Origin of the sequence: Pedobacter alluvionis (assembly GCF_003664035.1) — a bacterium.
Taxonomy (GTDB): domain Bacteria; phylum Bacteroidota; class Bacteroidia; order Sphingobacteriales; family Sphingobacteriaceae; genus Pedobacter; species Pedobacter alluvionis.
Map to the genome: position 1 here is coordinate 1 of NZ_RCCK01000014.1, position 57,671 is coordinate 57,671.

General features: G+C 39.7%; 37 protein-coding genes (1 of these 37 running past the window's edge). 20 read left to right on the forward strand and 17 right to left on the reverse strand.

The features are described from left to right. Positions 1 to 300: hypothetical protein (locus tag BCL90_RS19585; RefSeq protein WP_208647486.1), on the forward strand; the 300-nt coding region annotated here is incomplete at its 5' end. Between the two features lie 484 nt (positions 301 to 784). On the opposite strand, the gene BCL90_RS19590 is transcribed toward BCL90_RS19585, so the two are convergent. From BCL90_RS19590 to BCL90_RS19605, 4 genes are all read right to left on the reverse strand, one after another. Continuing rightward, the gene (locus BCL90_RS19590) at positions 785 to 2,104 is read right to left on the reverse strand and encodes a gluconate:H+ symporter (RefSeq protein WP_121286263.1); all 1,320 of its coding nucleotides are present in this window, start codon (positions 2,102 to 2,104) and stop codon (positions 785 to 787) included. 9 nt (positions 2,105 to 2,113) lie between these two features. Beyond that, complete coding sequence (locus BCL90_RS19595) at positions 2,114 to 3,829, reverse strand: IlvD/Edd family dehydratase (protein WP_121286265.1); 1,716 nt, start codon at positions 3,827 to 3,829, stop codon at positions 2,114 to 2,116. A gap of 131 nt (positions 3,830 to 3,960) precedes the next feature. Beyond that, positions 3,961 to 4,797, reverse strand: coding sequence for a fumarylacetoacetate hydrolase family protein (locus BCL90_RS19600; RefSeq protein ID WP_121286268.1), 837 nt, complete (start codon positions 4,795 to 4,797; stop codon positions 3,961 to 3,963). An 838-nt stretch (positions 4,798 to 5,635) separates the two neighbouring features. After that, positions 5,636 to 6,523 carry an AraC family transcriptional regulator gene (locus BCL90_RS19605; protein WP_121286271.1) on the reverse strand — a complete coding sequence of 296 codons (888 nt, stop codon included), beginning with the start codon at positions 6,521 to 6,523 and terminating at the stop codon, positions 5,636 to 5,638. 562 nt (positions 6,524 to 7,085) lie between these two features. Between BCL90_RS19605 and BCL90_RS19610 the strand changes: the two genes are divergently transcribed. The 4 genes from BCL90_RS19610 to BCL90_RS19625 all read left to right on the forward strand — a co-directional run bounded on the left by BCL90_RS19610 (position 7,086) and on the right by BCL90_RS19625 (position 14,205). Next, positions 7,086 to 10,259, forward strand: a complete 3,174-nt coding sequence (locus BCL90_RS19610; RefSeq protein ID WP_121286274.1) for a SusC/RagA family TonB-linked outer membrane protein — start codon at positions 7,086 to 7,088, stop codon at positions 10,257 to 10,259. A gap of 13 nt (positions 10,260 to 10,272) precedes the next feature. Next, positions 10,273 to 11,823, forward strand: a complete 1,551-nt coding sequence (locus tag BCL90_RS19615; protein WP_121286277.1) for a SusD/RagB family nutrient-binding outer membrane lipoprotein — start codon at positions 10,273 to 10,275, stop codon at positions 11,821 to 11,823. Between the two features lie 642 nt (positions 11,824 to 12,465). Continuing rightward, positions 12,466 to 13,797 carry a Gfo/Idh/MocA family protein gene (locus BCL90_RS19620; protein WP_121286280.1) on the forward strand — a complete coding sequence of 444 codons (1,332 nt, stop codon included), beginning with the start codon at positions 12,466 to 12,468 and terminating at the stop codon, positions 13,795 to 13,797. Positions 13,798 to 14,010: 213 nt separating this feature from the next. Continuing rightward, positions 14,011 to 14,205, forward strand: coding sequence for a hypothetical protein (locus tag BCL90_RS19625; RefSeq protein ID WP_134380798.1), 195 nt, complete (start codon positions 14,011 to 14,013; stop codon positions 14,203 to 14,205). A gap of 94 nt (positions 14,206 to 14,299) precedes the next feature. Here BCL90_RS19625 and BCL90_RS19630 read toward each other — a convergent pair whose 3' ends face one another. Next, complete coding sequence (locus tag BCL90_RS19630; protein ID WP_121286285.1) at positions 14,300 to 15,907, reverse strand: RagB/SusD family nutrient uptake outer membrane protein; 1,608 nt, start codon at positions 15,905 to 15,907, stop codon at positions 14,300 to 14,302. A 17-nt stretch (positions 15,908 to 15,924) separates the two neighbouring features. Beyond that, on the reverse strand, positions 15,925 to 19,152 hold the full coding sequence (locus tag BCL90_RS19635; RefSeq protein ID WP_244095157.1) for a SusC/RagA family TonB-linked outer membrane protein: 3,228 nt from the start codon (positions 19,150 to 19,152) through the stop codon (positions 15,925 to 15,927). Positions 19,153 to 20,498: 1,346 nt separating this feature from the next. On the opposite strand from BCL90_RS19635, the gene BCL90_RS19640 reads away from it, so the two are divergent. From BCL90_RS19640 to BCL90_RS19655, 4 genes are all read left to right on the forward strand, one after another. Beyond that, positions 20,499 to 22,433: a hypothetical protein gene (locus BCL90_RS19640; protein WP_121286286.1), complete on the forward strand. Its 1,935-nt coding sequence runs from the start codon at positions 20,499 to 20,501 to the stop codon at positions 22,431 to 22,433. Continuing rightward, positions 22,405 to 22,827: a hypothetical protein gene (locus tag BCL90_RS19645; RefSeq protein ID WP_121286288.1), complete on the forward strand. Its 423-nt coding sequence runs from the start codon at positions 22,405 to 22,407 to the stop codon at positions 22,825 to 22,827. Before BCL90_RS19640 ends, BCL90_RS19645 begins: the two co-directional genes overlap by 29 nt. 96 nt (positions 22,828 to 22,923) lie before the next feature. Next, a complete protein-coding gene (locus BCL90_RS19650; RefSeq protein ID WP_134380796.1) occupies positions 22,924 to 23,499 on the forward strand; it encodes a hypothetical protein in 576 nt (191 codons plus the stop codon). A 17-nt stretch (positions 23,500 to 23,516) separates the two neighbouring features. Next, positions 23,517 to 23,729 (forward strand): hypothetical protein, encoded by a 213-nt coding sequence (locus BCL90_RS19655; RefSeq protein WP_121286293.1) that lies wholly within the window; start codon positions 23,517 to 23,519, stop codon positions 23,727 to 23,729. Positions 23,730 to 24,022: 293 nt separating this feature from the next. Here the strand turns inward: BCL90_RS19655 and BCL90_RS19660 are convergent, their stop codons facing one another. Together BCL90_RS19660 and BCL90_RS19665 are read right to left on the reverse strand one after the other, a co-directional pair. Next, on the reverse strand, positions 24,023 to 24,541 hold the full coding sequence (locus BCL90_RS19660) for a DUF6705 family protein (protein ID WP_134380794.1): 519 nt from the start codon (positions 24,539 to 24,541) through the stop codon (positions 24,023 to 24,025). 21 nt (positions 24,542 to 24,562) lie between these two features. Next, positions 24,563 to 24,883, reverse strand: coding sequence for a hypothetical protein (locus BCL90_RS19665; RefSeq protein ID WP_121286298.1), 321 nt, complete (start codon positions 24,881 to 24,883; stop codon positions 24,563 to 24,565). Positions 24,884 to 25,258: 375 nt separating this feature from the next. On the opposite strand from BCL90_RS19665, the gene BCL90_RS19670 reads away from it, so the two are divergent. The 4 genes from BCL90_RS19670 (at position 25,259) to BCL90_RS19685 (ending at position 28,903) form a co-directional block, all read left to right on the forward strand. Continuing rightward, the gene (locus BCL90_RS19670; RefSeq protein ID WP_121286301.1) at positions 25,259 to 26,173 is read left to right on the forward strand and encodes a HEPN domain-containing protein; all 915 of its coding nucleotides are present in this window, start codon (positions 25,259 to 25,261) and stop codon (positions 26,171 to 26,173) included. A gap of 4 nt (positions 26,174 to 26,177) precedes the next feature. Then, a complete protein-coding gene (locus BCL90_RS19675) occupies positions 26,178 to 26,645 on the forward strand; it encodes a hypothetical protein (protein ID WP_121286304.1) in 468 nt (155 codons plus the stop codon). Positions 26,646 to 26,981: 336 nt separating this feature from the next. Then, complete coding sequence (locus BCL90_RS19680) at positions 26,982 to 28,094, forward strand: DUF262 domain-containing protein (protein ID WP_121286307.1); 1,113 nt, start codon at positions 26,982 to 26,984, stop codon at positions 28,092 to 28,094. Then, entirely contained in the window at positions 28,091 to 28,903 is an 813-nt protein-coding gene (locus BCL90_RS19685) for a HEPN domain-containing protein (protein WP_121286310.1), read from the forward strand. Before BCL90_RS19680 ends, BCL90_RS19685 begins: the two co-directional genes overlap by 4 nt. Positions 28,904 to 29,008: 105 nt before the next feature. On the opposite strand, the gene BCL90_RS19690 is transcribed toward BCL90_RS19685, so the two are convergent. Genes BCL90_RS19690 through BCL90_RS19700 form a run of 3 tightly spaced genes read right to left on the reverse strand, consistent with a single transcriptional unit; the run spans position 29,009 to position 32,916 of the window. After that, positions 29,009 to 29,677, reverse strand: a complete 669-nt coding sequence (locus BCL90_RS19690; RefSeq protein ID WP_121286313.1) for a hypothetical protein — start codon at positions 29,675 to 29,677, stop codon at positions 29,009 to 29,011. A gap of 1 nt (position 29,678) precedes the next feature. Continuing rightward, positions 29,679 to 31,313 carry an AAA family ATPase gene (locus tag BCL90_RS19695; RefSeq protein ID WP_121286316.1) on the reverse strand — a complete coding sequence of 545 codons (1,635 nt, stop codon included), beginning with the start codon at positions 31,311 to 31,313 and terminating at the stop codon, positions 29,679 to 29,681. Further along, positions 31,306 to 32,916 carry an Eco57I restriction-modification methylase domain-containing protein gene (locus BCL90_RS19700; RefSeq protein WP_121286319.1) on the reverse strand — a complete coding sequence of 537 codons (1,611 nt, stop codon included), beginning with the start codon at positions 32,914 to 32,916 and terminating at the stop codon, positions 31,306 to 31,308. Before BCL90_RS19700 ends, BCL90_RS19695 begins: the two co-directional genes overlap by 8 nt. 818 nt (positions 32,917 to 33,734) lie before the next feature. Here BCL90_RS19700 and BCL90_RS19705 point away from each other — a divergent pair. The 7 genes from BCL90_RS19705 to BCL90_RS19735 all read left to right on the forward strand — a co-directional run bounded on the left by BCL90_RS19705 (position 33,735) and on the right by BCL90_RS19735 (position 46,423). Continuing rightward, on the forward strand, positions 33,735 to 36,125 hold the full coding sequence (locus BCL90_RS19705; protein ID WP_208647487.1) for an alpha-L-rhamnosidase-related protein: 2,391 nt from the start codon (positions 33,735 to 33,737) through the stop codon (positions 36,123 to 36,125). Positions 36,126 to 36,422: 297 nt separating this feature from the next. After that, the gene (locus BCL90_RS19710) at positions 36,423 to 37,010 is read left to right on the forward strand and encodes a Pycsar system effector family protein (RefSeq protein WP_121286322.1); all 588 of its coding nucleotides are present in this window, start codon (positions 36,423 to 36,425) and stop codon (positions 37,008 to 37,010) included. A gap of 315 nt (positions 37,011 to 37,325) precedes the next feature. Further along, the gene (locus BCL90_RS19715; RefSeq protein ID WP_121286325.1) at positions 37,326 to 38,213 is read left to right on the forward strand and encodes a helix-turn-helix domain-containing protein; all 888 of its coding nucleotides are present in this window, start codon (positions 37,326 to 37,328) and stop codon (positions 38,211 to 38,213) included. A gap of 159 nt (positions 38,214 to 38,372) precedes the next feature. Continuing rightward, entirely contained in the window at positions 38,373 to 39,434 is a 1,062-nt protein-coding gene (locus BCL90_RS19720; RefSeq protein ID WP_121286328.1) for an efflux RND transporter periplasmic adaptor subunit, read from the forward strand. A 50-nt stretch (positions 39,435 to 39,484) separates the two neighbouring features. Further along, positions 39,485 to 42,613 carry an efflux RND transporter permease subunit gene (locus BCL90_RS19725; protein ID WP_208529940.1) on the forward strand — a complete coding sequence of 1,043 codons (3,129 nt, stop codon included), beginning with the start codon at positions 39,485 to 39,487 and terminating at the stop codon, positions 42,611 to 42,613. A gap of 73 nt (positions 42,614 to 42,686) precedes the next feature. Further along, positions 42,687 to 43,973, forward strand: a complete 1,287-nt coding sequence (locus BCL90_RS19730) for a TolC family protein (RefSeq protein ID WP_121286330.1) — start codon at positions 42,687 to 42,689, stop codon at positions 43,971 to 43,973. Between the two features lie 176 nt (positions 43,974 to 44,149). Next, on the forward strand, positions 44,150 to 46,423 hold the full coding sequence (locus BCL90_RS19735) for a hypothetical protein (RefSeq protein ID WP_121286332.1): 2,274 nt from the start codon (positions 44,150 to 44,152) through the stop codon (positions 46,421 to 46,423). Between the two features lie 1,488 nt (positions 46,424 to 47,911). On the opposite strand, the gene BCL90_RS19740 is transcribed toward BCL90_RS19735, so the two are convergent. The 6 genes in view from BCL90_RS19740 to BCL90_RS19765 are tightly spaced (at most 26 nt apart) and all read right to left on the reverse strand, a layout consistent with a single transcriptional unit that may run on beyond the window. Further along, positions 47,912 to 50,164: a S9 family peptidase gene (locus BCL90_RS19740; RefSeq protein WP_244095156.1), complete on the reverse strand. Its 2,253-nt coding sequence runs from the start codon at positions 50,162 to 50,164 to the stop codon at positions 47,912 to 47,914. Next, a complete protein-coding gene (locus BCL90_RS19745) occupies positions 50,151 to 51,245 on the reverse strand; it encodes a thioredoxin family protein (RefSeq protein ID WP_121286334.1) in 1,095 nt (364 codons plus the stop codon). Before BCL90_RS19745 ends, BCL90_RS19740 begins: the two co-directional genes overlap by 14 nt. Before the next feature lie 2 nt (positions 51,246 to 51,247). Then, entirely contained in the window at positions 51,248 to 53,596 is a 2,349-nt protein-coding gene (locus BCL90_RS19750) for a zinc-dependent metalloprotease (protein WP_121286336.1), read from the reverse strand. Between the two features lie 26 nt (positions 53,597 to 53,622). Next, on the reverse strand, positions 53,623 to 56,046 hold the full coding sequence (locus tag BCL90_RS19755; RefSeq protein WP_121286339.1) for a zinc-dependent metalloprotease: 2,424 nt from the start codon (positions 56,044 to 56,046) through the stop codon (positions 53,623 to 53,625). 26 nt (positions 56,047 to 56,072) lie between these two features. Then, positions 56,073 to 57,020, reverse strand: a complete 948-nt coding sequence (locus tag BCL90_RS19760) for a zinc-binding metallopeptidase (RefSeq protein WP_134380792.1) — start codon at positions 57,018 to 57,020, stop codon at positions 56,073 to 56,075. Between the two features lie 22 nt (positions 57,021 to 57,042). Then, positions 57,043 to 57,671 carry the final stretch of a RagB/SusD family nutrient uptake outer membrane protein gene (locus BCL90_RS19765; protein WP_121286345.1) on the reverse strand. It continues 892 nt past the right edge of the window, so only the last 629 of its 1,521 coding nucleotides appear in the window; its start codon lies beyond the right edge, outside the window; it ends in the stop codon at positions 57,043 to 57,045.

The window sequence follows — 57,671 nt, forward strand, 5'->3', positions numbered from 1 at the left end:
ACTGCTTCGTCTGCACAAAAACCAACTTCTATGACAGCAAGTTTCGGAATTGCTGCTGGTGCTTTGTTAAATTATATCCGTGTGCTGAACAACGACTTGTCAGCTGAAAATATTTTCGCAGGGATTGTGTCAATTGGTGGGTTGGTGTATAATACCGGCGAACCCGACCAAGAATTATTAAAACATTTCCCTCAGGGAACGCCTGCTATTTCCTCAAGAGAGGTTGCAGAGACACATTGGAAAATGCACTTTGAAAAGAAAGAAAACGAAATCATACTCGGAAAAACTTTTTCGTTTTAAGTCGAATTTTGAGTAAAAAGAAACACAACGTGACTAAATGTTAGTTGTGTTTTTTTATGGTAGTCGTAATTTATAATTGCTGCCAACGGTTTTCTAATCGCCGATGTGGCTGGTTTTTAGTACGACAGCTCAATGGAGTTGCTAATAATAATAACCTTGCACAAATAGTAAATCCCAAGCTGGTGCGAGCTTGTAGTTCGCTTCAAAATTAGATTATGAAGTTAAGGGTTGCGATTTTCTAAATTTTTGAACTATAGCTTTTATATTAGTACGAGTTAAAAACTCGCACAAACAACTTATTAATTGCAATCCGATCACTAGCATGTTTTTTACTTTTACGGATTTACCATATTCGCACGAATTCTAAAAGTTTTGATGAGTGATTCATAGAAGGCAAACAACTGACTCACCAAATAGCAGGTAATAATTAAATGGGTTGTTATAAACTGTACATCTTGTATCTATTAACGACTAAGATTATTAGCTACCTAAACATCACCTGGTTCATAATCAGTATTCCAATAAGTCCGATAACCGAAACCAGCGTTTCCATCAGCGACCAGGACAAAAATGTTTGTTTGATAGATAATCCCAAATACTCTTTGAATAACCAAAAAGAAGAGTCATTTACGTGCGAACAAAACAGGCTTCCTGATCCAACCGCGAGCACCATTAAATTTGGATCGGCACCATGAGGCCCCACAAGCGGATAAACGATACCGGCAGCGGTGAGGCCAGCTACGGTAGCCGAACCCAGGCAAAGCCTTAACACCGCCGTTATTAACCAGGCCAATAATAAAGGTGGCAGGGTTAGCCCCTGCAAAATTGCGGCAAGACTGTTGCTCACCCCTGTTTCTACAAATACTTGTTTCAAAATGCCAGCGCTTCCGATTATTAAAAGAATCATCGCTATATCTTTTGTTGCATCAACATAAATGACCATAATGTCAATCAGCTTTTTACCTGACCTGATTCCTAGTGTAAATGTTGCAATGCAAATGGTTAATATCATGGCGATAGTCGGATCACCGATAAATCCGGCAAAATTTACAACAACGATATTGCCACTACATAACCTGGTGATTAAGGTAGTACCCAAAATGATCAGTACAGGTAACAATGCAGAAACCACACTATTTGTGATCCCCGGCAATTCATGATCAGGCAGTTCATCGGCCCGCAAGGTAAATGTCGGGCTGGATTTCATATTGATTAACACTTTTGCAAAAAGAGGGCCTGCTATAATTATAGCGGGTATGGCCACAATTAAACCATAGGTAAAAGTCTTAACCAGATCGGCATTAAACTGAGTAACCAAAGCCATGGGCGATGGATGAGGAGGCAAAAAACCATGCATTACGGACAGTGATGCAAGCATAGGCAAGCCTACATATACCAGGGGTAATTTATAGTTGTACGCTACCGAAAAAATAATTGGAATAAGCAATACAAACCCAACATTATAAAATAATGGAATACCCACTATAAAACCTGTTAAAGACATGGCCCAGGCGATGTATTTAGCACCGAATGTCTTTTTTAATACCGAAGCTATTTTTTGAGCGGCACCACTGGAAGCGACGAGTTTTCCAAGCATGGCGCCCAAAACGATGATGATTGCCAGCGATCCTAAGGTATCTCCTAATCCTTTATTAACCGTTTGCGAAATACTGCCGGCAGGCATACCTAACAATAAAGCTGCCCCTACCGATACGATTAAAAACGCAAGAAAGGTATTCACCTTCGCCCAGGCAATTAATAATACAAGTGTAACTATACATCCAAAAAGAATCAGTACATCCATGTTTCTGCTTTAATGAGAGTCTCTGGTTACGGTTGAACCTGAGCCGCCTACTAAAAAGTCCAGATCAGCGCCTTTATCTGCCTGCTGAACATGGTTTACATATAAGTTTACATAACCACGTGTTGCAGCAGGAATTGACGGTACCCAATTGCTTCGCCTCAGGGCTAACTCTTCATCACTCACTTCAAGGTGGATACGTTTATTGGCTACATCCAGCTCAATCATGTCGCCGTTTTCTACCAGCGCTAAATTTCCACCAATGGCAGATTCCGGCGATACGTGCAGTATAACCGTGCCATATGCCGTACCACTCATCCTGCCATCCGATATCCTCACCATATCGGTTACGCCCTTGTCAAGCAGCTTTTTGGGTAAAGTCATATTACCTACCTCAGGCATACCCGGATAGCCGACAGGACCAACCGTTTTCAAGACCATTACACAAGTTTCATCAATATCCAGGTCAGGGTCGTCTACTCTCGCATGGTAATCCTCAATATTTTCAAACACGACTGCCCTACCCCGGTGCTGCATCAAACCAGGCGTAGCTGCGGATGGCTTTATAACCGCTCCGTTAATTGCCAGGTTACCTTTTAGTACCGTAATTCCGGCTTCCTGAATAATCGGCTGCTCAAATTCATAAATAACTTCCTTATTGTAATTTATTCCTTTATCAGCAATGTTCTCGGCATGCGTTTTCCCGCTTACCGTTAGGGTATCCATTTTTAAAACAGATTGCATTTGTTTTATAACAGCAGGTAAACCACCGGCATAGTAAAAATCCTCCATCAAAAATTTCCCTGAAGGCATAAGATTTACCAGAAGCGGCATTTTACTACCAATATCATCAAAATCGTCTAAGTTTAACGGCACACCCATTCGCCCTGCAATAGCCGTAAGGTGAATAATAAAGTTTGAGGACCCTCCTACCGCAGCATTTAACTTAATTGCATTTTCAAAAGCATCCCGCGTTAGTATTTTAGAAATTTTCAAGTCTTCTTTAACCATTTCAACTATTCTCCTTCCTGATAACTGAGCAAGCCTCTTCCGACGGGAATCAACGGCAGGTATAGCCGCCCCACCCGAAAGGCTCATGCCTAACGCTTCGACCATGCAGGCCATAGTAGAAGCCGTACCCATGGTCATACAGTGGCCCGGACTACGAGACATGCAACTTTCTACTTCTGCATATTCATCATAAGTAATTTCGCCTTTCTTTAATTCCTCTGTCAGCTTCCATACACTTGTTCCTGAGCCGATGTCTTGTCCGTGATATTTTCCGTTTAACATGGGTCCGCCAGGAACCACAATCGTTGGCAGATCTACACTTGCCGCGCCCATCAGCGTAGAAGGCGTAGTTTTATCGCAACCCGTAAGTAATACGACACCATCAATAGGATTACCTCTTATTGATTCTTCTGCATCCATACTGGCGAGATTACGGAACAACATGGCGGTGGGTTTCATGAGCGTTTCTCCCAACGACATGATGGGAAATTCGAGCGGAAAGCCGCCAGCCTCCAATACCCCGCGACGAACACTTTCGGCAATATCACGCAGGTGGGCATTGCAGGGTGTAAGTTCAGACCATGTATTACAAATCCCGATTACCGGTCTGCCGTCAAACATGTCTTCGGGCATGCCCTGGTTTTTCATCCAGCTGCGATAAATGAGGCCCATTTTATCTTTTTTCCCAAACCAGGTCGAACTTCTATATGATTTCATATCCAGATATACTATGTTGCACTATTTTTTAACTTCTTATTTTGATTTTCGCTAGTGGACGTATTTATCGAAAAATCGTTTCACTTGCTTGGTCAGCCGTTTCTAAGCCTATAATTTGTTTACCTTGTTGATCACGCTACGATATTTATAAGTGAACCAATCTCTGAAATGGTTATTTTAACTAGGTCTCCGCTTTTTAAAGTGAAATCATCGGTGGGAATTATTCCTGTACCTGTCATTAAATAGGTTCCATGAGGAAAATCTAATTCCCGAAACAAATAAGACACTAAATCCTTGTGCTTACGTTTCATTTGATTAATGGAAATTTTCTCCTTAAAAAGGACCTCTGAATCTCTGAATATTTCGATGCTGATATCGGTATCCGGATCTATAGGACCATCTGTAACTAAAAGACAGGGACCTAAAGCGGTAGCCCCATTGTATGATTTTGCCTGCGGTAAATAAAGCGGATTTTCGCCTTCAATGTCTCTCGATGATACATCATTACCGATTGTATAACCTTCTATAGTGCCTGCTGAACAAATAAATAACGTCAATTCCGGTTCAGGTACGTTCCATTTAGAATCTGCCCTGATCCGTATGTTTCCACCAGGACCCACTGTACGGTAAGGTGGTGACTTAAAAAAAAGTTCTGGCCGGTCTGCATCATATACCCTGGCATAAAAATCCCCGCCTTTTGCTTCTTTTGATTCCTCTATCCTGGCTTCCCTGCTACGAAAATAGGTTACGCCGGATGCCCATACCTCCTGGTTACCTATAGGGGTTAACACAGCTGAATTGGTGAGCGCTTGTAAATCTTCGTTAGGCTGGAGTTGTTGCAACTCACTACTTACCACTTTAAAGAGGTTGCTCCTGTTTACAAACTTATCCCAGCTTTTCTCTTCTGTTAAAAAATATTGGTTATTGTGGTTGATAATAATCCCGCTGGAGGTGTTATAAATTCTCATAATTATTTGGTTAAGTTTTTTTGGATCGAAAATTAAGTTTGAACTTTATTTAAGTATCCAGGCGGTAAAATCGAAAGGCAAATAAATCCTTTTAAAACACATTTACAGCATAATGTTAATATATTACAATAAAATGCTTCAATACTAAAATTACTGGTTTGCGTTGCTTAATTTGGTTAGGATTTGATCAGTATTAACTGATATATTTTCTGATAGCAACCCTATCTCAAGCAAACTATCCAACAAGATTTTAAAAATAAAATTGTGTTTTCAATTGTCTTGTAGCTACTACGTGGTCGCTACAGGTATCAATGAAAGCCTCCAATAGAGTGGTCGTCTTTCCGTGCAGGCCTATCGTGCTGATACATCTTTTTGCGTTTAATTTTTTAGGCGTTTTGCCAGCTTCCTCAAATAACACATTGTTTTAACCGAAGAACGCCGTCAATCCCAAGGGCCGGAGAAATCAAAAAAACAGGTGCAGAATAGAATAGATAGCATTGCCAAACCTAAAACGCAGTGGTTTTGTGTTCATAAACGCTAATTTAAAGTTTTAAAGAAGTATTGAACACAAAACGAAGTGCCGCTGTTTTTTTTATGTGTGTAGGATTGTGTAAAAGGCCCATTGCTGGATTGACAAAGCGCTTTGGGTACTTTGGCGCTCCAAAGTACCATGCCACCGCGGCATAGAGCGGAAAAAAAATCAACATTTATCTCCAAACTATAATTTTTAAGATCAAAGTTTGTTATTTGCAGGAAAGATGCTGAAATAAATTCAGCATGACGATCGCCAAGGAGTATGTGCTAAAACAAATACTAGTTTAATAACCGAATCGAGTTACTACGCAAATTTTTTCTCTTCCGTTTTAAGATAATTATATCTGTAGTCCATTGGATTTTTTTTCGTAAGCGCTTTAAACTGATGATAGAAGTGAGAAATATTATTGTAGCCACAGGCATAGCCCACCTCAGTCATGTTAAATTCCTCTTCTAATAACAATCGGCATGCATTTCCAATTCTCACTTCCATTAAAAACTGGATGTATGTTTTCTTCGTTTTGGATTTAAAGTACCTGCAAAAAGAGTGTTTTCCCATGTTAATTAATTCAGCTACATCTTCCAGCGCTACTTTTTTATGGTAATTATTAAACGTGTATTCGAATATCGTGTTAATGCGGTTTTGGTCGATGCTGTTTACTTCCGGGTTAAAGCCGTTGGATGATATAATTTCATATTCTTTCGTAGCAGCTATTATTTCTAAAGCGGACAATAAACTGATCAGTTTACGGGCAGGCGATTCGTTAAGCATTTCTTCCGCTATTTTGCCAACCTTTCGTCTGGTTGCTCCTTTTAAACGCAAACCCAGCTTACTTGTATTCAGTAGTTTAACAATCGGACTAATTTCAGGAAGATTCAAAAATGTATCGCCCCAGATGTTGTTTTCAAAAAGAATCACGATGGTTTCTCCAACTTTTTCGGTATCACTTTCCAGGTATTTTTGTTCACATCGGAAAGTATGTGGCAGGTTTGATCCAAATAAAAATACGTCGCCATTTTTAAACGGACCAACATGGTCGCCTATCAGGCAGGTGCCGTAGGTTCTTTTAACAACTAATAGTTCGCACTCGGGGTGATAATGCCAGGCGCTTAATATCGCATGTCCTATATCCTTATGGATATTAAAGGAATGCTCCGGGTTTGGAGTAGCCTTTTTTAACGTAGCCTTCATGTTTATAATTGGTTATACAAACATGAAATTAGAAATTATGTATGATATAATGCATATCTATTACCTGTTGATGGTAGTTATATTAACAACGCCAGGTTTTATTATTTGCGTATCAGATTGGTTTTATGTCGAAAAAATTCCGTAAGCAATTGATAAACAGACATATTTTATATGTTTTATCAGACAGCAAAAATACCGGAAAGAAATATCTATGTTAATATGTTACAATTTTTTGCTGTAATACTGAAATTGCTTTTCATTAAAGTTGTCTTTATTTGCTTGAGTAACATAACTGTTTCAAAACCAAATATAAAAGGAAAGTGAGGATTCTATTCTTCGCAACTATTTCTTCAAATAAACTATTTAGCCCAGGCATATTGCCTTAGCTTATTAGAACAGAAATTGATTAACTAACAAACCAATATAATCATATGAGATAGATTTACTTCACATTCAACACCATATTCAGTCGTTAAACACTGCGTATGTTCCGAACTGACAGCACCACCTCTTCTGCGGTGATTTAAGCTGTTTATTAAAAACCAATTCTAACCAAATTATAATGATGAAAAAAAAATTACTTCCACTGGTATTTACCTGTACTGTGTTAACGGTATTCATTCTTTTCGAATCGGCGAGCGCTTCAGCTGGTGAGCTAAAAACCGTAATATTTAGCAAATCTTTACCAGCAAAAAAGTTAAAATTAGCTCCGATAGGCATTACAGGTAAAGTTACCGATGAACAGGGCGTTGGTTTACCCGGCGTTAGCGTTGCTGAAAAGGGAACGCGAAATGCTACTATAACCAATTCATCCGGCAGTTATACGATAAGTGTGGCCAATACCAATGCCGTGTTGGTGTTCACATCCATTGGCTATAAACCGGTAGAAATAACAGTAAATGCAAAAACCGTTGTTAATGTTTCAATGCTGACGGTTACCAATGCTTTGAATGAGGTTATCGTAACTGCCCTCGGTATAAAGAGGGAAGCAAAAAGCTTAGGCTATTCGGCTCAAAAAGCCGACGTAGAGGCATTACAAACTAACCGCACGACTAATCTTGCCAATTCGCTTGAGGGCCAGATCGCCGGATTGGACATCTCCCCTCCCGCCGCAGGGCCAGGTGGGAGTACGAAAATTCGTTTGCGTGGACAATCTTCTTTTACTGCAGACAATTCGCCGCTAATCGTAATCAATGGCTTGCCAATGTCGCAGGGCGCAAGCAGTAGTAATGGTTACACACAAAATGTCGATCAGGGAGATAATATGCAAGGCATCAATCAGGATGATATCGAATCGATGACTGTTCTGAAAGGATCTACCGCTGCAGCCTTGTATGGTTCGCGTGCCGTTAACGGAGCAATCATTATTACCACAAAGTCGGGAGCTAAAAATAGTGGAATAGGTATTGAGTTCAATTCTAATTTTACTGTAAACCAGGCGCTGGATTATACAGATTTTCAATATGAATACGGGCAAGGTGAGAATAATATCCGTCCCTCATCAGTAGGTACTGCGCAGAGTTCCGGTGCCTGGAGTTTTGGTGTGCCATTTGACAATGTGCCAACGTATCAGTTCGACGGCGTTCAGCGTCCGTATGCGCCTGTTAAAGGCCGGATAAAGACGTTCTTCAGACTTGCACCATCCTGGAGTAATACTGTTGCACTTTCTGGCGGTAATGACAAAGGAAGTTTCCGGGTGTCCCTTTCCAATCAGGATGCTCAGGGCATAATACCAAACAACGATTATCATAAAAAGATTTTTAACGTTGGCATTAACTATAAACTTACTGAAAAATTATCTGCACAATTTTACGTTAACTACGATCACCAGTTTAATAACAATCCGCCACTTATAGGCGTACAGGGAAATGCAATTCCTACCTCAATTTACAGGTTGGCTAACTCCATTTCTTTTGATGTACTCAAGGCAGGCGCAATAGATGCCAACGGAAATGAAACACCTACTTCGAGGTTTGCTACAATTACCAACCCCTACTGGATATTAGCGAAGCAATTTCAAAGACAAACAAAAGATCATTTGTTAGGTACCGCTGTGGTACGCTACCAGTTTTTTGACTGGTTGTATTTACAGGGCAGGGCGAATATGGACCTTTTGCAAACTACCTATGAATCAAACACGCCGACGGGTACGCTGGCCGTATCTGCAGCACCAACAGGGTTATATAACGGCAGCTACGGGATAAGCACATCAAATACACGCCAGAATAATTTTGATTTCCTGCTGGGTGGCGGGCATAAGTGGAAAGATTTTTCATTTAATGCAACAGTGGGTGGTAATAACTTTCCTTTAATTACGTCTACATTTAACGAGGCAGTAACCAACTTTTACATCAGAGATTTATATACCATTGGAAACGGTGTTACGGCAAATTCGAGTTATAACCTAACTAAACAAACCGTAAATTCATTGTATGGTACTGCAGAATTTTCCTACAAAGATTTATTATACCTGAATGTTACCGGCCGTACAGACTGGTATTCGGTACTGGCCAGAGATATCGATCATTATTTCTACCCTTCCATTAGCGGAAGTTTCGTTTTTTCGGAATTACTTCCAAAAACAAAATGGTTAAATTTTGGAAAGCTTAGAGTTGCTGTTGCAGAAACAGGAAGTGCCCAGGGTGTTGGTGCCTACAATGCATTAACATTTTTGCTTGCTCAGAATTCATTCAACGGGCTTCCCCTAGGCAGTATAAACGGAACAGCTTCACCAAATACCCAGATTAAGCCTTTTGGCGTAAATGAAAAAGAAATTGGTATCGAGTTACGCATGTTCAACAACAGAGTAAATCTGGACGTGGCTGCTTACGATAAAAAAACGACTAATCAAGCCGTTCCGATAAGCCTGTCTGCAGCAACCGGATATGCCACAACGCTCGTTAACTTAGGCGGTTTAGCCAATAAAGGATTAGAATTTAACCTGGAATTAGTACCTGTCCAGAACAAAAACTTTACCTGGAAAACGGCTTTTAATTCTGCTTTCAACTCTTCAAAAGTATTATCATTAGCGAACAACCAATCGCAACTGGTAGTGGGTAGTCCTGAATTTTTTGGGTCTATTGTCCATATGGTAGGCTTACCACTTAACCAAATTGTAGGTTCCACTTACAAGCGTGATGCTTCCGGAAACATCGTATTATCGGGAGGCAAACCCGTAGCAAGTGATAAACCAGTTAGTTTTGGTAGTGGTCTTCCTACAGCAACAGGGGGATGGCTAAATACGTTGAATTACAAAGGCTTTACCTTTATCTCCCATATTGATTATAAAGCAGGTGGTAAATTGCTCTCCAGCACAAGTTTAAACCTATTAAGAGAAGGTTTATCAAAAGAATCATTACCTGGCCGTGAAGGTGGCGTAATTTTCCCTGGGGTAAATGCTACTGACGGATTACCAAATACCACCGCTGTAAATGCAGAAGATTTTTATGCAAATTATCGTTCAACGAATATCTTAGACCCATTTATTTACAGCTCAAGCTTTGTTAAATTAAGAAGCCTTTCGTTGGGATACGACTTGTCTAAATTTATCAATAAAAAATATGTGAAAAGCTTAGTGCTATCGGCCGTATGTCGTAATGTATTGATCATCAAGAAATATACGCCTAACATTGATCCCGAAGCAATAGCCTCAAGCGGAGATAACCTAACAGGTTATGAGCAGGCATCGCTGCCAACAACACGTACTTACGGATTTAACTTAAACATAAAATTCTAACGCCTTATACAATATGAAAAATTTAATCAGAATTTTAGCCATCGCAATCTGGGCTACAGTAATTTCCAGTTGCAATAAAGGGTTTGATAAATTGAATATTAATCCAAATAATCCAACAGAGCTCGATGCGGCATTCCTGTTTACGAGCGCACAATTTGGAACGCATGGAGCTACGATGGAAACTGAGCCAACCATTGTGCAGCAATTTGTTAATCCGTTTTCGGGAATCACATCGGCGTTTAATTTTAACCAGCTGAATCAAACTTATACTTCGTCAAAATGGAATGCTGAGTATACGGGAACAAATACTGGCGCAACAAGTTCTTCAGGCCCTGTTCAATTACTTGTGCAGATATTAAGCCAAATCAAAGGCAATCCGGCAAGAACTAATTTATATAACGAAGCCAGAATCTGGAAAGCTTATCAATTTATGATGCTGGTAGACACTTACGGAAACGTACCTTATAGTGAAGCCGGACAAGCCTATTTATCAAATGTGCTTACTCCTAAATACGATAATCAGGCAGCGATTTATACCGATTTGATTAAAGAAGTTACGGAAGCAACGGCAGCCCTGGATCCAACAAAGGATATCGTAAAGGCTGATGTGTTTTACGGTGGCAATATCGCCCAATGGAAAAGACTGGGGTATTCCTTATTGCTTCGATTAGGCATGAGGTATAGTAAAATAGATCCGGCAAAAGCGCAAACTATTGTGCAAGCTGCAGTAACTGGTGGTGTAATGACATCAAATGCCGACAACTGTTTCCTGAAATACAATACCACTTACGTGAATCCCGTGAGCCAGACGATTACGGCGATAGCGAATACGTATTATTTAGCGGCTCCCTTTGTAGATCAGCTAAATAATAGTGGTGATCCGCGATTAAAGTTTATATCCGGTAAATATGCAAACCCATTAGCGGCGCCTACAAGCGTACCAGATACCATATCTGCAAACCAGTTCGGTCTTCCTGTTGGCTATAGCAGTGCTACTTTACCAACTGCTCCCGGATTTAGAGGTGCTAACGGTTCGGGTTTTAATTATTCGCAGGTTAATTATAGTATTTTCGGTAGTTTAACCGCGCCGCAATTTTTTATCACTCATGCTCAAACGCAATTCCTGCTGGCAGAGGCCGCTTTCAGAGGCTGGATAACCGGTGGCAGCACAGCTGATGTTTATTATGCTAATGGCATACGTGCGGCAATGGACCAATGGACAACCTATAACCCGGCAGCCATTATTCCTTTAGCTACGCAAAATTCATTTATTAATAATCCCGTTAACGCTTATAATGCGGCAAATGCACTCAACCTGATTAATACGCAATATTGGGTGGCCTCCTGGGGCAATGGTACCGAAGCATTTGCTAACTTCAGGAGGAGCGGTTTTCCAACCTTATCGCCCAATACCATCGCAGGACAAAATATAACCGGCGGTTTTGTTCGCCGCTTTGTTTATCCAACCCTTGAGCTTTCTGCAAACGCAGCAAATTACCAGGCCGCAGTTGCAGACAATGGCGGGCCGGATAATATGGACACACGTATTTTTTGGGATAAATAGAAAAACCCTGAATAGTACTCAAAATTTGCCTTTTTGATCAGCTAAATCCGAAGAAGCTGGATGATAAATTGTAATTCAATTGATTTGTCACGTTGAGCCTGTTTAAACGTCTTTTAAAACATTTAAACAGGCCCTTCGACAGCTAGCATTGACGTTATTTACAACTAATTATTAATCAATATTTTAACTGCTTTTGCATTTCCATCTAGCTAGGCCATAGCACGGTATCCCCGTTCTACTTAAATCCGGCCTAACAAATTTTTCGGACTGCACTGTTCTGGCCGAACAACTGGCTTCAAAAGAAAAATTTTCAGCCGGTGTTTTTTGTTTCTTTTTGACACCAAAAAGAAAGAGCCCTTCGGCGGCGGCGAGCCGAGGCAAGACCGCGCCTTAGGATAAGAGAAGACAATTGTAAGTTACTTATATTGATTTTAAACAATTAATCAACCCACAGGATGACAGTTCTATATTATGAGACAGCCTCTTTTTTAGCGGGTTTTTATTGCACAGTCAAATAAACAACCCATAAACTGATGGAGTCACAAAAATATGGGTAACATTGTTATTAATTTTACCCATATCTTGGATGCTCCACTAATTATTTTGTAATTTACTTTAAGTATGAACCATAGACCAAATTAAATGTTAAACCGTAGAAATTTCCTCAGCTACGCTGGAACCGCAGTAGGAACCACTGCCCTGCTTTCTGCTTTAGATAATCCTGCCTATGCCCTTTTCAGTAAGACTATTGGCGCAAATGACCAAATCAATATTGGTGTAATCGGAATCAAAGGCATGGGATGGTCCGACCTCAAAGCGGCCCTCAAAGTACCGGGTGTAAACCTGATCGCACTGTGCGACAGTGATGCCAATGTGCTTGATGAAAGGATGGCCGAATTAAAGTCGATGAATGTTGACGCCGCAAAAGTAACAAGATATAAAGATTATCGTGCGCTGCTTGATAATAAAGATGTCGACGCCGTAATTATCGGAACACCCGATCACTGGCATGCCTTGATGATGATCCATGCAGTACAGGCAGGTAAAGATGTATATGTTGAAAAACCGGTCGGCAACTCTATTGTCGAATGCAGTACCATGGTTAAAGCGCAGGAAAAATACAATAAGGTTGTGCAGGCAGGTCAATGGCAGCGCAGTCAGCAACATTTTAAAGATGCTGTCGATTTTGTAAAGAGCGGCCAGTTAGGAAATATCAGGACGGTAAAAGTATGGTGTTACCAGGGCTGGATGAAACCTGCTCCCGTAGTGCCTGATACCTTACCCCCTGCAGGCGTTGATTATGCTATGTGGCTTGGGCCGGCGAATAAAAGAGCATTCAATGCCAGCAGATATCACTTCAATTTCCGCTGGTTCTGGGATTATGCCGGTGGCTTAATGACCGACTGGGGCGTGCATTTATTAGATTATGGCTTACTGGGCATGAATTCACCAGTTCCCAAAACCATATCTGCATTAGGTGGCCGCTTCGCCTATCCCGATCTGTATGAAGAAACACCTGATACGCTGACTACCCTTTATGAGTTTGACAAGTTTAACATGGTTTGGGATTCTGCCATGGGTATCGATAACGGCTCTTATAACCGCAACCATGGCATTGCCTATATCGGTAACAACGGCACGCTGATCCTCAACAGGCAAGGCTGGGAAGTGATTGAAGAAAAGGTAAGTGGCAATAAAGTGAGCAAGCCCTTTGTTAAATCCTCAGATAATGGCCTGGACAATCATATGGTCAATTTCTTTAGTGTGGTCAGATCCAGAAAAAAAGAAGAACTGAATTGTTCTATACAAGATGCCGCGCATGTAGCTACCGTTGCCCAAATGGGAAATCTTGCCTTCAGAAGCGGACAAAAACTATCATGGGACAATGCCAAACATCAGTTTACAGACCAGAAGATTAATGATAAATACCTGTTGGCCCCGTATCACAACGGTTACAGCTTACCCAAAGTTTAACACTACAGTTTAAACAGATCAGGAGGTATACATGATCCCTCCGGGATCACATAAGAAAGCATCAAAACTACGTAAAAGCTTGCAAATCAAATAATTGCAAGCTTTTTTTTTGTTTTACCGGAAAACCCAAAATATGCAATAAATCGCATAAAAAATTGAGTGATTCGGTGAGTAATAATTCAAACATTTCTAAGTCTAACTGATTGGATGGCCATGAGTAACGATATAGCCATGGATTTAATTATGGGAGGTATAAAAGCAGGAACCAATAGTAGGGATGCAAATATTAACGATGTTAAAGCAGGCGCTAAAAACGTATTAAATGAATGGAGTAACCCAAAACAAACAGCATTTTCTGAATTTAACAAAATAAAAGAGCAGCTTACAAAAAACAGTAGATGCTGCTAAAGAATTTAGAAATAGATTAAAAAATATACTGGGGGTATGCACACAAGCAAAAAGGGTTGTTCCCTATGACGAAAACAACCCTTTAAATTAATTTCTAATTATTCATGGCATTGCCACGCAGATTTTTGTTGTTATCCAACTCCACTTGTGGGAAAGGATAGTACATTGCACGCTGCGTCCAACCTATCGTCTTAAGCGGCTCAAGCCATTTTGCATCAGCCATACCCCAGCGTAAAAGGTCAAAGTAACGAAGATATTCACCGGCTAACTCAACAAAACGCTCGTGCGCTATTATGCTTTTGATATTGTTTAGTGGCACGCCGTTTTTAGTAATATTTTGCGCCAATAGTCCATCAACATCAGGTATAGTGCCAGGAGAATGCTGGTACCATAAGCTCGGCTGTTCTGATGGCACCACGTTGTTGGCACGTGATCTAACCATGTTTATATACTGTTTTGCGCCGGCTATATCGCTCTTTTCATTCAAACATTCAGCATACATCAACAATACATCAGCATATCTGATTAACCTGTCGTTTATGCCATTATCAAAATCAGAAACCTGCACATCAGGGCAGTATTTACGTGTTCCGTACAGATCTTTGTTGGTGGCCAGTTTGCTCATCCAGTAAGCGTAATCTGTAACTGTACCATCAATTTGCGTAAACTTAGCACCGTTATCGCACCAAAGGGTCATAAACTTGCGCGGGTCACCTGTCTCAAACTCATCATAAGTTTTTTTGTTCGGCGCAAGGTTCCACCATGCTCCACCAGTACCGTCAAACATGCCTATTTCTTGCCAGCGCCATGAGCATGACAAATCGTCGCCCAACCACCCGGGGCCGTTAAACATCTGTACCTCGAAAACAGATTCAGCATTGTTTTCTGTCGCTTCAGAAAAATTGTCTTTATAAGCACTTACCAATTGATATTCTTTGCTATCAATTACTTTTTTCAATTCAGCTTCAGCACCGGCAAAATTAGCAGGCTGGCCTAATTCAAGTATTGGCCTGTATAGGTATGCCTTGGCCAAATAAGCCTGAGCAGAGCCCTTTGTAGCGCGTCCTTTAAAAGCAGCGTTAGCATACAATGCACTTCTAAGGGGCAGCAAATCTGCTGCTTTAGCTAAATCTCTTGTTATCAAAGCATATATCTGGCCTTTTTGTGAATTGCTGGAATAGTAATCAGCATCAGAAGTAACCGGTTTATCAATAAGCGGGATGGTTTCGCCAAACATCATGCCCAGGTGCAGATAAAAAACACCACGTAAAAAATAAGCTTCGCCTAGCATCCTGCTTTTCCGGGCAGGGTCTATTGGTCCGGTAAACTCGCTTATTTTAGAAATAGCCAGGTTTGATGCAAATACACCGTTCCACATGTCTTTCCATGTTCCTGATAGCAATCCATCGCTGGAAGGCGTGTTATAAGTATCATAGTACATCGGTTCCCACTTAAATGTATGATTAAAGTCATCGCCCGGCGCAAGTAATTCATAGTAGAATGATCGTGCATATCCGCCTTGTACTCTTCCTATTAATGCTTCATAGGCGGGTATTATTGCACCCTCTAACTGGTCTGCTGTTTTGTAATATGTATCGGTTGATAATTCTTGCGGATTTACCAGATTTAAATCAGGCTTGCAAGAGTGCACCGCTATCAAAGTAGCAATGAATAGTGTCCCTATTTTAAATATATTTTTCATAATTATTTCAGTTGCTATTAAAATGTGATCTGTGTTCCTATAAATATTTCTCTGGTGTTAGAGAATGTTAGGCCCCATGGTGTAATTGCGTCAATACCGCGGCTAAGGTTATATCTGTTATCGCCTGATCCAACTTCGGGATCAAAACCTTTGTATTTAGTAAATGTCAGCAGGTTTTTGCCACCAATAAATACCCGCAAGCGATCTATTTTTAATCTTTGCAGCGTATTTGCAGGCAAGGTATAACCTATATTTAAGGTTTTTAAACGCAGGTAAGATCCATTTTCTATAAAACGGTCAGAAGCTCTTAAATTTTGGTTAGGATCACCCAACACAGCTCTTGGAATATTGGTTTCGGTGTTTTTAGGATAAAAGGTTGTTACTCCTGATGCAGGGTTTACGAAAGTTAAATCCGCTTCGCGGAACCTGTTAAGGGTTGAAGCAAAGTTATTATAGTAGTGATACATACCCTCACCCCAATATTTACTATTGTTATAGATCTCGTTGCCCTGAACCCCTTGCCACATCATAGACATATCAAGCGTACCGAATGAAGCAGCATAGCTAACATCAAAATTGAAACCATAGCTAAAAGATGGTATAGGGCTACCAATAAATGCCTTATCCTGATCATTCAAGGCTTTATCTCCATTAATATCCCTAAAGCGTATGTCTCCTAAACGTGCATTTGGAGCAAATGATTTATCGGCGTCTAATTGCTGGCTTGTTTTATAAAGTCCATCGGTTGTATAACCCCAAAATTCACCAATAGAATGCCCAACTGCTGTTCTTGAAACGTTTGAACCACTAGGGTTTACATTGCCCCACAAAATTTCGTTATTGTTACCAAGGCTTAATACTTTGTTTTTTACCACCGAGAAGTTAGCCGATGCTCCGTAGGTAAATTTGCCTGAGCTGTTTTTGTAACCTAATAATACATCTACACCCCGGTTTTGTATGCTGCCCGAATTTAAAACCGGAAAGTTATCTATATAACCTGTTGTATAGGAGATAGGTACATTTACCAGCATATCTTCGGTTTTCTTGTTATAATAATCAACAGTCAATGAGAGTTTATTATCAAACATAGCAAGGTCAAAACCAAAATCCGTTGAGTATTGGCTCTCCCATTTAACACTCGGGTTTGATGGGGTAAGCGGTAATGCCCCCGTTACTTTTACGCCATTTAAATAATACCATACGTGATCAAAACTTACTGTTCTCTGGTACTGGTATTGCGCAATATCAGAATTACCTAATGCACCATAACTGGCCCTTAGCTTTAAATCGCTTATAAAAGATACATCTTTCATAAAGTCTTCCTGGCTTAGTCTCCATCCGGCTGATACAGATGGGAAATTGCCATACCTGTACTTTTCGCTAAAGTTGGCTGAACCATCGCGGCGGAAGTTGAACGTCAAAAGGTACTTGCTGTCGTAACTGTAATTGATACGGCCCAATATAGAGTACATTGCCGATTGACCTATTCCCGAGCCTATTACTTTAGAATTTGGAGATGTAGTTAAGCCAAGGATCAAAACGTCTGGGCTTGGCAAAGCCCTGGCGCCTGCATTCAGTGCTTTATATTTTGATTCTTCTGAGGTTACACCAGCTACAGCGCTGAAATTATGCTTACCAAATGATTTGTCGTAATTTACCGTGTGCTCAATTAACCAGCGGTTATTTTGGGTAGATGATATGTTTAACTCATCAGGATCATGATTTTGATACTGACCAACAGAATAGGCAGAGTTATAGTTTTGAGTGCGAGTTCTGTTCAAATCAATACCGACATTGATTTTATACCTTAATCCAGGTATAAATTCGTATGATGCCCATACGTTGCCGTTAAGGGATAGCGACTCGTTATTATTCTCGTTAAGATAAGCGTTGGCCAATGGGCTTGCACCGTCTGTGCCGTTACCTGCGCCAGCAAAACCTGTAGCGCTGTTAGGATCGTATAAGGGCAAAGTTGATGACCAGCGCTGCGCATCTATTACATTCTTGTCACTCCAGTTGCGTGTAGAAAGGTTAAGACTCATGCTTTCGCCAACCTTTAACTTGCCTTTTGTAAAATCAGATAAAAATTGTAAGCCGTAGTTTTTTGAACCGTCTCTAATAATAACCGGTCTGTCTGTGCCATAAATGCCGTTTAAACGGAAATTGGCATTTTGCGACCCACCGCTAACAGAAAGGTTATGCCTTTGATAGCCACCTCTACGCATAACAGCATCCATCATATTATACCCCTCGCCTATTGCTGCCGGGTTTGATAAAGCCGGAAGATAATCGGTACGGGCAGGGTTCTGATTATACATTTCCTCGTTAATTAGTTCTGCCAACTGCTGCCCGTTAAGCACATCAATTTTATGGGTGAGATCCTTTAACCCTGCAAAGCCGTAATAGTCTATTTTAACCGGACCATCTTGCCCGCGTTTAGTGGTAATTAAAATTACACCGTTAGCACCCCTTGAACCGTAAATGGCAGCTGATGCAGCGTCTTTAAGTATTTGTATGCTGGCGATGTTATTATCATCAGGAACTGCCCCGCCGATCATACCATCAACAACGTATAGCGGATCGGTACTGTTGATAGAACCCACGCCTCTTATACGAATGGTACCATTTGTAACCTGCACACCGGGTACAGTGCCTTGCAACGCAGCCTGAAAACCACCCGGAACTTTAACAAGGTCCTTGGTATTCACAGTTGATATTGCTGAAGTCAGGTCAACTTTCTTTTGCGTTCCGTAACCCACTACAACAATGTCGCCCAAATCAGTTCCTGCAGCTTTCAATTGTATTGTCATGGGCTGGGCCGTAACAGCAACCTCTTGAGCTACATATCCTAAAAATTTTACAATCAATATTGCATTATCAGGCGCCTCTAAGGTAAAGCGCCCACTTTTATCTGTTACCGTGCTGGTTTGCGTTCCTTTAACAGTAACAGTAGCGCCTGGAAGCGGCTGCCCCGTTTCATCAAGCACCGTTCCTGTAGCTTTTAGCTGCGCGTTATGGATGCCGTTATTCCAATCAGCGAATCGCGCATTTTCCCGGGCTTCTATAACGATTTCGCTAAAGACCCGGGATATTTTTTTTGCTGCCCGTAATTTAGGTGAAAGGATATCCGCAAATGCGGTGGCGTTAAAAAAAAATATGTTTAGTATGGTAAATGCCATGGTTAGTGGCTGCCTAAATAGGTGATATTTAGCCCCCGCATTCCTGGAAAATATAAAAAATTTCATAATTTTTGTTTTAGGGTGAATAGTAGCAGGTCGCTATTTCAACAACTTGCTATTAATTTTAAAGTGGTCATTTTATCAAGCTGGATTCTCGCGGTTATCCGCGTTAGTCTCATGGATAATTTACATAGGCATTTGTGTTAAAAGTGTAAAACATTGCATTTTATATTTAACCACTTCTATTTTACCACAGATCGCCTTTGCCTAACCCTTTCAAAACGGGTACGGCTACAAACATACCCGGCCAGTTTGCCAACCGATTAATGCAGCGGATGAAAAGCCTTTAAAAAATTTTAAAAAGTCGGTTTCGAAGTAAGGCAATTAGTCATTGATTAATTCCTACTCACTCTTTCTGAACTCGGTTTATATAAATGGTTGGAGACAAAAATAGAAGTGTTTAAGAAGTCTGACTATTGCAAATTGACAATTATATAGCACTATAGTTCAAATTGCGGTGGTCTAAATTGCTTGTTATTGGTCGGTTTTTTACATAATAATTATAAATCAATTATTTGTTATTTAAAACCTCTCGGGGGGATGAGATTAAGTTTTTGCATGAAGTTTTATACTAAAGTTCGCTGACTAAGCAATGCTGTGATGGATTCGATTCTTTATCAAGGTTGCATAAGACGCTGACATGCCTGCGCCAATGTCCCCATTGGTAAGTTTAATAGTAGCATAGCTATTGTTAATAAAGAATTATTTTTCCGTATTTTTAGATATATTTTGTGTAATTCCAAATCATTAATCAAATCGGATCTTTCGCTCTAAAAAACGTGAGTAATTCAATGAGTGGAATTACAAAACAGCCCCAAATACTATTTAAACGCTGATTTTAGCACTAGGTGCAAATCCCTCTGTGATCACATCAAAGACTATCAAAAGGTATAAACCCCTGCAATCGCACGATTAGCAGGGGTTTTGATTTTAAGGGATTGCCTATTCGTTAATTTTTCTTTTCAAGACATACTTATCCAGTAAATCCCCATCTGTCCCCTGTTATCCATTATGCCTTTTGGCAACTGATTTTTAGGATAGCTTGAAATTGAAGTATCTACTCCTTTTACTAATGCACTTAAGGCTTCAAGTTTATTTTCTGAAAATGGAAGTACCAAAAAATAGATAGGATTTATTCTGGTGTAGGTATTTGTAATGGATGAACTATGACAGATAAGCGATATTAGAGATGTGGAGAGAAGTGTAAATTTTTATTTTAAATTATGGCTTCAAAATAATTTCAGGCGGAGTGCTGTATGGTTTTGTGTAAAATTTAAGATAACCGTTTTAATTAACAAATCTCTTCCTGTATATTCATCTGTCACGCCCTCATTTAAAAATCTAAATTAACGATGAATAAATTAACACTCAACAGAGGCAAAGCCACGGCTTGCCTAATTCTTATGTGCCTATTTCTGGTACAATCGTGTCGTAAGGACATTTTAATATCCAATTCAAAAGACAAAATAGAAAATGCCAGAATTTGGTACGGGAAACAATTTGATAAATCAAGCAGGGTTTTGATTTCTAGCAAAGGAGATACCTTATCGCTAACCATGCAACCAAAATGGGCTACCGCATACATTTCTGCTTTAGAAGATCAAGCAGACACCTATATTATTCCTCTTGAAACAGACCTTCCTAAAGAGTTAAAACATTCAATTAATCCCATTTTACTGATGCGTCAAAAAGGTAGTGGGTATGATGTGAAAATAATAAAGAATATTGAACAAGATTCAACGGAAAATACAGATAAAAACAAGCTTAACAATGACAAATTATTATCTGAGAGGGCTTTTGGAAATGTTCACCGAATAGATCAAAATAATAATACTTCTGGAAATAAATCGAGTATAAATAATCCTACATTGAATACAGAAGGCTTCTCAGGTTCAAATCAAAACAAAATTATGGGTGGTAATGGCCCTGATTTGAGTGGATGCTTAGATTGGTGGTTGGTAACTGAAGATGGGGCTGGAGAGGTAACAAATACAGAGTATATCGGCAGAACATGTCCACCCGATCTTAGTCAAGGTGGAGGCGGTGGAGGTGGTACTGGCGGAGGTAATGGCGATGGCGGAAATGGTAATTTTGGGACCGACCCAAACTGTCGCAATTGTAAGGTAGCAGATAGGAATTTCTCTGCAATGCTAGCCTATGCACAAGCGGCTGGTCTTGCTGTAACCCCTTCTTTTGAAACCACTTTAACTTTGGATGATGGAACAAAAATTGAAGGAACAGCAACAGAAATAAGAAATTCGCAAGGAGAAATTGTTGCAACATTTTTTAGCCCAAATACAAACGCTGCCAACTATGGGCTAGAAGTGGGATACCATTACAGTATAGGAAACAAAGGACCCAGTGGCACGAGTAACCCTGATAATACAGTACCTAATTTTTATTTCAATTTTGGCAACAAGATAGGTTTTAGCACACCTAACATACCTGGCGGTGGTAATATAAAATATACAAATTATGCTGCAGAGCTAATCAATATGATAGGCATAACAGAAGATAGTGAAGGTAAAGATTTTCTATATCATCATATGGATATTGCACGTACACTTAAATCATTTATAGATAACAATGGCGGAACAACAAGAGAAAATATAGATTTTATAAAGTGGACAGTTTTATATTTCATGGGACATCCAAACGTAAGTATTGAAGAAGTACTGAATGCTGAATTTGATAACGAGACTGCATTCCCAACAAATACAGATCTTGCTAATTATGTTGAACTTGCAATTGATGACTCTGAAACCCGAATAGTGATATCGCCACAAGACATGGTGAAGTATCCTAAATTCACAGCACTTGTCAAAGGATTATATAATAGAGTTGCCAATACGCCAAAAATAATGGCAGCATTAGTAAAATATACAGGCTTTACTCAAACCTCTGTTTTAAATGACTTGAAATTTGATAAGCGTGGCCCTATCATCTATATTACGCCTAAAGAGCAGTTAAAAACTTATTATCCAAAAACGAAAACCTATGGTTATCCATATGGTAGATGTATAAGTGATGATGTAAACAAACATTATATTTTCTTAAATAAGGAATTTATAGACTTGCTAGAAGCTGCAAACGGAACCAATTCAGATGCGTTGGTTATATTGCTAGCTACTACAATCCTCCACGAATATGTTCATTGGAGCGATAACAATTTTGGACTTTCCCCTTCACTTCCGGGAGAGATGGGTGATTTATTTGAAAAAGATGCATTTGGTGAGGTACTTCAATACAACAAGAAAAATGGAAAATTATATTACAGAAAAAAATAAGTGGCTTTGGCTATTCATTATTGCATTATGCATAGCCTGCACGTCCAATAATGAAAAATCGATACCGCAGGACATTATAGCTAAAAGTACAGGCTATACCGTTAGGAAATATAAAAGATATCTTTATCCCGAGGTTTGCATCTTGAAAAATGAATTAACGAGAGAGGCGAAAATGGTAAACATTGACGGAATGGAGGTAAATTTAATTGATGAAAAAGCCGTAAAATCAACAGAGATTTCAACAATTGAATTCTATAAATTTATGCAGATCGAAAATGGTAATACCGAGATCGAACTGGTGCTTATGCCGCGTAGACAATATATTAGATTTCGCTTTAAAAAATCTGGCAATGAAACTTGGGATAGTACTACGATCACACCCTGGCAGGACTGACTTTATACTTAAAAGCTGTGACGGCCATTTTTGCCGATGTGCCCATGCTGGTATTTATTTCATAGTAAAAGTGAAAAGCATAAAAAAATAAGTAAAATGAAATATTTTCAAATATTATTTGTCCTTTTATTGTTCACATGTACCAAGTCTTACTCCCAGGTATATGACAAAGCTATTAAGGGCACCATAGTTAAATTTCTAAAATGGCACAAAGAGGGAAAAGAAGAGAAGTTAGGAGAACACTATTTTGTGCCCAGATATGACGGAACGGGAGATAGAAAAAGATATTTTGATCGTGATAGTTTAGAACTTTATTATAATAATTTTAGGCATAGTGGCTTAATTTCGGAATTATATATTGAGCAATTAAAAGAGTATTTCAACTATTATGAAAAATTTCTCGGTGATAAGCCTGAAGATGGGGAATTGATCAAAATTGAAGGTTTAGACCAGGATATCGTACTCAACACGTTCGAACCAGAAGAAATTTTAGAAAATATAGGGACATTAAAAATCACTAAAATTTTAGTCATATATAATAAGGCATTGGTTGGGATAAATTTTAAGAAAAATGTTGATATGATTTTTCAATTAACAAAAACTGATAATAAATGGCTTATAGATTATATAGGGGCCGACAATACAAATAAAAATAGTGCATTTAGTCAATAACCCTCACCGAAGACGGCGTGAAAGAAGTGAGTGTATTGTTAACTCCTATCAAATTAGATGTTGGAAAATATGTGGTTTCGCTAACAAAAAAAGGCAAAGACCTTTATAAAGTTGATGGTAAAAACATCTATATAGAAACAAAATACCTTTATGAATATGCTACAGGCGAAAAAGTTGTTTTGAAAATAGAATCTACTTATGGTTACTCAAAGGGCAAAGTAATTTTTTGACAAAGTGACGTTCCATGCCTGTCCATAGAGTTCCGAATGGTTATACGAATTAGTTAATAGAACAGCATCTGTGGCTAACTTTTACTTAAGTTTATAAAACTCAATTTTATTCTTATATCCGTAGAGACGCTACGCTTAACACTACTGACAGAAGGGTGATTTAAAATTACAATTTAGTAATAGTAGCCAGATTAGATCGGTGCCTGCAAAAAAAATGGGCATATCTCCATGCCCATTTTGAAAATGACAAAATTACGGAAGAATAGAATCAAAAATGTGTTTACTTTAAACAGCTATTCTTTTTCCCTCCTGAAAATCATTTTTGCTGGAAATGTTCTTCCGTCTTTTCGTTTTGTTCCAATTTTTAATGCATTGTCACGACCTAGGACAAGTTCAATAGTTTTACTGTCTTTCTTAATAATTTTAAGGTCATAAAATTTACTCTTTGGTTCATCCACCAAATTGCCACTTATAGTATCACTTTTTTGGTCTAAACCTGCCAGTATTGAATGCTTATTATCTTTATAACCGGATGTAGAGTTTTTAAGGTTGTCTAAGATGAGCTGGTTACCATGTTTATATGAAATGTAACCCAGAAGAGCATCGGCATGGATGTCAAGCCCATATTGAATCGAAATATTTTCAATTTTCAGTTTCATTCTAATAGTATCTATACCATTGACAGAAATCCAGTTACCTCTAAATTTACTTAAGCTTGGATTAGTTAAGTTAGAACCTTTCTTCGGCAAAACCTGTCCGAATGTAACGGGTACATAAAATACTACCAATGCAACAAATATTATTTTCTTCATTAATCTATTTATTGATTTGTTTTACCTAGTCTGCTTAGCTCTATTTACGCTGATCTTACTTATAATCTTCTTCTCTGTTTCTGCCTGTATCACATTGATGATCAGATTTGGGTCAATATTTAGTATGTATGCTAAACGTAGTATTTCAGATACGGTGAACTTTTCGGGATCAGCCAGTTTTACAGAATACCTTTCTGAATTGATACCTAAAAGTTTGATGATCTTAGTCGGGTATAATTCCGAAATATCATACATCTTTTTAATCTTGTTGGTTTCAAACATTGCGCCTATTGACGAAAGGTCTTTTTCGGGACTATTATTGTTGTTCTTCCAATTAGCCATATTAATGCGTTTATAACTAAAGTCGTCAATAGATTACTATTCATTTATAAAAAAGAACTATTGGTAATTTTAAAAATACTAATAGTTTGTTTTTGTCCGGACTTTTCACTACGTTTGGGTATGAAAGAATAAAGAATTATTTTTAGCGACTACTTCACAAAATATTGAAGCATTCGCACTTCGAGTCTCGTCTTAGAAACCTGAGAAATTTCAAACGGATACGAGAGGTAAGTGTAGTGCTCATGTCATAGGCGTGAGCCTGCTTTTCCGTATCCAAGGCTTCTCAGGGCCACTAAGACGGGAAGTGGGTTTCACGCCTTATTTTATGCCGCCCACTTCCAAGACTCATTTAAAAGAAATTTAAATGAGATCAATATGGAACCAAAATTATCACCAGAAGCCGAACACGCTGTGCATTTCAGGGAGTTTATCCATCGGCTCGCGCAGAAGTTCGAACCACTCCAGATCTTCAGCTTTTCGCAGAACAGCTCCACGCATCATTCCCAGGGCTGCTTTAATAACAATCACGGCTATTTTAAATGCGACTATTGCCTATTGGTAGTTACCGAAACCGCAACCCGAATAGATTATGAAATGCAGGATTTCGCCAACAGCTATTATCAGCATGGAACGATTACCGTGATCTCCCATGGCAGGCAATCTGTTATCGACGCAGTACAGCAAAACAGCCGCTTTTTTATCAGCGTGCTTACATACGGAAAACTACTCTATAGTAAGGATGGACTGTTAGATGGTGATCCAATAGCTGCGTTTATCCCCTCAAAGGGCGCAATCAAGGCACTCAAACATTATGAACACCGTATACCGCTGGCCGACGGATTTTTGATGTGCGCATCCGAATGTCTGGAAAAGGAGCAGTTCGGGATTTGTGCCTTTATGCTCCATCAGGCCGTAGAACAGACTTGTATCTGCCTGGTGAGGGTTCATATCGCCTACCGTTCAGAGTTCCATAACCTTTACCGTCTGCTCCGTTTGTGTCAATGCTTTTCTAAAAAGCCTTTTCAACTTTTCCTTTCCTCACCCGAAGATGAACGTTTATTTGATATAATGGCAAAGAGCTATTCTGGTTCACGTTATAAAGATGATTTTACGGTTTCCCGGCAGGATGCGGAGCGTCTTTATCAACGGGTCGCGTCTTTTCTTTTGCTGGCAAAGGAGATGTGCAACGAAAAAATAGAACTGCTTGCTAAATCGGCATCAGATTATTATGCAGTCTTAAAAAATGCTGATCATCTACAGATCGAAAAAATATTACAAACCAATATTTGAAACTATGAAGAAGCAAATAAAAAAAATATCAGACAACAGTATTGTTTATCTTAACAATGATGAAATAACAGAGCCGATAAAAGTGGTACACGATTTTTTCAGTCACTCCTGGTTGCCCAATCATTTGAAGATGCTGAAACGCTGGCGAAACGATGCAGCGCTTGAATCCGAAGAATCAAAAAAATGTAGCCCAGCCTACCTTGTTTATCATTACGAACTGACCATAAAGCTGATAGAGGCCGCCTGGCTCTTAAAAAACCACAAGCTTGGCAATCTTGACTTCGATGACAAACAGGAAAGTGATATCGCAAAATGGTACATCAAAACCGAAAGGAAGAAGCTACGGGACTATCCTGGAAATCTGAGCATTCGGGAGATCGTGAAACCTTCATCTGTACTAAAGAAAATGTTCAGGATCTATAAACTGGACGGGTACAAAAAATCCTGCACACATGGCTTCACAATGCACTGAGCACCTCTTTCATAGAAGAAAGCCTTTCCAAATCTGAAGTAATTACAGTTTACGAACAATTGGTCAAACTGTTCGAGGCTACCTGGCTGATCAGTGAGCGTTTAAAAGAGGACAATTAAAACTTTATTTTCCAAAGAAATTTGAACTCAAAAAAAAATGCCAAGTACCAATTTAATCACAAATCTAAGTTCCATTTAACCAGTCTATAACTATTTTCGAAATTTGCATAACTTATGATTAATGGTTGCTTTTTCTCATCTAATGTCATAACTTCAGTATCAATTAGCTGTTCACCTCTTAAGAATTTAGTATCTTCGAAGAACTAATTGTTTATAAATGGCAAATTTGAAATATAATCTATCTAATCTTCAAGATAAAGCAAAGGAAAGAACCGTTAAGACACAAAGCATTGAATACGATTTAGAAACTCTTGTAAAAAAAATAGATAAAGGAATAATCAAGCTTGATCCAGATTATCAACGTAGGCATAGATGGGATGACAAAACTTCATCGAGACTCATTGAAAGTTTAATTCTTAACATTCCGATTCCAACAATATATATATCTCAAGATGTAGATGTTGATTCAGAAACAGAAGAATATCGGTATTCAGTTATTGACGGACAGCAGCGGCTAACAGCAATGTACAATTTTCTTAAAGACAAATACTCTCTTGTTGGCCTAGAAACATTAGATGAGTTAAATGGATGTTTGCATCGAGATTTACCACCATTTTTAACCCGTCGTTTGGAAGAAAGAACTGTTAAATGCCTTAGGATTGATTCGACGCTTGATGCCCAGGTTAAAATTGACATTTTTGAAAGGCTAAATTCTGGCTCTGTAAAATTAGAGCCTCAGGAACTAAGAAATGCAGTATATAGTGGTAAGTTTAACGTTCTGTGTAAAAATTTAAGTTCTGACAGCAATTTCCGCACACTATTGCAAATAAATCCAGACCAACCAGATGCTAACAATAGAGTTAGGAAAATGGAAGACGTTGAACTTGTATTGAGGTTTTTTTCACTCATTAACGAGAACTATCAGAATTATAAAAAAACCAAAGACAAAGGGTTCATAGACTTCTTATCGGAAACGATGGATAACCGCAATCAAAGTAGTGATAGCGAAATTTCAAGATATCGAGAAGAATTTGAAGAAACAATGCGAGTAATCCTACGCGATTTTGGGAATAGTGCGTTTGCAAAGTATAAATATGAGAATTCTGATCTAAAGCTTCAGTCGCGCTTTAATGTTGCTGTTTTTGATGCATTAGCGACAAGCTGTCACGATTTAATTTTTCAGGAAAACATTACTAAATTTGGGGACAAGCGTGAAAATTATCAAGCCTTATTTGCAAATAACGAGTTCTATGAATCCATCTCTGGAAGTTATTTGGATACAAACAAATTAAAATTTAGAATTGAACAGACTAAATCAACTCTTAGATGAACCAAACCTTCATCAATTCAAGATTTGAACAAATAGAAAAGCGATTTAATGAAGTTCAACTTTTACTTGATTTAGCTGCTACTTCCAGACATAACTTGGACACATATCAAGCGTTGTGTAGGTCAGCTCATGTACTTTTAGTAAGTCATTTTGAGGGTCTTTATAAAGAGATATGCCGCGACATAATTGACGATATAAATATGCACACCAATTTTTTTGAAGTTAAAAAAGTAATATTTAATTCTCACAGTGAATACTTCATAAATAACAAAGAGTCTGAAAAATCAATTAATGCTATTAAATTAAAGCTTTTCGAAGCGTTTAAGGAATATCCTTCAAAGTTGAGAGTAGAACCATTTTTATTCGTGGACAACAAAAATCCCGCTCCAGAAATAATTGAAACAATACTGGAAAAGTTCGGAATAAAAAATTTTTTTTGGTCAATTGACGGATCAGATCTTGACGTTGTGTTTGAGGATCAAAAATCAGCAATTGAAAGACAGAAGACAAGATTGTTATCTTACCTAAAGATTAGAACGGCTACATACCCATTCACCGTTGATAGAAGTTTTTATAATCCTATTGATAAAAGTAATCAATCCAAGAAAGTAACATTATGGGAGGATTTTTTGAATAATTTTTTGAAAGAAAGACATAATATTATTCATGGAAATACCGTAAATAATCCAAATGATAATGAATCTCTTTCAAAAGCAAAAATAAAAATCGAAATATTAATTTATGCTTTTATACTCAATATATGCTCAGCAGCAAATCCAATTTTTATGTTGTCAGAGGCAAAAAGCTAGATTTAATTCTGATTTTTAGACAACTGTTTTCTGATGACGATTTTCTCTGTCATGCTATGTTACTTTCATTTTTTTATTGAATATCCACAATAAAATAATCAGCAATCAATTTTGTAATTTGGGAGAAATTTTAGTTTGTACCTCGTCTACGAATGCTTTAAGGCTATAGTTATAATCTAGGAACTTACCTCTTTTAACGGCTCTGCTATTAAGAAACGGTTTACTCAATATTAAAAAATTATTGTAATCAGATTTGGAATTGAGATCTTTTTTTGCTAGCACAGTTGCAAGTTTTTCTTTTGCTTTATAGATTGTTGATGAGTCCTTAGATTCAAAGATTGGCAATATCCAAGCATCAGTTTCCTCAACTGCAATTGCGTAAAGAAATGAATTTTTGCTGATAGCACCTAACCAAGAATTTACTTGATCGATGACCAGTTCTATTACTTTTTTGGAGTATCCATTTTCTTTTTTATTTGGCCGCTGAACTCCGTACTCATGACATTCCGCAGTATCAAGATGTATCACCACAAAATCTTGTCCTTCAATTGAAAGAAATTCATCAATTAGTGTCCTTTTTTCGCATTCATTCTTTACAGAAGACCAACCGCCAAACTCCTCCTTAGCCTTTAGTCTTGCCTTGTCAGTTTCATCTAATGCTCTTATCGGCAAAATAGCCTTAATATCAGAATCATCAAGACCAGTAACGCCTTTTATGATATTTAGTATTACCGCACGATCAGCGTGACCTTCAGAAATTACACCTATCCTCATATTAAAATTCAGGAATTGCACCTAGTGATCCTTTCATCCACATTTCAGAAAGTTTAAATTTTTTGTCATCTAAGTCGGTCTTAAATTTTATCCTACGAGTTTTCGTATTACCTTCTGAATTTCTATAAACCTCGAAAAGACGTTGTTCATCATCCAGTAAGTTTAGCCCATCTAACACTGCTGGATTATGAGTCGTTATTAACACTTGTTTACCTCTTGTTTTTGCCAAGCTTGCTAATTCAGTAATCAATTTTTGGCATAATTTGGGATTTAGTGCAGTTTCAATATTATCTATTGCAAATAATTGTGGAGTCTTATTGCTTATAAAAAGCGCTAAGTAAAATAAAACATGAAGCACACCTTCATTCGAGTTTTCAGCAGATAGTGTATTGTTTTTTTTCTGCATATATCTATCAGTGAAATAAAGGGTAGAAGAACTCCTGCCTGGTTTTAGTCCTTGTAATTTGTTCTTATCTTCTTTGTCAGTAACAATACTTTCAAGCCATTTAAACAGTTTCTCGCATTTATTTAGCACCTCGCGCTCGTAAGCGTTGAAATTTCCAATTAGCAAATCTAAGCCTTCTCCATTAAGACCCAAAGGTGTTTTTCTACTATCCACAGGAGTGATTCCTCTAAGAGATTTTGTATTAAGGTCATAAATTAAATATTCCGATAGAATGGTTTTAAGATCTTCTGCATTTTCTACTTCTAATTCTCCTGCGTTTAACTGAAATTTACTAATTGCATCTTTTAAGGATAGCTCTGGAGATGCAGCTAGTATTTTTTCAAGTTCCGTATGAACAAATTCACTAATTAATAAACTGTTACGAAGGTTTTTGTCTACCCATTTCGTATATATCTCGCGAGGATTTTCAGGCTCAATTATGGATTCGTACTCTTCTTTATTCCCATTATTATCAAAACTTACAGATATTTCTATTGAAGAGCTTTGTTCTTTTCCAAGAAAAGAACTCAACATCAAGTCAGGGCGTGCAATCCGAACACCTCTACTGTAAAGGCCATCAAAGCTTAGGTCATTGCTTTTCGAGGCACTCACGATTGCTAAAGCTTCTAAAATATTTGATTTTCCGCACCCATTTTCTCCAATAAAAACATTGAATCGCCCAAGCTCTATTTCATCTGAAGGTATAGACTTATAGTTTTTTATTTTAACCTTTCGCAGTAGCTTACCATTAACCTCATTTTCAGGATATTGGTTCATTTTAAATATAGTAACTGCTTCCGTCCAACTATTTTCTCCGAATTTTAAGATTGTACTAAACGTGTTTTTAGTTAGAGCGTAATGAGTTAATGCACTATTTTGACTAAGTGTTGGATTGTCAGGGTTCAAATCAATCAATTTGAAATGAACGAACGGTTTAATTGCAATTTTGCGAAATGACTCCCTTGAGTTAGACGCATATTCAGCTTTGTAGTAACGATTGACAAAATCCATGATGTCCTTGGTCAAAGTCATACTTGTTATTTTCGCATCTTTCCAATGCGAATCAGGCTTAATATTCGCTAATGCAAGAAAAGTCAATGCACTTATCTTATTTTGTTGAGCAGGTGGAAGCCCTAGATCTTTGAGAATTTCCTGAGCTTCTGAAATTTTGTTTTTAATTAAATCAGTCATTACTTAAATCATTTAGCTTAATCTTAAAGGTATCTGCAACAATCTGATCAATAAAATTTTGAACATGGAGTTTGTTATCGGAGATTTTACTTCCAATGGCCTTTATAGTAGTTAAATTAGGAAGCGGCATTTCTCTCAATTCTGTGGCGCTGACATTAATATTTCCATTAAATGTCCTGAAATATACATCAAATAATTTACTATTTAATAATGCGCACAAACCTAAAACTTCTTCTCTAGTTAGCACGCCATCTTTTCTATATATATAATTTAAGTGGTTCTCAACCCCAAGATAAGGATATTCTTTGAGATAATCTTCGAAATATGGACAGGCAATTAATTTACTGCTATCATCTTTCGAGCTAAATCTTCGTAGTAAAATGTAATTCTTGTTCGGAAGTAGAACAGATTTTGTCTCGTCGGAAACTTCGATAAATTGACTCTTTTCCTTACCTTTTTTAAAGGTCATTATCGGCCAAGTAAATGTCATTTTAGATACATTATTCAGCCAGATAAGTGGAACATTTTTTTTTAATCGGGTTTCTTTAAGAAATGTTGTAGTTCTAAAAGCTACAACAGGACCTGTCGATATTGAGATATTAGATTTATCAAGACTGTTAGACCAGCTTTTGAAAAGCTTTATTGCTTTTTCATCATTTATTGAAATGGGTAAATGCAAAATCTTTTGGAACGATTCTAAGTTTACCAGACTTGTAAATTCATATGCTTTAGATTTCTCCAAATCGATATCTTCAATACCATTGGAAATGGATATATTTAATTTAATATTTTTACTGAACGGTAGTAAAAGTTGGTTTTGAGCAACGGACTGTTTCCTGGTAGAGACTACAATTACATTTTCCTGTAGCACTTTGTCTCTCTGAAAAGCACTAGTTCGAGAGCCGAAAAGATGAATCATGTTTAAATCTACCAATGAAAAAAAAGTATTTCTAAACAAACGGAAATAACTTCCAGATGTAAAACTTCTTGGAGATATAAAAATCAGTTGTCCACCTTCTCTTAATAGTTTAGCAGAAATAATAATAAAAATACTATAAATGTTCTGCTGACCATGAATAATGGACTTAGCGGCGATATTAATCGGATCATTCTTTTTTATTTTAAAATAAGGTGGATTTGAAATAACGACATCAAATTTCTCATCTGTTGTAACACGTCCATCTAAAACGGCCGAATTGTGCAATATGAAGTCGTTAACGCACAAAAAATAATTGAATGAAATCTGCTTCCGATACAACCATTCCCTCAAATATTCTAAACTCTTTTTTGCATACGAAATAATTTCTAAGTCCTTTTCAAAAGCTGTCAATTCAATTTCTTCAATTTCAGGGTTTATGGAGACCAAATATTCTATCAGCGACGAAGAAAGTATGCCTACTCCACAACCAGGATCTAAAATTCTAATTCTGTTTTTATTTACAGTGCAGAACTGTGACATAAAATCCGCAATCTCATTTGGGGTAAAAAATTGTCCGAAATCCTTTTTGTGAGCAGAGGTCACTTCACTAGTGTATTGTAAGCCTAGCTTATCAGCATAAGACGAAGGTCTCTCGTCTAAAAAAACGTTGGTTTTTGAGCTCATGTTAGTTCGACAAACTTAAGAAATAGGATTTGAATAGTTGTGGCTAACAAAAAATTTAAAAAGGTTGTTAGAGTGTGAATTACAATTCATATACTTCCATTTGTTTTTATGCTGATCTACAATCGACTGACCTAAGACCTGAATATTTATATCTGAATTAGGAAAGAATATGATTTTTTTCCTTTAAATTGTAGCAGTTGCAATTAGAAAATATAAACGAAATTTTGAGTGATTCGGTGAGGCACTTTTTAAAAACCTTCAAGATAGCCTTTAAACGCTGAAAATTGAACGAAATTCACATCCCAGCGGGTATCACAGAAATCCTTCAACTTTCGTTGGAGGATTTTTTATTTAAAAAGGATTCCGCTATGCTAAAATCCCCAAAGCCGTTTATTGCCCCTTTACCCGGCCTGCTCCGACATTACACACTGAGGATATTAGTGGAAGACTAACGCCCCCATTTTTTTTGGCAATCCTTATTTCATTTATGCCCTAGCGACAGACCACAGTTCTGATATTCCCCGAAATTGTTAGGTAGAAGCGATTTCAATTCGGGTATAGAGATTCTATGCCAGGGCTTTAAAAATAAAGCTAAAATCAGCCTATTATTATCCAGCCGGAGTTGTTCCGCTGCATCCTACAATGTCTAAATTTTCAGGTTGTTGTCTCCAACCCAGAATACAGAAATGAGCCTTAATCTAAAGTTGATACAGCATGCAGACTATTAAATATTAACAGGCATTCCCATTATACTCCTTATATTTATTGTTTTTTAAATAGTATATAAAATTAATTCTTTATGCCATACCGCTAATCAAATGAACGGCGGGTGTTTGTCTGTAGAATTACCCAATCATGATATGAAGAAAAATAAGCTAAAATCGCAATCAAAAAAGCTGATAAACAGGATTTATAGCCATTATTTATTTATTGCTTTCCTATTGTTCATGGTACGCCAACCGGCATTCTCGCAGGAGAAAAAAATGCCAGGTTATTGGATTTCTACAGCACAGCAGAGGGTAAACAAACCTAATACCTGGATAGCGTTTCGCCGTGATATCATGATAAAAAACAAAACCCTACAGGCCTTAACTACCATTGCTGCCGATACCAAATACTGGCTTTGGATAAACGGCAAACTTGTGGTATTTGAAGGCGGACTAAAGCGCGGGCCTAATCCTAAAGATACCTACTGCGATAAAGTAAACCTCGGACCCTACCTAAAAAAAGGCAAAAACCAAATTGCTGTACTCCTTTGGTACTTCGGTAAAGATGGCTTTTCGCACGTAGGCAGCGGGCGAGCCGGTTTTTATTTTAGTATGAAGGCAAAGCAGGCAGAATTGAACAGTGACGATAAATGGCTGTGCAGCATTCATCCTGCTTACGGCAACACAGATGCCCCTTTACCCAATTTCCGCCTTGCGGAATCAAATATCCGTTTTGATGCCCGCAAAGATATTGCAGGCTGGCAAACGGCATCGTTAAATTCATTGCAGGGCTTTAGCGCTGCAGAAAAAATTGGCCTCCCTGGCGATGCACCCTGGAATAAACTGGTTGAACGCCCTATACCCCAATGGAAAGACTTTGGTATAAAGGAAATAAAATTTGAACGACATAAGGGGCCCAGCGCAGATACAATTGTAGGCGCTTTGCCCTACAATATGCAAATGACACCGATAATCTCGGTACAGGATGATAAAGGAGGGCATTTAATTAACATTAATACCGACCATAGTGTAGCCGGGGGAACAAACAATATAAGGGCGGAGTATATTACTGCCAAAGGTTTTCAGGAATATGAATCGTATGGATGGTTAAACGGCGAAAAGATCCTGCTCATTGTTCCGAAAGGCGTTAAGGTAACATCAGTTAAATATCGCGAAACCGGCTATAATGCAGCGCCTGAGGGTACTTTTGCTTGCAACGATGAGTTTTACAACCTGTTTTGGAAAAAGGCTAAGCGAACTTTATACCTTAACATGCGCGATAATTATTTTGATTGCCCCGACAGGGAACGTGCCCAATGGTGGGGAGATGCTGTTTTGTTGATGGGCGAAAGTTTTTATACCTATTCAACCTCCACACATGCGTTGATGCGTAAAGCTATACGTGAACTGGCGGCATGGCAGCGCCCAGGAGGTGAGTTATTTGCGCCAATTCCCGGTAATTTTAATCAGGAACTGCCCGACCAGATGCTGACCAGTATTGGCGAATACGGCTTTTGGAATTACTATATGAATACTGGCGACCGCAAGCTTATAACAGACGTTTACCCGGCTGTAAAAAAGTACCTGAATTTATGGAAAACGGACGAAACCGGCCTTACCGTGTTACGTAAAGGCGGCTGGCTTTGGGGAGACTGGGGCGATAACAAAGACCTGAGGCTTATTATGGCCGGATGGCATTACCTTGCTTTGGATGGCGCCTCCAAAATGGCCGATGCGCTTGGGTATGATCAAGATGCCGCAGATTACCGGCAGGTTATGGCCCTTGTGAAGGCCGGATACAATAAATGCTGGGATGGGCACGCCTACCGCCATCCTTTGTACAATGAAAAAACAGATGACCGGGTGCAAGCCTTAGCGGTTATCGCGGGTATAGCCGATTCGTCAAAATATGCTGATATTTTATCCTCGTTGAAAACAGAATTACATGCTAGCCCTTATATGGAAAAATATGTAATGGAGGCGCTTTTTGTGATGGGCGACGGAAAATATGCCATTGACAGAACCAAAAAGCGCTTTGCAGAAATGGTTAACAACCCTAACTATAGCACCTTGTTTGAAGGTTGGGGCATTGGCGAAAATGGATTTGGAGGTGGCACAACCAACCATGCCTGGAGCGGAGGGGCTCAAATCGTTATTGCGGAATATTTGTTTGGCGTTAAACCACTTGATGCCGGTTATAAAACTTTTTTGATAGCGCCCCAACCCGCCACTTTTACGTCAGCGAACCTTACCGTACCAACGATTAAAGGCCTGATCAGTACCTCATTTCAAAATAATGCAGATGGCTTTCGGATGAATGTTATTGTTCCGAAGGGTACAACAGCTATTGTAAGATTGCCCTCGGGCTCAAAGGTATATGTGAACAGGAAGTTACTGACTGAAAAAGACATGAATGTTGAAGAATTGCTGCAAAAAACCCGTTTCACCACGTTTAAACTCGTTTCCGGAAAATATATGATCAAACGGCAAAGATCTTTATGATGTGCTTAGCATGCCGGTTATTGTAACATCGGCCCATGCATTTAGCATTTTTAAGATTTGAAAATCGTTAATCATCCCGTTTTTGCCTGCGTCTCTTTTCAATACACGAACTATAAAATTGCAGTTAAGAGATTCCATTCAAATGATGTACTACACAAGCGTAATTAAAATTCTTCAAACGGCTCAATTACTTACCAAAATACGCCTGTTAAAGGCAGGCGCTTTCAGTTAACATTTTGAAAATGATTAATATCTTTGTAAGAAAACACAATTCCTTAAAATTGACCACCCCTTGATATGAATAATGAGAAAAAACCAATAGATATAGTGCCAGTGTCAGATTTTGATGTAAAATCGTCTATTGAAATGCTCATTAAAATCACGGCTGGCAATGATCACCGCCTAAGTGATATGGCGGATAATAAAGCACAAATTCTGATTACAGTTAACTCTATTATTTTATCAGCGATTATTAGTCTTGGGATTGGACGTTTAAAGGATACACTTCATTTGATAATTCCATCGCTCATTCTACTAGCCACTAGCCTTATTACCTTGATTCTCGCTATTCTGGCAACCAGACCTTCACTTCCAAATGGCAAATTCACGGCAAAAGATTTATCAACGAAAAAAGTAAACCTTCTTTTTTTTGGAAATTTCTACAAAATGAAGATGGGTGATTATGCTGCAGGAATGACTCATGTATTGTGCGATGATGACTTTTTATACCAAAGCCTTATTAAAGATGAATATGTACAAGGCGTGGTTCTCGGCAGAAAATACAGGTTATTAAGGGCAGCTTATAATGTATTTATGTTTGGGTTGATTATTGTATTTTTAGCTTTTCTTCAATCAATGATATGGCACGATACCTTGTTGGGATAACCAATATATTGTAGCAATGTGATTCAGTGTATGTGTTTCCCGCCCAATATTAAGGGCAAAAAATAATTACTAAAGAATACAGCATTTCTTAATAGTATGAAAGATGCTGACCACGATTAGCTATTAGACCTTTAAAACAATGGAAACTGCTAATAAAATAAATCCGATAGCTATCAGATCAGCATAACGATCGCGTGAGGTAAACGGCTGTAAACACTCACTATGATTCAAATATTAATCGAACTAAGGTTAAAGCATTAGCCTTTCGATAAAAAAAGCAATTTCGAACAACAACATACCCCAACAATAACAAAAATGGAAAATACTCGTCATACAGACTATCTCTCTACATTTAAGGAAAGCTTTTACGTACTGACCGAAGTTGATGTTGAAAAGCTTCCACTTCAAAAAGCATTTCGTTCCAACCATTTTGCATTGATTGTATGTACCAAAGGTGAATTCGTATTTAAGCACAACTTATTACCTCAAACCATAAAAAAGAGCCAGGCTTGCATTATCCTACACAACTCGCTTAATCTGATTGAGCATATTTCGGAAGATTTCTCCTTTCATTGCCTGGCTTTTACATTGCCTTTTTTGGAGCAACTGGCAATTTCATTAAGCACAGATGATATTTTCAAGTTATTCAACTCCACTACCCAATTACATTACGAATTAAGCGACAATGAAACAGCTGATCTTTGTGCTGAAATGTCGTTGTTGAGAAAAAAGACAATATCCCTGGGAGACCGTTCTGAACCCTGGGATCCGATCAAATACCTGATTTTAACCATCTTTTCTGATTTTGGAATTATTTTCAGCAAATACAATCAGGTCAGTCAAAATACTAATTTTACCCGGCGGGAAGCACTGGTATCTGGTTTTTTAAAACTGCTGATGACCCATTTCACCAGGCAAAGGAGTGTTAACTTTTATGCCGATCAGTTATTCATTACCCCAAAATATCTATCACAGGTAACCAGGGAGGTGACCAATAAAACTGCCGGGGAGATTATAGATGAATTTATTATACGTGAAGCCAAAATTTTATTAGAATCTCCGGCACAAAACGTTGCAATGGTGACCTCCAGTTTGGGCTTTAGTGACCAGTCTTTCTTCGGTAAATTTTTCAAGCGACATACCGGGCTTTCCCCTTCCTCCTATCGGTCGAAATCAAAAACACCTCATAATCAACCATTTTAATACTATTTTTTTAGTAGACAAGCGATTGTTATTATTTTTAAAATCACATACATCTTAATTACCAGACCTCAAGAATAAGAGTTTTTGACCAATTTTCCTAACATTCAAACCTGTTAGGTTTTAGGTATCAGCAGCATATTTGCAGACAAATTCAAAGCAATGCAAACAACAGCTAAAAATACCACATTTAGGAACAGGCTTTTCCAATTGTCACTCGCAATTGTTACTACGGTAACATTTGCCGCTTGCGGAAGTAAAAAAGCAGAGAAATCACCGAAAGAAGTTCCTGTTCCCGTTGAAGTCAAAATGATTTCAAATGCAGCAGAAACCAAAAAACTCTCCTATTCCGGAACGATAGATCCAGACAATACCGCACAAATAGGTTTTGCAGTACCAGGTGTGGTGAGCAATATAACCGTTCAGGAAGGGCAACATGTTAATAAAGGCCAGTTACTGGCAACCATCGACGCCACTGAATATACCAATTCGGTAGCCATCGCAAATGCAGCGCTGGAACAGGCTCAGGATATGTTTAACCGGTTGGAAGGATTATACAAAAAAGGGAGTTTGCCGGAAAAGGATTTTATAGACATAAAGACCAAACTGGCCCAGGCTAAAGCAAGCAAAAACATCAATTCCAAAAGAGTATCAGACAGCAGGTTGTATGCTCCGATTTCGGGTATAGTCAGTTCCAAATCGGTAGAAAGGGGAAGTACAGCAGCTCCAGGGATTGTCGCCTTTACCATTATTAAGACAGACCAGGTTTATGCACGGATATCGGTTCCGGAAAGCGAAGTCGGAGAAATGAAAAAGTCGCTTAAGGTTACTGTTGAAGTACCTACGCTAAACAAGAGTTTTAACGGTGTGATCTCTATTGTTAATCCACAGGCAGATGCTGTTTCTAAAACCTATATCGTTAAAATCAGGTTAGACAATCCCAGTGGTATTTTATTACCGGGTATGATTACTAATGTGAACATCAATACCGGTGAAAAAATAAATGCGGTTATTGTACCCACTTCGGCCATCGTCCGGGATGCAGATGGCATTACCTATGTATTTATTGCTTCAGAAAACAAAAAGGCCATAAGAAAAAGGGTAACTACCGGAAATCTTAGCGGAAGTAATGAAGTGACCATTACCGATGGACTTACAGCAGGCAATAACTTGATTGTTGCCGGGCAATCTAACCTAAAAGAAGGTACAGCAGTATCGTTTTAGTCCACGCCTGATGACCTGGTAAATACACACACTTATCAATCTTATTCTTAATGAAAAAACGAAATATAAATTTCATAGAAGCTGCTATGAAATATAAACAGGTGACTTTTGTTATCACTGGAATGCTGCTACTGCTCGGACTGTATTCACTGCTGAATATGCCACGTTCCGAAGACCCTAAAATCGACCCACCGGTAGCCATGGTTTATGCATTTTACCCCGGGGCCAACGAGTTGCAGATGGAGAAGCAGGTTACCGACAAACTGGAACAATATCTTTTTTCTTTCGAGGAAGTAGATAAGGCAAAAACCAAATCGCAAACCAAAGACGGGAGTGTTTTTGTAACCGTACAGCTGAATGCCAATGTAAAAGACCGTAAAAAATTCTGGGCAACCCTGCAGCATGGGCTAAATACCGTTCTGCATGCCAATATCCCCTCTTCAGTAATGGGCCCTGTTGTAAACAGCAACTTTGGAGATGTAACTGCGCAAATTATTGCCATCTCCTCCGCATCAAGAAGTTATGCCGAACTGGAAGCTTACGTAGACCAGATGGAGGATGTATTGAAAACGATTCCCGAAGTTTCCAAAATCAACCGTTCAGGCGGACAAAAGCAGCAGATTTATGTTACCGTAGACGACAAAAAACTGAATCAGTATGGGTTCGATCTGTCAACAATTGTAAGAACGCTCCAAAGTCAGAACGTGACCGGTTATTCAGGGGAAATGACTATAAACTCCAATACCATCCCCATTTTCACCAACAGCCAGTATAAAACTGAGGCAGATATTGCAAATCAGATTATTTATACCACGCCCCAGGGAACTGTGGTAAGGCTTAAAGATATAGCCGAAATAAAACGGCGTTATGAAGAGGAATCATCCTTTATCAGAATAGGGAACAATAAAGTAATGCTCGTTACAACGGAAATGCAGCCAGGCAATAACATTGTAGCATTTGGAAAAAAGGTAGACGAAAAATTAGCCCAGTTTAAAAAGACACTGCCGGGCGATGTTAAATTTGACACCATAGTTGATCAGCCCAAAGTTGTTGATGAAAGTATTAGTCATTTTATGGTCGAGTTTGGCCTGGCTATCCTTTCTGTAATCATCGTTGTGATGCTATTGCTGCCAATCAGGGTTGCAGCAGTTTCTTCTGTTGCTGCGCCAATTGCTATCCTGATCACCTTTGGGATCATGTACATCATGGGTGTTGAACTTCATCAGGTATCTCTCGCCGCATTGATTATCGTTTTGGGGATGGTTGTGGATAATGCCATAGTAGTGGTAGATAACTATGTAGAAAAACTGGATGAAGGCATTACCCCCTGGACAGCCGCATGGCAGGCCGCAAAACAATTAAGCATACCCATTTTTACGGCTACACTGGCCATCATTTTCGCCTTTGCACCATTAGCCATTTTCATGAATGGAATCACTAAAGATTTTATGGCCTCATTACCCATTACGGTAGCAATAGCGCTCATCACGTCAATGCTGGTGGCATTACTGCTTACGCCCTACATGTCTTATATTTTTATCAAAAAAGGACTTAAACACCAGGTAAGCGACAGGCCACCGAAAATATCACTACTGGATAGATTGCAGAACGTATTCAATGCTGGCGCAGAGTTCTGCTTCCGCTGGCCGAAAGCTACTATGGCCGCAGCGGTGGTTGCTGTGCTACTGTCCTTTGTAACCGCAGGACAGGTAAGCCAGGAGTTTTTTCCTACCAGCGAACGCAACCAGTTCAACATCGAAGTATGGATGCCCAATGGTACCGCTCTTGCCAAAACAGAAAAAACCGTTCGCGGGATAGAAGCCATCCTCACGAAGGATAAACGCGTTGTAGGTACTGCGAGTTTTGTGGGTACCAGTTCTCCCCGCTTCCAGAGCTCCTACGCTCCTGAAATTCCACGCAGAAATTTTGCGCAGATTTTTATTACTACCGAAAGTGCAAAGGCAACAGATGAAATTGTGCATGAATACCGCAAAAAATTTGAAGGGTTTGTTAAGGATGGTTATGTCCGATTTAGACAGCTCAGTTTTCAGGAGGGATCTCCAATTGCCATTCGTGTAATTGGCACCGATCTGAACAATCAGAAACGCATGGCCACGCAGATAGAAAATATTCTTAAGCAGGCAAAGGGAACCAACTGGGTACATCGCGATTATGAGGATGACTACCTGGGCGCTGACCTGGAAATAAAAGAAGATGTTGCTGCACGGTTGGGCATTCAGAACCAGGCCATTACACAAACACTTGGCGCTGGCCTTAAAGGCTTTGCCGTTTCACAGCTTTGGGAAGGTAATAAACCTGTTGATATATTCCTCAGGCTTGACAGCAATAACCGCAAAGATTTCAACGTGTTAGGAAATATCCATCTGAGTACGGTTTATGGAACAAAAGTACCATTAAAAGAGGTAGCTGAACTGAAACCTTCCTGGCACACCGGTGTAATTGCGCATCGTAATGGTATACGGACTTTAACCGTACTTTCAGAAGCTCAGAATGGCATCAGATCATCCGAGATCCTAAAAACGGTTAGGCCCGCAATTGATAAGCTTAAGCTACCCGAAGGCATTACCTTACAATATGGCGGCGATGCAGAATCAAGCAGCGAGAACCAGCCTGGAATGATGACTGCGCTCGGCGTGAGTTTGGTACTCATATTTATTACCCTGCTGTTTCAGTTTAAAAGCTTTGGAAAAAGTCTTATTATCCTGGCAACATTCCCTTTGAGTTTACTTGGAGCTTTCCTCGGTCTATATGTAACGGGCAACCCGATGGGAATGACCGCCTTTATGGGAATCATCAGTTTGATCGGTATCGTGGTAAGAAACGGAATTATCCTGGTTGATTATGCCGACGAACTGGTAACAGAACACGGATATACCATAAAAGCCGCCGCACTGGCATCTGCAAAACGACGTATGCGTCCAATATTCTTAACATCGGCCGCTGCAGCCGTTGGTGTAGTGCCTATGATTGCCGGAAAATCGCCACTTTGGGCACCTCTGGGCAGCGTGTTGGCCTTTGGTCTGATTGTATCGATGATACTTACACTTTTTGTTGTTCCGGTGCTTTACTACCGCTTTATCAAACCCGGGCTGCCCGTTAATGACCAGTCAGATTCGGAAGCTGATATTCAATATAAGCCATCACATACACACCCATAAAACGAACCTGATCTTGCCCTATTGGAAAGTTTAACGTCCGGTAGCTTAATCAGGGTTACTTAAAAATAAACGTATGAATCTTAGAATCGCAATTACTGCAATTATGCTATTTGCAGTACAGCAAACATACAGCCAGGATAAAAAGTATTCACTTTTGGAATGCAGGAAGCTGGCTATTGAACAGAACAAAAGAATGAAAGCTGCTCAATTTGACATCGACGCCGCAAAAGCGCAGTCACAGTCCGTTATTGCCGGCGCAAAACCTGCAATTGACGGTTCTGCTATGGGCGTTCATCTGGGCAAACCCATTGGAGGTGCATTAAATGGGGCCATACCTGATTTTTTTGGGAGTACCACCTTAACAGGAAGCATTCCCATTTATACCGGTGGAAAACTTCAGAACGGCAAGGCAGCCGCTGCCAAGGGTGTCGAAATCAGTGAAACACAAAAAATACTCATCGCATCAGAGGTAGAACTAAACGTAGATAAAGCATATTGGCAGGTAGCTCAGGTAAAGGAAAAGATTAAAGTAGCCAATCAATACCGGAATATGCTACTGGCACTGGAGAAAGACCTTAAAAATGCTTTCAACGCAGGCCTGATCTATAAAAACGATCTGCTAAGGGTTCAGGTAAACCTAAATGAAGCTAACCTCAATATCCAAAAGGCGGAAGACGGCCTGCTTTTGGCTAAGTTAAGTCTTGCACAGATTATCGGCTTCGCCGGACAATCTGATTTTAGTATTGCAGACTCATTGACTGGAAATTTTGAGGAACTGAAAAATCCGGCTGTATTGTCATCAGTGGCCGGCAGACCTGAGCTGCTCATCATGAAAAAGTCGATTGAAGCTGAAGAATTCCAGAAAAAAATTCTTCAGGGCGACAGGCGGCCAACTTTCGGGTTATCTGTTAGTGGCATTACCTCTGTCGGCAAAGGCGTCAACATCAAAGATGGGTCTAATTTTATGGGATCATATTATGCTTTAGCCAATATTAGTATCCCTATTTTTGATTGGGGCAGAAAGAGTAATAAGGTTAAGGAGCAGGCCTTTAAGATTGCCTCGCAGCAACAACAGCTCGAAGAAGCCAGGGAAATGGTAAACCTGGAAATACAGTCAGCATACCTTCAGTTAAACCAAGCCTCAAAAAAAATAAAACTATCCGATTTATCCCTGAAACAGGCTTCAGAAAACCTTCGGATTACCCAGGATAGGTTTAAGGCAGGAACAGTAATTGGAAAAGATGTATCTGAGGCACAGGCGATTTGGCAGCAGGCCTATAATGAAACCATCGATGCCAGGATAGAATACAGAATCAATGAAGCCATACTTAAAAAAGCAATTGGTGAATCAGCACAGTAAGATAAGGCTTTTGATCGGTCTATTAATATAGGATAGAACATGTATCACATCACCCATGCCATATGGCTAAACCAGGATATATAGCTGAGTCGAATTTGATTGAAATGGACTGCAATCTTACCAGAAATTCAATGCTGAGTAGAACAGTTAATCTTAACAAGATCTTAATTAACTAAATGATGCAAACTCCTGCGTTTACATTTCATACTAATCCAACAATCGACCGTTTGATTCTGAGCGATTTGTCATTCAGGCCACTCGAAAACTACCTGAAAAAATTAAACCGCTCTTCACCGATTAGAATGAGAATGATAGATGAGCTGATTGAAACGCTGCAACAATATTTAACTGGTAACAAGGACAATTCGCCCTTGCTTCCCGGCCCTGATGACCAATCCTTATTTGATTTAATTTATCTGGCATTGAGCCCATTATTTGCCGATGAACGTAATTGTTTTTTGGCAATAGCCTCGCCATTGCCGGGGAAAGTACATTATTGCACAGCCGCATTTGAAGATCTTTTTAAAAATGGTATGGCAAAGGCAAAAAGCGTTGGCGGTACAGATCAGGACGTAAATCTGTTAAATGAATATAAGAATTATATCTACCGCCTGATTTTAAGCCAATGTTATCACTTTTCCTTTCAGATACTGGAACCAGGACATTATACCTATACTAACCCTGAAACCGGGCTGGAAGAATATTACAAGGTAAATATCGATACCAGATTTATAGAGGTGGTGGTTACAGGTGAGTTGCCTGATGTCACGATGGATAGTATCATCAATGCCGGCCCTGCCCGCATAGACCCATTAACAATACTGGAAAAGATTTTACCATTGCACTTTTTTAAACTATCCGGTTTTGCTGTAATTACGCTGGAAAATATTACTGATACCTTTGCAATTGATCAGATCAGAAACGAAATTGTAAACCATGAAAACGAGGATCACATCTACCAGCAGGTGATTAAAAGCCTGAGTATACTCTCGGGCAATAATGCTGTTCATTTTAGTTTAAAACCTTTGACCAGGTTAAACAATGAGACAATTGTAGATATCAACCCGAAAATACACAGTTTCATGATGGATTTAGCCGAACAATTTGAAGACGAAATAATGCTTCAATCACTCTTTAGTGGGTACCAGGAAAATCCGGTTACGTATTACTTTTCTTCAGCCAATAATGCTGGAAACAATTTTGAAATTCCTATTCAAGATCTTTTGGAATCAAAAAAAGTTAAAGTTTATGCTTGTCTGCCGCTACTTTTCAAACAAAAGGTTGTTGGCATTTTGGAAATATATGCTTTCAAAGAGATCTTATTCTTTGAAAACATTTTGGCGAAAATAGCAGTAGCATTGCCTTTACTCAGCCAGTTAACAAAAAATAGTGCCGATCACTTTTCAGATAAGATCAATGATGTTGTGCGGCGACACTTCACTGTTCTGCAACCGGCCGTTCTGTGGAAATTCCATCTTGCGGCCTGGAATTACCTGCAAAAAGAGCAGAACATGGAAGCCGGTGCCGCCATAGAATCTATCACATTTGATGGCGTTTATGCTATTTATGGCGCAATTGACATCAAAGATTCTACACTAAAACGTAATGATGCACTATTGAAGGACATTCATAATATGCTGGACGAATCCATAAGAATATCAGACAAGCTGATCATTGCCGGGTATCCTGCTGAAAAGATCAAAACATCATGTGTGAAATTCAAATCCAGATACCAGCATGCGGTTACCTTAAAGGACGAAATAGCTATTTTAACCTTTCTACGCCTTTATTTAAAACCACTCTTAATGCCCCTGGCAGAGGAAGAGCCTGATTATTTAGCTTATGCTAACGCTTATCTGGAACAGGTTGGTAATGGAAATAGTGCAAGCCATGTTAACCGTAACATTTTAGAGCAAAAAATTGGGCAGTTAAACGAAGATATAACGGGACTTATGGCCAGGATGATCGAGGATTTGCAGCAATTACATCCTGGTTACATTAAGACATTTAGAACTGACGGAATTGAAAGTGATATTTACATCGGTCAATCTATTACACCAGGGTCGAAATTAGATGGCGGTAAAATCAGGGCATATCGGGCTTTGCAGCTTCGTTATATGGCATTGATTGCAAAGTATTCCGCTCAAACGTCATTGTTATCCACATCTGCGCTAACCACTACACAACTCATCTTTGCACCCGGTACTCCCATTACCATTACTTTTCGTAATGATGAAAAGCGGTTTGATGTGGAAGGAGCAGATAACATCAATTATGAAATAACTAAAAAGCGAATCGATAAGATTTGTATCAAAGGAAACACCGAAAGGTTGAATCAACCCGGTAAAATAGCTATTGTATATCAGGATGATGACATTAAAAAGGAGTATTTGCATCTCATAAGCGTATTACAGAAAGAAGGTATTTTGCGTGAAAATGTAGAAATTTAGCACCTGGAAGACTTGAAAGATGTTTTTGGTTTAATGGCGATCCGGGTAGAGATTTAAATATAGAGGTAAAGGAAACCGTTTAAGGACATACAGGCGGCGTAAATAAGAATGAATCTTCTTTGATCTCTTTAATTATCTTAAAAGAGCTGCTGGTCACAGAAAGGTGGCATTCCGTTATGCTAAAATCCCGAACAGCCGTTTATTGCCCTTTTTACCCGTGCTGCTCCGACACAGCTGTACACCAACAATACCTTAAGATAACTTTCTCCTTACCTGTTATTGAGTTATTGTTTACCTTCCAACCCAAAGCGAGGTAAATCTTTAACCTACCAAATCTAAACCAGAGCTACAACTCAACCGAAGTTAGGGTGAAGTAGTGTGCAAGCAAGCCATACGCTAACCTGGCCGGAAGGCGGCCTGAACGTGGGGTAAATGTGGCGTGAAGGTGGAATTGGAATATTTTTTTTGGGGATTTTTAATCAGATGGATTGATTTGGGTGATCATCTCTTTTTGATTATCCTAATATACTAAAATTATGGCTATCCGGAATGGAATGATCAAAATTAAGGGCAATTTCGGCTGAGCGTGAGCGGGTAGTCAGCTTTATGGTATTTCATAAACAGGTCAAAGAGGCTGTATCAAAAATATTTATGCTGGCCCACTAAGCAAATTATATTTTGAGACGTCGTCATTCCCAACCCGATAGCTATCGGGTTAATTGGGAACCACGGAGTGCTCATGAATGCCTTTGAAACATGGGAAACTTATGAATAATCCTAATGCTATTGCAGGGCGCTTTAAGATTAGCTTCGCTGAGCACTTCGTGGTTCCCGCCTGCGCCTATCGGGTGGATATCTCTTTTGGTTTGGGTTCTATACGTTTTGCTAGCTTACTTTAATAAATTACAGGTTTTACCGAAGAACGCCGTCAATCCCAAGGGCTAGGGAAATCAAAAAAACAGTTGTAGAAAAGAACTAATAATACTGACAAACCTAAACGCAGTGGTTTTGTGTTCATAACCGATGATTTAATTTTAAAGAAATATTGAACACAAAACGAAGTGCCGCTGTTTTTTTGATGTGTGTAGGGCTGTGCAAAAGGCCCCTTGCTGGATTGACAAAGCGCTTTGGGTACTTTGGCCCTCTAAAGTACCATGCCCCCGCGGCATAGAGCGGAAAAGACAATGTTTATGTATTAACTTGAGTTATATTAATAATGTGGCTTTTAGAACTATTCTTTAGGTATTTTAGTATTAGTGTCATCATCCTGATCTCGATAGCTATCGGATTCATTTCAGGGTCTTAATAGCAGGAAAGATGCTGAAATAAATTCAGCATGACGACCGACTTAATGAATATGTACTAAAAAAACAAAGATGGAATTAACAAAGATGTGTCCACACGATAGGCCTGCGCGAGAATGACGGGAAACGAAATAAAATCCTAACCTTAAAGCAAGATTTTACTTTTGAGACCACCTCATCTTTTTCAATAAACATGAAAAAAGCACTTTGAAAAAAATTGTCTCGTCCTTTTCTCATAATAAGCTTTATATGGCTCTTCATACGTATGGTGCTGCCCCGGAAGCATCAGAAGTTCAAAATTTTTATCTGCCAGAATCAACGCATTAACCATACGCATCGTAGCTGCCGGGTTCACATTTTCATCCGACTCCGCTGCAACAAGCATCAAAGGTCCTTTGATGTTCTTTGCAAGGCTTTGATTTAAATCATAAGGTTTATCAAAACCCTGATAACTTTCTCCCCAGGTACGGTTATATAAGGTGTTGTCGTGATTACCGGAAGACGAAACTGCGGCTTTATAAAAATCAGGATAAGTTGCCAATGCAGCTACAGCCATCATACCGCCACCAGAATGCCCGTAGATACCAATCTTGTCCATATCCATAAAAGCATAGCGTTTGCCTAATTGTTCCAAACCATACTTATCATCCTCCAGCGCATAATCCCTGATATTCCCATACCCGTACTTGTAATAAGCTGCATTGCGATAAGGCGAACCCCCACGGTGCCCCATCACCACCACCACAAAGCCATCTTGTGCCAGTTCGGTATTGTTATAACGATCTATCAGCGTAAACTGTGTCCATACCGTTTCTGTAAAAGGGCCGGGATAAACCTGGGAGATGACCGGATATTTTTTATTCGGATCAAAATTGAAGGGTTTCCACATCAAACCATAGAGATCCGTCACCCCGTCCTTTGCCTTTACTGTAAAAGGCTCAGCTGGTTTCCAACCGTAAGCGTAAAGCTTTGTTAGATCCGGATTCAAAACCTCGAGCATTTTCTTGCCTTCATTGTCTCTCACCACAGCTTTAGGCTTTAGATCAATCCTGGAATAATTGTCGACAAAATACTGAAAATCCGGAGACATAAATACCTGATGGGTTGCATTTTCGGGGCTTAATAACACCTGCTTTTTGCCCCCAAAATCTGCCTTATACAAAAAAGAATAATAAGGGTTCCGGTCTTTCTCTTTACCATAGCCATAGAAATACAGTTCCTGCTTCAGCGTATCTGTCGCCACGATTTTTCCGGCAGTCCAGTTGCCGCTGGTTATGGCATGTTGCAGCTCACCAGCACCGTTGTAAAGGTAATAATGCCCCCAACCAGACCGGTCAGACCACCAGATGATGTTTTTTCCCGATTGAAGAATACTTACGTTAAAAAGATCTTCATTAATAAATGGCTTACTCACCTCATGGATAATAGAACGAACTTTCCCGGTATGCAGGTTAACCGCACACAAATCCAGCTCATCCCGCGTCCGCTTCCGGCGCAGGAGAAAAATTTCATCCTTTAAACCACTTGCCCTCACCACGGAAACTTCCTGATCGGGCCATAGGCCTATGTCTATTTTTTGCAAGCGCTGCTCCGCTACATCGCCAATAAAAAAATCATATTGCACAACTTCTTTGTCTCCGGGCAGTTCGTAAACATACGTATTTACATAAGGCCTGGGCGACATCAGGGAATTGGTCACCGTCATTGTCCCTACCTTTCTGTTATCCTTACGCAATACATAGAAATGCTTCGAATCGGGCAGCCAATACGCATCAGTGGGCGTATTGGTCTCGGCAAAATTGTCCGTTCCATTAATCGAGAAAGAGAAATTCTCCGCGCCATCAGTCGTCAATACCTTTTCTGTACTGTCGGCTATTCTTTTCAGGTAAAGATTGTGGTGCCTCGCATACAACAACCATTGTTTATCAGGCGAAAGATCCCCAATATGGTATACAGGCGTTTCCAGCTTTGTTGTAGCCCGTTTATTTAGCTTTTTTGTCAGGTAATTATAATCATAGGTTTGATCATGATAACCGACTTCAACCGTCCGCCCATCAGCTGAAAAATTAGTCTGATACTGGATCTTCGATGCCTCTACTGGCTGTTTAAGTATACTGTACAGGCTTTTCTCAATATTCGCTTTGTCAAATAAGGGCTGCTTCATTTTTCTGGCAGGATCAACCAGGTAGTAGTTGCTGAGAGACTGGCTTCCTCCCTCCGGAGGATTGTCGATCATCCAGAATTTCCCGGTGCCTTTGATAAAAAACGGAATCACCTGCATTGTTCCTACCTGTTTTAGCAAATTAGCGGGGCTAAAATGCCCCGCCGTATCCGCCAGCTTTTGTTGAGCAAAGGCTGGCAGACAGATGGAGACACTGCAGAGCGCAATAAATATATATTTCTTAAACCGGAACATATTTAGCTTAGTAATTCTCATACATTTTTGCAGTAGAAATGATAAATGGGTCTTTCGAAGTACGGATGATCTTTTCGGAAATCTCTTTCATCCTTGGCAGCTTCTCCCGTTTGGACACGCCATATCCGGACCAAAAATCATAAGCGATCCGCTGGTTTTGCGGACTGAAATTCTGAATGTGATCGGCGAGGATATTCGATACCTTCAGCCAGTTTTTTTCTCCCGCAGCTTCTGCCATATTCATCATCAGGATCAACTGATCTTTGTCTTTTAAATTTGTTGCGATGAGCTGCTTGCGGTAATGAACAAATTCAGCTTTTACATAAGGAAATTCTTTAAAATAAAAACCGTTTAACGCATAACCGGCTACCTTTCTGAACATATCTCCCATCCGCTTTTCTACAGTATCTTTCCCATTGTGTTTCACAAAGGCCTTCCAGTTGCTGGCCAGGTAATCGAAGTTTTTGCTGTGTACATTAGACAAGTACATATCATACCGGTTGGCGCCGAAAAGAAACCAGTTTTCGGGCATCACTTTCTCCTGGTCTGTAAGACTGTTGAAATAAGTAGCGGCAATTTCCTTCGCGGGATTGATCTCCATCATATTGATCTTCTCTTTGATGTAATCCCTGATGAAGGCATGATCCCTGTTGCCAGCTGCATATTCCCGGTTCATCCTGGCTATTTTGTTTTCAGGATTCATCCCTTCTTTCACCTTTGATATGAATTCATCTGCATCCATCGCCCCCACAAACTTATAAACCAGATCACCGTTACCATTTAAGAGCAAAAACGAGGGAAACGCTCCCACTTTATAGGTTTTCAAAGCAGGAATACCATCTCCCTTTTCCATATCGAGGCCCACATTAATGAAATTCTGATTGAAAAAGTCGGCCACAGAATCAATTGTAAAAATGTTCTTCGCCATCTGTTTACACGGTACGCACCATTCGGTAAAGCAATCGACAAAAACCAATTTATTACTTGCCTTTGCTTTGGCCAGAGCCAACTGCAAACTTCCTTTTTCAAAAGTAATCTCCCTGTTTTGCGCATAACCTGATGCACCTGTCAGGAACAAAAGGAATAAGAATATTTTTTTCATCTCTAGCTTTTCTTTTGGTTCATTCCTTTTTCAACTTTTTCTCTGAGCATCTGATAAAGCGCTTTCGCTTTTGGGTCCTGGTGTTGTTCAGACAGTTCCTTAATATGTTTAATGGTCCTGACGAAATAAAAATGAATCACTTCACTGGAATCACTCAAACCCGCAGCAAAATTGTTTTTTACTGTTGCATCAGCCAGGTCGAATATAAACTTGCTCTGCATGAGTTTGGTATGTTCATTTAGTGGATTCACCGAATCAAAATCTTTGAACACATAACGATCCAGATCTTCAAAAAGATCAAGACTGGTATAGGCCTGATTTCCCATCTCATGCTCTGCTGTAATCAGATTGTTCAATACTTCGGGACTAATTAATTTGCGCAATAAATCCTGCATGCTGTTTTGCATTTTGGTATCCTCAGACTCATTGTTCTCCAGGTTCATCCTTTTGTTCTGCATCCAGGAAGGAACTCCGCTGAAAAACCAGTTATTCAATAAGGCCATTGCCTTTTTCTGATCTTTCTTAGTGGTATATACTACAGGTACTTCATTATAATTCCGCAATACCGGCCGTAAGGATATCCCTCCGATATAGCTCGCCACGTTGTCTGTATACAGTTGGAAATTTTTCTGATAGGCGGAAGAAAGCAATTTGAATTTTCTCCAGTCATCATCGCCTCCTTTCATCTCCGCAGAAACCTTTTCTACTTGCGGATAGTAGCGCATTAAGTTATTCATTGCCAGTTCTGCAGCTTCCAAATGATCAGAAGAAACATCGCCTCTACGGGTAAAGGGATCACTTTTATTTTCCTCCAGGAACATTAGTGCAGCGTTGGAAGGTTTCAGGGAAGCGAGGCTTTTCTTTTCGGCATTGCGATCGGCAAATACGCGGTAAGCCCAACCAATTGCCAGCTCGTCATAAGCGGAAACCCTGGGCATTAAATCTGTTACCGCAACATCATCTTCAGGCTGAACCAGAAAGTTAAACTGGGTATCATCAGTTACAGACGAAGAGAAACTGTGCTGCTTTAACCAATTACCAGAACGGAGTTGGGCAGACGTATAAGCCGCACTTCCATGCAAATTGGGCACCATTCCTAAAACTTCTCCCATGGCCTGGGCAACTTTCCACCTCATGATTTCCCCACGCACTTCAGGGTTATACAAGTCTTTCAAAACCCTGGGGTCTTTCATACTGCACTTGGTAAAATAAGAGGGCAGCAGATCATTCACCACCTGGTCTGAAATGTTCATCTTGGCCGTATAAATTTCCCCGGTGCGTGGGTCGCTCAGCAAATTTACCGGCACATCACTAGCGCCACCTCCCCATTTGATCTGGATCTTTCCTGCAGATAGCCAGTTCTCATTCTCCCCTTTAGCAAGTACCAACACCTCCTTAAATCCCGCTTTTTCAAATGCAGCATTCCACTGGGCAATGCCTTGTTTCACATAAGGCAGAAATAAAGCCGGGGTATTCTTGTCAATATAAACTGTAATTGCCTTTGCCGGCGTAACCAATACACCCGCATTGTACTTTTGCTGGTCTGCCGGGCGTACACTAAGGTTCCATTTGGTAATTACCTTAACGTTTCTCATCCCATAAGGATACTTACCAAAATCATTGTAGGCCACTGTAGCAAATCCTATTCTTGGATCAGACTCACGGACTTTCATTTTTGAGACAGGAAGGCGCTGGAGCCCCAGATTGAGTACAAAAGCCACAGCCTTATCTACGGCTTTGCTCCCATTTACACTGTTTCCCGGAACAGTTTGCGTACGTAAAACGGAAAATACCACGCCCTCTCCCGAAGTTTTTACTTCCTGTACACCGGAACGGGCAGGATCAGAACTACTCAAATCACTAAAATCTTTGAAAGAAAATAAATTGCCACCTTCTATCAATTCGTGGGTCAGCTCAATGATATAACTTTTCTTGTCTTTTCCTCTGGCTACTACGGGAATTACATAACTTACCGGAGTAAGGTTAGATTTTTGCACCAGCTCTTCAAAACCCTGATTGAAGTCGGCTGAGGTTTCTTCTTTATATACTTCTTTAGTTACATTGAGCACATTTCCGTTTCCTACACCAAAACGGATTACGCCAGATGACTGGGCAATATTGTTGGCAAAACCACGGGCGATGTCGCCAATGACCAGAAGATCGGTATTTAAAGTGCTGGCTGGGATCTCCAGGAAATAATTGGAACCATCCTGGTATACGGTAAATAAACCAGGCGTTACTTTCATCTGTTTTTTATAGAATTTTTCAAAAGGTGTTGGTTCATCCAAAGGGAGCGCCTTCGCCTGAAGGCTCAGCACTACTGCAAAAAGGATTGATAAGATATACTTCATTTCTATGTTTAATTATTTATACTAAATTATCTACTCAGGTAAGCTGCATCATTATCTGTACGCCACATTTCAACCATATCCGCAATCGCCATTAAATGGGTTTTGGAAATAAAGTCCTTTTGCTTTTCGGCTGCAGCCCTGCTTTGTTCTTCAATACGCAACACCATTTTGTTCATGGTGAACCATACATCATTACTAAAAATTTCGCGGCTATCAACATTCATCAAAAGGCTGGTGATAAACTTGCGCTGAAACATGCGGTTATATCGGGAAATCGGGCGATCCAGATCTTTGAAGACGATTTGCTCCAGGTCAGTTAAAAACTCAGCCGCCGGGTAAGTTGCATTGCCCGAAATATTCTCTATGTTAGCCATAGCATAATATTTCCCCATCAAACGCCCCATCAGGTCGCCATAAGTATCTTCTACATCTGTATCGAAACTGAATCCGGTTTTGGCCATCACGTCTTCAGGATAGAGCCATTTTGGTTCAGTAAACATGAACTTAGACAGATAATCCATCGCTTCTTTCTGCTGCGCCCGGCTCACCGGAACATAACTTGATTTCTGCTCCTCACGCAATGGTTTATCGCTGAAAACGCTGCCTACATTTTTCACTACGTGCTGGAGATAGTTGTAGTAGCGACCTTGGACAGCTCTATACATGGACCGCAGCGTTCCATAACCATCATCAACGGAGCTCCACTGTTCGATGTTCGCCATGATCTTTTTCAGGTTCTCCACCCCAAGTGCGTTTGCTTTCATATTATTGTCACCCACATCCTCACTCTGTACCCTTGGATCGTACATATCAGCTTCGTCAGAATAAAAATATTTAGGGTCTTTTCTTTTTTCAGAAACCCATTGTTTCAACTGATCTGCTATAGCACTAGCGTCTTTAGACAGCGGAAAATAACGATAACCCCATTCTATGGCATAATCATCATAAACCCCAACAACTGGCAGCAAATCCTTCGGATCCATTTTATCCTGAGGCTGAGCAGCATAATTAAAACGCATATAATCCATCACAGATGGCCCAAAACCATGCTCCCGCACGTAGTCGCGGTTACGGATGCTATCTACCGAATAGGAAGAACTTCCTGCAAAATTATGACGCAAGCCCAGCGTGTGTCCTACCTCATGGGTGATCACATTTCTCAGTAAAGTACCCATTAATGCGGTATTAACAGGGAACTTTCTCGCAGCGGGATCATTGGCTGCCGACATTGAAAAATACCAGCGTTGCAAGAGCTCCATGATGTTGTGAAACACGGCGATATGAGAGGTGAGAATTTCTCCCGAACGTGGGTCTACCACTTGTGGACCATACGCATTGGGAACCTCTGAAGGCTTGTAAGAAATATAAGCATACCTTGCATCCTCCATACTGTAGTCAGGATCCTCTTCTTTCGTGGGCGATAGTTTCCCTGTAATGGCATTCTTAAAGCCAATTTTTTCAAAGCTTTTCCTCCAGGCATTCACTCCATCAATAATGTATGGAACTAGAAAGGCTGGAGTATTCCGGTCGATATAAAAGACGATAGGCTTAGCTGGCTCTACCAGTTCTCCCTTCAGGTACTTTTCCAAATCCTCAGGTTTTGGTTCCACGCGCCACCTGTTGGCCATAACCGTGAACTCGCTTTTCTCAGGATTATCATAGTTCCTTAACCCTGTAGAAAAGTAACCCACTCTGGTGTCCGCATACCGCTGTGCCATAGGTACCTCTGGCAGCAAAAACCACGATGCACCAACCTCCCAGATGGTGGGGTTCATCTCGGGTGCCTTTGGAGGCGCTGAAGTCGGATCAGCAGGTGGCATTTGGGGAGGATCACCTGCTGCATAACTTTTTACAGAGCGGAATACCAGGTTATTATCGTAGGCACTTACGCCCAGAATCTTTGATTTCTCCGGCTCAAAGGCACCGAGCTTCAACTCGGTTGCCGCTCCTTTTAAGGAAAACAGATCACTGTCACCATTAAACAGATTAGTGACATCAATTAAGGAACTTGAATCGCCGGTAGCCACAATATCAAAAGCCAGCAAAGCGGGTTTCAATTGTGACCTATAGCTGTTAAAATAATTACTGGTCGTATCTGTAGCTTGTACAAAATCCGGATCCACAATGTTGATCTTGCCGTTTATTCCTTTGTTAAACCGAATAACCCGGTCGTTGATCGCATCGCCCGCGAAACCATAACGCATCGATGGATTTCGTTTACGCTGGGCAGAGCCTCTAATGATGCTGATACTGGTCAGGATGTCTCTTCCCAACAACCTGTCTGGTATCTCCAACAGGTATTTATCATCCTGAACATACACGTTGAACATGCCTTTCTGCATTTTCGCATCTGCCTTAATGAATTTTTTAATGGTTGTTGAGTGCTGATCCTGTGCTTTTGATACTGTGGAAAACAGCATCAAAAGCAGAATCGGAAAAATGAATTTCATAATTGTTTGTTTAATTATCTTTTGTATCAGTTTGCTTGTGCTGCATTACCTATGAGTTGCAGGTCTACATTATAATTTTCTTTGAAGTAATTCCTTACCAGGTCATATCTTCGTTTGATTATGCCATTGCTGTCCTTAGCCGGATTCAGTATTCCCGTAAAAGATGTATCCCAGCTATCAGGCAGCCTGTTCAGGTTGTCTTCAGAAAAGCTGACCATTGCTTGGATGTAGAGGTACCAATCTGAAGTAGCAGTAGGTCCATTGTAATAGGCTGTCAACATCCCTTTTGCATAAGCATCAGCATCACTTGTAGGAGCGATGGTATAATTTGCTGAACCTGAAAATGCAGTTGTAGGAGATGTTTTTTTGGCTTCCGTAATGCTGTTGATCAAATTTAAGTTCACCTTAGCCAGATACAATTTTTTCTCCTCTGGGGTGATGGTTAAAACCTTAGCATTCCCGTAGTTTATTAGTAAATTGTTATAGTTATACCAGGCAGCCACGGATCTTAGCCCCTTCACTACTGTAGCCGGACTAGTAGAAAAGTCAAAGTCATTATAAATAGAATCCACTTCACTGCACAGTAAGATCTTCGAAGGCAAAAATGCTTTCAGGAATTTTTCAGAATAGAAATTCAGGCACTGGCTTTCAAAAAGATCCAGCTGCTGGTTTATGAATGCCTGATCAGCGGCCTTCATTTCAAATCCGTCTGACCAGTATTGCCCTTGCTTTATCGCATTTTTGTAGCCTGTTGGGGTCCAGTAAGCATCCTTTTCTGAAAATTGGTATAAAAAATAGGTGCCGTACTTCTTATAATAATTCAGAATTCTGGTATCATAATCATGATTACCCTGTGGCAGCGTATATCCTTCATTTCCTTCTGTCGGTAACAATGGAGCTTCCTTTTTACTGCAGCCAGACCAAATCACCGCCAGTAAAAGCAGGCTTATGGCATTTATCAAATATCTTTTCATGGTTCTCTTCGTTTTGGTTTGATTATCTTGGATTTTGAGCCAGCCTGCCATTTTTCAATGTCGCGGTAAATGGAATAGGCAGGGCATAAATTAAACTACCTGAACGCAACGTGTAGTCAGTCATAGTACCGTCAGCATCAATGAAATGATGGGTAATGTTAAGTCCCCACCTCTTGATGTCCATCCAGCGGTGTCCGCTTTCCAGACAAAGCTCACGACGGCGCTCATCCTGGCAGAATTTAAAAAGGTCATTTGCGTTGCTATAGTTAACAGGTTGATAGGCGACATTTCGTGTATCATACCTACTGGCGCGCAAGGTATTCAGGTCTGCATTTGCTTTCGCCGCCGAACTAACATCTCCATTTAGAAATTTCTTCGCGTAAGCCTCCGCCCTGTTGAGGTAAACTTCAGCAATTCTGATTCCATCAGTACCGTATTTAGGTATAGAGCCAATTTTCCCGTTGCCCAGCAGATAAGCCGCGTTGTTAACAGACCCCATTCTGAAATATCCAGAATACCTCAGGTCTTTCCTGTCATCAGCCTCTGTACTGGTTTCATATAGTGCAGCAAGAGAACCAGATACCGTGTATGGAGGACGATCATTCCGTTGTTCCGGGAAATAACCATTTGGGGCATTTGGATTAATTCCAT

What these genes read in the sequence shown, in the direction of transcription:
- BCL90_RS19590 (WP_121286263.1), bottom strand. Translation starts at nt 2,104, where the DNA reads ATGGATGTACTGATTCTTTTTGGATGTATAGTTACACTTGTATTATTA.
- BCL90_RS19595 (WP_121286265.1), bottom strand. Translation starts at nt 3,829, where the DNA reads ATGAAATCATATAGAAGTTCGACCTGGTTTGGGAAAAAAGATAAAATG.
- BCL90_RS19600 (WP_121286268.1), bottom strand. Translation starts at nt 4,797, where the DNA reads ATGAGAATTTATAACACCTCCAGCGGGATTATTATCAACCACAATAAC.
- BCL90_RS19605 (WP_121286271.1), bottom strand. Translation starts at nt 6,523, where the DNA reads ATGAAGGCTACGTTAAAAAAGGCTACTCCAAACCCGGAGCATTCCTTT.
- BCL90_RS19610 (WP_121286274.1), top strand. Translation starts at nt 7,086, where the DNA reads ATGATGAAAAAAAAATTACTTCCACTGGTATTTACCTGTACTGTGTTA.
- BCL90_RS19615 (WP_121286277.1), top strand. Translation starts at nt 10,273, where the DNA reads ATGAAAAATTTAATCAGAATTTTAGCCATCGCAATCTGGGCTACAGTA.
- BCL90_RS19620 (WP_121286280.1), top strand. Translation starts at nt 12,466, where the DNA reads ATGTTAAACCGTAGAAATTTCCTCAGCTACGCTGGAACCGCAGTAGGA.
- BCL90_RS19625 (WP_134380798.1), top strand. Translation starts at nt 14,011, where the DNA reads ATGAGTAACGATATAGCCATGGATTTAATTATGGGAGGTATAAAAGCA.
- BCL90_RS19630 (WP_121286285.1), bottom strand. Translation starts at nt 15,907, where the DNA reads ATGAAAAATATATTTAAAATAGGGACACTATTCATTGCTACTTTGATA.
- BCL90_RS19635 (WP_244095157.1), bottom strand. Translation starts at nt 19,152, where the DNA reads ATGAAATTTTTTATATTTTCCAGGAATGCGGGGGCTAAATATCACCTA.
- BCL90_RS19640 (WP_121286286.1), top strand. Translation starts at nt 20,499, where the DNA reads ATGAATAAATTAACACTCAACAGAGGCAAAGCCACGGCTTGCCTAATT.
- BCL90_RS19645 (WP_121286288.1), top strand. Translation starts at nt 22,405, where the DNA reads ATGGAAAATTATATTACAGAAAAAAATAAGTGGCTTTGGCTATTCATT.
- BCL90_RS19650 (WP_134380796.1), top strand. Translation starts at nt 22,924, where the DNA reads ATGAAATATTTTCAAATATTATTTGTCCTTTTATTGTTCACATGTACC.
- BCL90_RS19660 (WP_134380794.1), bottom strand. Translation starts at nt 24,541, where the DNA reads ATGAAGAAAATAATATTTGTTGCATTGGTAGTATTTTATGTACCCGTT.
- BCL90_RS19665 (WP_121286298.1), bottom strand. Translation starts at nt 24,883, where the DNA reads ATGGCTAATTGGAAGAACAACAATAATAGTCCCGAAAAAGACCTTTCG.
- BCL90_RS19670 (WP_121286301.1), top strand. Translation starts at nt 25,259, where the DNA reads ATGGAACCAAAATTATCACCAGAAGCCGAACACGCTGTGCATTTCAGG.
- BCL90_RS19675 (WP_121286304.1), top strand. Translation starts at nt 26,178, where the DNA reads ATGAAGAAGCAAATAAAAAAAATATCAGACAACAGTATTGTTTATCTT.
- BCL90_RS19680 (WP_121286307.1), top strand. Translation starts at nt 26,982, where the DNA reads ATGGCAAATTTGAAATATAATCTATCTAATCTTCAAGATAAAGCAAAG.
- BCL90_RS19685 (WP_121286310.1), top strand. Translation starts at nt 28,091, where the DNA reads ATGAACCAAACCTTCATCAATTCAAGATTTGAACAAATAGAAAAGCGA.
- BCL90_RS19690 (WP_121286313.1), bottom strand. Translation starts at nt 29,677, where the DNA reads ATGAGGATAGGTGTAATTTCTGAAGGTCACGCTGATCGTGCGGTAATA.
- BCL90_RS19695 (WP_121286316.1), bottom strand. Translation starts at nt 31,313, where the DNA reads ATGACTGATTTAATTAAAAACAAAATTTCAGAAGCTCAGGAAATTCTC.
- BCL90_RS19700 (WP_121286319.1), bottom strand. Translation starts at nt 32,916, where the DNA reads ATGAGCTCAAAAACCAACGTTTTTTTAGACGAGAGACCTTCGTCTTAT.
- BCL90_RS19705 (WP_208647487.1), top strand. Translation starts at nt 33,735, where the DNA reads ATGAACGGCGGGTGTTTGTCTGTAGAATTACCCAATCATGATATGAAG.
- BCL90_RS19710 (WP_121286322.1), top strand. Translation starts at nt 36,423, where the DNA reads ATGAATAATGAGAAAAAACCAATAGATATAGTGCCAGTGTCAGATTTT.
- BCL90_RS19715 (WP_121286325.1), top strand. Translation starts at nt 37,326, where the DNA reads ATGGAAAATACTCGTCATACAGACTATCTCTCTACATTTAAGGAAAGC.
- BCL90_RS19720 (WP_121286328.1), top strand. Translation starts at nt 38,373, where the DNA reads ATGCAAACAACAGCTAAAAATACCACATTTAGGAACAGGCTTTTCCAA.
- BCL90_RS19725 (WP_208529940.1), top strand. Translation starts at nt 39,485, where the DNA reads ATGAAAAAACGAAATATAAATTTCATAGAAGCTGCTATGAAATATAAA.
- BCL90_RS19730 (WP_121286330.1), top strand. Translation starts at nt 42,687, where the DNA reads ATGAATCTTAGAATCGCAATTACTGCAATTATGCTATTTGCAGTACAG.
- BCL90_RS19735 (WP_121286332.1), top strand. Translation starts at nt 44,150, where the DNA reads ATGATGCAAACTCCTGCGTTTACATTTCATACTAATCCAACAATCGAC.
- BCL90_RS19740 (WP_244095156.1), bottom strand. Translation starts at nt 50,164, where the DNA reads ATGAGAATTACTAAGCTAAATATGTTCCGGTTTAAGAAATATATATTT.
- BCL90_RS19745 (WP_121286334.1), bottom strand. Translation starts at nt 51,245, where the DNA reads ATGAAAAAAATATTCTTATTCCTTTTGTTCCTGACAGGTGCATCAGGT.
- BCL90_RS19750 (WP_121286336.1), bottom strand. Translation starts at nt 53,596, where the DNA reads ATGAAGTATATCTTATCAATCCTTTTTGCAGTAGTGCTGAGCCTTCAG.
- BCL90_RS19755 (WP_121286339.1), bottom strand. Translation starts at nt 56,046, where the DNA reads ATGAAATTCATTTTTCCGATTCTGCTTTTGATGCTGTTTTCCACAGTA.
- BCL90_RS19760 (WP_134380792.1), bottom strand. Translation starts at nt 57,020, where the DNA reads ATGAAAAGATATTTGATAAATGCCATAAGCCTGCTTTTACTGGCGGTG.